The organism is Fischerella muscicola PCC 7414 (assembly GCF_000317205.1).
GTDB classification, from domain to species: Bacteria; Cyanobacteriota; Cyanobacteriia; order Cyanobacteriales; family Nostocaceae; genus Fischerella; species Fischerella muscicola.
The window spans coordinates 57672-99665 of record NZ_AJLK01000039.1; the positions used below are offsets into that span (position 1 = coordinate 57672).

Sequence of the window (41994 nt, forward strand, 5' to 3'; positions counted from 1 at the left end):
TCTGGAGTGCGATTCGGTGAATTTCTCGCCAAGGAATATTATTTTTTCTCGCTAATTCTGCACAATCTTCGTATTCTGGCTGGACGTTATTTATAACTTTATTGTTTACGTTTCCCATCCATGCTACTTTGACACGCACTACACCATATTTTGTTTCTATTTGTTGCGTTTCTCGCTGTAAGATAGCGCGTTGCTGCTGAAAACGGCGAATACCTAAAGTTGTTGTTTCACGGAATAAAACATTTTCACAATTAAATAGATTTTCTGGAGGACAAATGACTGTGAGCAAGATTCCCGGACGGGACTTTTTCATGCCTATGGACTGGGTAAAGACATCTACTGCACCCGCAGCAAATAATGCTTCAAATAAATAACCGATCGCTTGCGGACTTAAATCATCTATTTGGGTTTCTAGTACTGATATAGTTTCTAAATTTGGACTAGTGGCAAATGAGCGATCGCTAATTCCGACATCAGTAATCCGAAAATCTGTAGCTTCCCCCAACCATAGGCGTAATATATTGGGAATTGGTAAGTTGAGATTACCTGCTCCTAGTCCGACTTGTTTAACTCTCATGGGAGGTGGTGAACCAAACTCTTTGGCAAGTGTAGTGGCGATCGCAGCACCTGTTGGTGTCACCAATTCCCGTTCAATGCCGTTGCTGTAAACAGGACAGCTACGCATTTCCCACAACTTCAACACTGCTGGTACTGGTACTGCCATTTGTCCATGGGCAGCCCGCACTGTCCCGCCGCCAGTGGGAAATGCTGAACAGTAAAGTAAGGGTAATCCTGTTTCGTCACTGTCAATACCCAACCAATCCAACCCCAAGCAAGTACCAACAATATCTACAATGGCATCAACTGCACCTACTTCATGAAAGTGAACTTTTTGGGGGGCGATGCCATGCACTGCACCTTCGGCAACTGCTAACTGGCGAAATACCGCCAAACTCCAAGCTTCTGCCCTTGGGGGTAACTTCGCTTGCAGAATCATCTGTTCTATTTCACCCAAGTGACGGTGGTGATGGTGATCATGATGGTTGGACAATAAATCGACATGAACTTTGGTCGCTTGCTGACCATGACGCTGGACAAGCTCAGCCCATAATTTATATTCCTGTACAATACCTAAGTGATTAAGTTTGTCTATTAAGTATTCCAAGGGAACACCCAGACTTACCAATGTTCCCAAACACATATCACCGGAAATTCCCGATGGACATTGAAGATAAGCAAATTTAGTCATATATCTTTGTTGGTGGTTGGTTGTTGGTGGTTGTACCAGACGTGCCATGACACGTCTGTACAGTGGTTAGTAGTTGGTTGGTTGGAACTAACAACTAACAACTAACACCTAACATCTCACAACTAATAACTATCAACAAATAACAAATCTATGGCAAAATTTTTCTCAGTTCATCCTGATAATCCCCAGCCCCGTCGAATAGAGGAGATAAAGACGGCACTGTCTGATGGTGCGGTGATGCTTTACCCTACTGATACAGTTTATGCGATCGGTTGTGATTTAAATGCGAAGTCGGCGGTAGAACGAGTACGGAAAATCAAACAGCTAGCAAATGACAAACCATTAACGTTTTTGTGTTCATCGCTTTCCAATGTGGCGACTTATGCAAATGTCAGCGACACTGCTTACCGAATTATGAAGCACCTGATTCCGGGACCATATACGTTTTTACTACCTGCTACAAAATTAGTTCCGCGTTTGGTGCAAAATCCAAAACGAAAAACGACTGGAATTAGAGTGCCAAATCATAAGATGTGCTTGGAACTGTTGTCAGCCTTAGGAAATCCGATTATTTCGACCTCAGCACATTTGCCACCAGATGAGACAAATAATGGAACTTTGGGAGTGGAAGAAGAACAAATTTTATCGCGAGTAGAATTATTTGACCGTTTGGAGGGATTGGTCGATGTTATTGTAGACACTGGCGAAGAACCAAACTATGAAGTGTCTACAATTTTGGATTTAACTGGAGAGGAACCAATGATGATCAGGCAGGGTTTAGGTTGGGAAAGAGCGACAGCATGGGTATAAGAAATTTACTTCACAAGCTATTGATTTGATTTCGGAAACTGTAAAGAAAAAAACACCAGTTTGATGATTGTCATACAGACAAAGCAAAGCGCTCTTATGACCATGATGGGGATAAATCTTTGTGTATTAAGGGTTTTGACTATTTTGGGGTGGTCAAGAATACCCAGGTGTCAACCATTGTTAAGTTGCGTGTAGAAAAACCGACACATTTTCTTACCTGGAACTTGCGGATATTTCTTACATTCTTAAATGTGAGCAGGGCTTGCGGTGGCAATTAAGCCATAAAAGCTGATGAGATTACCGCAGCGTCTGTTGTCATGTAGTTACGGTGCAGTACCACTCCCAAAGAAGATCATGAAAGCCAATCCAGCTAATCTACCAACCTTTACACCATCTTCTAACACCTATAGCGATGCTTTAACGCAGTTTTTATATAAAGAAATACAAGCACACTCTAAAGCCACACCTGGTTGTATGCAAGCTGTTGCAATGCGTATAGCCAAAGAAGTGGAGCGTATATGCGAGAAAAGCCACCGCATCCAAAAATCTGGACAGATTAAGTCTTGGTTGCTGACTCTAGCACGTCATCGGTTACAAAAATGCTTGCATTACTACAAATTAGGTTCCAAGCAGGGACGGGTGGAATTACATAGCTGTTTAGGTGCTATGGTTTATCGCCATGTCAGTGTTGCTGGAGGTGAATTAGGATTTCAAGCTCGTTACAACTTAATTGAAGATTTCCTGCAAGCATTTTATATTGAGGCAATCAAAGCTTTCCGGCGGGAAAATGAATTACCAGAAGATTACAGCCCCCACACTCTGCTACAACTAGCAGAATACATGGCGTTTACAGAACAGTATGCGAAGCGTCGGATTAATCTAGCTGGTGGTGCAAATCAGCAGTTAATTATACTCCGCGCTCAAAGTTTTGCCCGGCGGCTACCCCAGGAAACAAATGTAGATTTTGAAATGGCAACAGAAGCTGCTAAGACTGAAGATGCAGAATCTTATCAGCGTAACTCGGCGGTGCAACAGTTGCGATCGCAAATGGTTTCTCAACCAAGTTTTGATTTAGCTGAAGATAGCGAACGCGATCGCGTGATCTCAGAATTGGTTAAATACTTTGAATCCCAAGGTCAACAAGATTGTATAGATTACCTGGCACTAAAACTCCAAGATTTATCAGCACCAGAAATTGACCAAATTCTTGGTTTAACTAGTCGCCAACGAGATTATCTCCAACAACGTTTTAAATACCATGTGGAAAAGTTCGCCCGTACCCATCACTGGCAATTAGTCCATCAATGGCTGGGTGTGGGTTTAGAACAAAAGCTAGGGTTGTCTTCTCAACAGTGGGAGCGCTTTTTAAATCAACTTTCTGAGCAACAACGGCAGATATTACAACTCAAAGCCGCTAAGCAAACAGATCAAGCGATCGCCAAAGCCCTAAAATGTACTCCCAAACAACTGCAAAAGCGCTGGACTCAGTTATTAGAACAAGCATGGGCTATGCGTAATGGAAATACAGAAGTTCAGACTGGTTGAAAACTTAGTTACTTTTATATTTTATTAGCTCATGTTGACTAGTTTTTCTCGATTTCCTGGTTGTAGATGCTTATTCTAAATAACTTACTTAATTTTCCCTATGTTTCCCCCATTTCTGGGGGAAACTACTGTAGGGAAACCCTACATCTGGCATCTCTCAATTGTTGCAGCAAAAAGTGAATTTTGATTTTTTGATTTTATTTATATATAACTATCTTAATTTATTGAACTGCCCTCCGGGTTTGCCACTTCGTGTCTACGTGACGGAGACCGCCAAGACGCCAAGAACGCCAAGGGTTTGTAGACTGTGTGTAAGTTTTAAATGTTATTATATCGATAAGATATTTGATATTTTTGTCTTAAAGCAATAAAAGCACTATTTTTATTCTCAAATGTGCTAGAATCCACTTTTGTGTAAGTTTTTTAAAAAACCCAAATCGGCAATCTCACCACATTTTTGGTGTGTGAGTGTCAAAATGTATATTAATAGGGCAGATTACAACAAACGTACAACCAAGAACAAGGCAGTTTAAAATCAAATGTTTGACGGATTTTGGGATAACGTCTTTCGCTACCAGCGCTACTTCATCACTACCCTGTTAGGCGTTTTGTTGAACACGTTTGCACCATTAGCACCCTTGTTGAAACGCCCAATTACATTAATTGCCCTCCTGGGCTTTTTGGTAGGCGGAATTGTCTTCGTCACTCTTACCCTCCGCGCCATGCTAGGTTTGAGTACAATTTGAGTCCAAACTATACATAGGGATATATTTTCCGCAAATTGAGAGCTAACTGAGCAATAACAGAAAAAAACCTGAGGACTTCGGATCCACTAAATCGTAGATTTAGTGGGACTCTTAAACCCAGTTTGGACAAGGCTAAAAGGCATACCTTAAAACTTTTTCAAACCTTATTGCCTTTTGCCCTCTGCCCTCTGCCCTCTGCCCTCTGCCTTGCCCGAAGGGCTGATAACAATGTTAACGTAGTACCTCTCTTGAGGAGGCATGATTTTTATGGCTACAAGTCGCCGCGTTTCCCGCGTTGCTGAATTAATTAAACGGGAAGTTAGCCAAATGCTACTCAACGGCATAAAGGATGACCGTGTGGGTACGGGAATGGTAAGTGTTACCGATGTTGATGTTTCTGGCGATTTGCAACACGCCAAAATCTATGTGTCTATTTACGGCACAGAAGAAGCCAAAGCAGAAACAATGGCAGGCTTAAAATCGGCGACAGGTTATGTCCGTAGCGAACTCGGCGCACGGGTGCGGCTGCGTCGCACACCAGAGGTGGTGTTTATCGAAGACCGTTCCATAGAACGTGGTAGCAAGGTACTTTCGCTATTGAACCAACTCGAACTTCAACGGAAACCAGAAAATCTGCCAGAGAATGGAGAAAATGAGCAAGAAGAAGGTTAATCTGCAAAATATGTAACTTAAACAACAATTTCCTCTAAACAATCAGCCATGCATTTTACAGACACGAACTGATCGTGTCTGTTTCAATATGCTTAATGAGGTTTTAGTAGTGCTTTAGCACCGCTATAAGAGACTTTACATTTATTTACATAGCTGACTCTAGGTAATTGGGAAGAACCATGATCGAGTTTTCCAATTACCAACTGACAATTACCAATTACTGGAGGGCGCTTCTTAGTTGCTTCCAGCTTAGCACTCTGCGCCTCGACAGCCCCGCTACCAAAATATGGGCGAATCCCCCAAAAAATTTTGGGGTGTCCCCTCAAAGTACATCTTTTCATATGCATTAGAAACTTCGTAATAATCTTTCTCGGCTATGAGAAGAATTTATCACATCAACCAAAGTTAACAATCAATGACAGAATGAGTTACGTTGCTTAATAGTTTTGCACGAAGAAATATAAGGTTGTTTATTGTGACATATAATTTCAGCAAATTTACTGCTAACAAAAGATGGGATACATAACACAAATATATGAATTTCCAACTACCACAACTGCTAGCCTAGAGGCAAATCAACATTCTCTGAAATTGATGATTAAGATTGCTACAACTCTTCCCAGGCGGAAATTTTTTTGGTCGTACTATAAACTTCAGCTACTAGTTGAAAGTTTATTTAAGAAATTATTAACAAACAAACCTCTACAAGGTTGATTGGTGTATTGTAGCCCTTATGGTTTGCAGCAGTTTATACATATACTTCTACCAAATATTTTTGATTGGTTTTCCATAAAACAATGCCAGTGTCTAGAACTGTGAATTACATACATCTTTGAGTATGTAATTCATTTGTTTAGCAAATATCTGGCTTCTGTTCATAAATACTGAAGTTTAGTAACTGCTCTGCTCAAATCAAGCAAATATTCACTCAACAACCTAAATTTTCTTATTTAAGGAGCTGCAAAACAATTTATCATGATTATTTGACATTCTTAACATTTCTTTACATAATTTGAGGATAGGTAGCGTCAAAATGAAAATAGTTCCGTATACCAAATTACAAAATTCCAGCTAAAGACCTACTCGTTGCTATGTTTGTTCCTAATAACTTTTTGGGAACACTACTTACGTGTAAATTTGTGAGTAAAGATCATGAGTGTGAATACGGTGCCCTCTATCAGCTACTACTCTTTGGACGTGATTCAAGACGAAGCACGACGACTTGTGCAGAAGGGAGTGGTTAGCAGACAGCAACCAATATATACTCTCTGCCAATACATCCCAGCTCGTGAGTGGGTGTGTATCGAATGTGAATTAGAAAAATGCGACTTCCTGTTACGCGATCGCATCGGCGATCTCATCGGGCGGGAAGAATGGGAAAACGACTAATCAAGAGAAAATCAACAGAAAACGATTGATATTAGATTGGGAATATATTTCTTGGATGTGTGGATTTTATAAAGATTCAACGCCCAATTTCAATATATTCTCTGCTTATAATCAATATTTTCCAATCTGGATGTAACTACCTATCTGCTATCTGTTCCTACTGTTTCTCGTATCAGCAATATACTACAGCAACTTGTATGCCATATCATGAGGCATCAATACATAGGGGCTGAAACTTGATTTAAGTTTATTGATATGCCGGAGTAGTTTTGTTTTGGCAACTACTCCGGTATTTTGTTTATGGTAGTTGTTAGTTGTTAGTTGTTAGTTGTTTGCTCCAACCAACCAGCAACAATCAACCACCAACAACTAAATTACCCAACTTCCTCCAAATACAAATTCACATCTTCTATGACACGGGTGAGTTCAGCTTCTGTTGTTAAGCGAATATTAATGTCACGGATGGTGAGTAGAACTTTTGCAGCGAAAGGTGTAGGCCAAATGTTGGGGTTGCAAAAAATCTCTAAAAATACTTCTCCTGTATAACGATATTCCATTGGGCGCTGAGGGCTAGTTTTTCCGCCACCAGGGACAGTTTTAGTAGCAACAGCTTTTAGACTATTCATTAATTGCTCTAGCGCTGCTTTTAGTTCCTGTGCTGCTTGGGGTGAAAAGCTAAAAGAGACAGAACCCTCTACTAAGTTGAGTGTCAGATGATTTCCAGACATGAGCGATTTTTGAGATATTTTAGTACAGATACCATTTTCCTGGTACAAGTAACATCAAGATCCATTTGTTTGTTAATGGTAATAATTTCCAAAATCTCAAGAATATACTAAACGTGTTGTTGGTTATTGGTTGTTGGTTGTTTGTGATTGGAAGTAATGATTGTAGAGATAGGATAGAAGATTATACTTCAGGAAAAATTAATAAAAATTTTCCTCATACAAATGCTAATAAATATTGTTGCTTGAGTAATGGTATAGCCCTATTATAATCAGGTTTCTGGCTGCTATTAATTAAAAAATATTTCAATAAACTACGGTGAAAAATTAACGTTGTAGAAAGATAAAATCCCTACTGCGTAAGAGATTGATACATTTGATTGATGTATTTAGTTCTACACTTAGAAGTCATAGAAAATGATAGTTAAAAATCCTCTATGTCTTTAGATAACCGTGCCACAGTTAGAAAGGTTTTAATCATCACTTTATTGCTAAATATCTTCGTGATGCTATTAAAAGCAGTTGTAGGCAAGTTAACAGGTTCTTTGAGTTTGTTAGCTGATGCCTTGCATAGCGTGACCGATAGCGCTAACAATATTTTAGGATTGATTGCTAGCCGATTTTCTTCGCCCCAGCCTGATCGGGAACATCCTTACGGACATCTAAAATTTGAAGCAGTTGGTGCTTTGGGAATTGCAGCGTTTTTGGGTATAGCCTGTTTTGAAATTCTCCAAGGTGCTGTAGAACGCATTCTCAATGGTGGTGAACCAGTGAGAATATCAGCACCAGAATTGTGGTTATTACTGGTTGTATTAGGTGTGAATATTTTCGTAACCTTTTACGAACGTCACGTAGGTGTCAAAGTCGGTAGCCCAATTTTGATCGCTGATGCTAAACATACGATGAGTGATGTTTGGGTAACTATTTCCGTGATTGGCGGTTTGATCGGTGTATGGTTGGGCTATCAGTGGTTAGATGTGGCGTTAGCTTTTCCTGTAGCTTTATTGGTATTTTGGAGTGGCTGGACAGTTTTAAAAGAAAATTTACCTTGGCTTGTAGATCAAATTGCGATCGCACCAGAAGTGATTCATGCGATCGCCCTTTCAGTCCCTGGAGTTATAAACTGCCATGATATAGCTTCTCGGGGTGTTGTTGGTCGTCAAGTCTTTATAGAAATGCACTTAATAGTTGATGCTGAAGATGTGGAAACAGCGCATCGCATCACTGAAGAAGTAGAAAGACGGTTAGAAGAACGCTTTCGCCCAGTACGGATTGTAATTCACGTCGAACCACCAGAGTATCAGTCAGAGCGAATTCACTTCGGATCTAACTCCAAGTAGCAAATCATTCTTGTGTTAGACTTAGTCTCTGACTCTAGATAGGGGCTGTGTCCTCAAAATTGTTAGTATCCTGAGACCATAGCAAAACGCACTGGCAGAACGTTTTACCGTTGTGGTTCTTTGCTGCTTCTGGAAAGAAAGCGACATGACAGAAGTAGACAGTGTTGATAATAAAGTAGTCTAGATGGTTGTAGAGTTTTTGTCGCTGACTCTACTTTGCCATGACTGAAGGGAGATTTTATCCTCCATGTATGCAGAACGGTGGGAAAGTTGTGGACATCCAGCCTGTTAACAATTAAGGTCAATAAGCATTCGTGCTGATACCGAATTTTTTCTCTCGGTAGCACCACGTGTGCTTGTTTACCTTTTTAAGAATGCAGAATGGCACTTGAACTCAAATATCCTACACTGAAGCCGCCCTCAATTACCTAAACAATTAGCCGGGCTTGATATGATACTTCAATGGCTAGGAATAACATTTATTATTTTGAGCTTTTGGGTAAATATGAATGCATCAGCTGCATCATCAAGCAAACCAGACATTCCGACTATAATTCAGCAGGCAAAAGATGCTTGGGTAACTCTTGATGGCGATGCTTTGGCACAATTGTTCACGCCTGATGGTGAACTGATTGTACCTGGACATAGGTGGCAGGGACAAGCAGAAATCAGTGAGGCGGTTTCCCTTGTTGCTCAGCAATCACAAGATATCAAGATTGATATTGCACGGATGATCATCTCTGGCGAACAAGCAGTCATTGAATGGCGTTACCAGGAAACGGAAAAAGCAACTAATCATCGCAAAACTACTGACGATGCAATTGTAGTAGATTTTCGAGATGGTCGGATCAGGCGTTGGCGAGAATATTTTGATACTAAAACACCATTATCTTAAGTGTGAAGTATCCTTTCTTCGCTCAGAGACTTATGCTTTTGATGCCAAAATTGGAATAGCTGATTATGTATTCAGGTTTTTACTTTTAGCAGAAACTAAGACATTTGCCACGGCTATAACTAAATTATCTGGATCTACAGGTTTAGCTACATGAGTTTGAAAGCCAGCTTCTAGTGCGCGCATCCGATCTTCGCTGTCAGCGTAGGCTGTTAATGCTATAGCTGGTACGTTTCTTGCTTTTTCTGCTTTCAAGTTACGTATTTTGCGGATCAAGGTATAGCCATCCTCATCAGGCATGGCTATATCACAGACTAAAACATCAGGTTGTAACTGTGGTAACACTTCTAAAGCTTCTGCTGCTGACGCAACTGTAGTGACGCTGGCTCCGTCTGCTTCCAATACGGTAGAAATATAAAAGCGGCTATCTTCATCGTCATCTACTACGAGGATTTTTAGTCGAGCAAGAGGGAGAGAAGACGATGGGGCATCTCCTTCGATATTGGAAAAAAGAGAATTATCTCTCATTACTTTAGTCCCTCATTTTTCCTCAGTTTTTAGATATTATCTTGAGTAATTTTACTTCTTTAGCGTCCCCTACCCGCATACCCAGCCATATTAAACAAATAGTTAATTGCTGTGTGTAAATTCATACTAAAAAACGAGTAGGTTTTTCCTGATAGTTTCTCTGGGATTTTATACTTTCTAATTAAGAAAACTTTCTTTCAATCAAATTCTCATCGTGTTAAATAATATTAAATAGTTCCATCTTATTGATTTTCTCTGTTGTGGAAAATGTTTAGAATAGTTAAGACAATTTTTTATGCATCTAAGATTATATCTACATTGCCAAACCAAATCAATCTCAAGAGTTAAGTCGAGTATTTTATATGCAAGTAACAACCTTGTATCTTGATTAGGACTTTTAAAAGGTGAATATTAATAAATAAGGACATGGTATTTCCATTTCAAGTTGATTTAACAAACTGTGACAAAGAGCCGATTCATATTCCTAGTTGTATTCAAACACACGGAGTTCTTTTAGCATTACAAGAGCCTGATTTAACTATACTACAAGTTAGTGATAACACAGTCGCCTTTTTTGGCTTACATCCTGACGAATTGATAAATCAACCTTTAAGTAGATTGCTTGAACCTGAACAAGTAGAATTTTTAATTGATTGTTTACATCAGGAAGATATACAAATAGTTAATCCCATTGAAATAAATATAAATATATCTCAAAAAGGTAAATTATTTGATGCGATCGTTCATCGTCAAAACAAATTATTAGTATTAGAATTAGAACCACACAGTTCTGAGAAAAATAATATTTATTTTAGATTTTATTATTTGGTCAAACTGGCAGTTAGCAAGCTACAGTCAGCAAAATTTGTTACTGAGGTTAGTCAGATAATTGCTCAAGAAGTGAGAAAAATCACTGGTTTTGATAGAGTAATGGTTTATAAATTTGATCAAGATTGGAACGGTATAGTGATTGCGGAAGATAAGCAAGAATACCTCCCTTCCTATCTAGATTTACATTATCCTGCTTCAGATATTCCCAAACAAGCTAGGGAACTATATAGACAAAACTGGTTGCGGATTATTCCTGACGCTGATTATCAGCCTACTGCCATTGTCCCTACTATTAATCCCTTAACAAAAGAGCCTTTAGATTTAAGTAAATCTGTCTTACGCAGTGTCTCACCCATACATATTGAATATATGCATAACATGGGTGTGAAAGCATCAATGTCAATTTCACTGATTAAAAATAATCAGCTTTGGGGACTTATAGCTTGCCATCACCAAACACCAAAATATATTCCTTACGAAATTCGCAATGCTTGTGAATTTTTGGGACAAGTAACCTCTTTAGAATTAACAACAAAAGAAGATAATGAAGATTCTGAAGCCAAAATTCAAACTAAATCTACTTTGGCAAAATTAGTCGAATATATGTCTGTGGAGAAAAATTTTATTGATGGATTAATTAATAAACAACCAAATTTACTTCATCTTGTTTATGCTGATGGTGCAACAATTTGTTTTAACAATGAACTATATTTAATTGGCAATACTCCAGAAGAACAAGATATTCAAAAATTATTATTTTGGATTAATAAAAATGTAAATGAAGATTTTTTTTATACTGATTCATTGTCGAAATTTTATCCAGAGTCAGAAAAATATAAAAGTATTGCCAGTGGTTTGATAGTAATTTCTATTTCTAAACATCAAAACAAGTATGTTCTATGGTTTCGTCCAGAGGTAATACAAACAGTTCGTTGGGGTGGGAATCCGAATAAACCTGTAGAAGTTAGTAAAAACGGTAGTGTGCGTCTATCTCCACGTAAGTCATTTGAGTTATGGAAAGAAGTTGTCAGGCTGACATCTCTACCTTGGAAATCTTATGAAATTAATGCTGCACTAGAATTACGCAGCGCCATTATTAGTATGGTAGTGCGGAAAGCAGACGAACTAGCAAAACTGAATGTGGAATTGGAACGTAGTAATAAAGAGTTGGATGCTTTTGCCTATATTGCTTCCCACGATTTAAAAGAACCATTGCGTGGTATTCATAATTATTCAAATTTTTTAATTGAAGACTACGGTGAGATATTAGACGAAGAAGGCAAAAATAAACTTCGGACTCTGATTCGTCTTACCAGACGGATGGAGGATCTCATCGATTCACTACTACATTTTTCCCGTTTAGGAAGAACAGATATGTCGATGCAACAGACTGATTTGAATGCTGTTGTACATCGAATTTTAGATTTATTAAGCGCTCGTATTGAAGAAACAGGAGTAAAAATTCGTATACCCAAACCACTGCCAATAGTATATTGCGATCGCATTCAAATTGGCGAAGTTTTTAGCAACTTGATTACCAACGCCATTAAATATAACGATAAAGCTGAGAAATGTGTAGAAATTGGTTATATTGAAAATTCTGAGCCATTAACATTTTACATCCAAGATAATGGTATAGGTATTCGAGAAAAACACTTGGAAGTTATTTTCCGTATCTTCAAACGTCTACATAGTCCAAGTAAATATGGTGGTGGTACGGGTGCAGGGTTAACTATTGCTAAAAAAATCGTCGAAAGACATGAAGGTCAAATCTGGGTAGAATCAACTTACGGTGAAGGAAGTACGTTTTATTTCACTTTACAAAAGCCAAATGAAGTATGAATAACGGTGATGCGACTAATTACCGCAACGATTTCCAAAGAACAGCTATGACAATTAAACATAACAATACAATCAGGGAACGAACAAAAGTTGTTTAGTGTGGCAGCTGATGAGTTATTAGCTTATTAAGTTTGTAGTAAGCGTTTTCACACCGAAATGTAAGCACTTTAGTACTTACTACAAACTTAATTTTCTGGCTAAGACTATTATGTATATATTCTGAGCTTTTGCAGTAACTCTTGAGTTAACTGAGAAAAAGCTTTAGAACCTGATGATTGGGGAGCATTTAAAATCACAGGCATAAAACTATCAACTGCTTTCGCAACATTCACATCAACTGGTATTTGAGTTTGACATATTTTTTCTGCACCAAAATCTTGATGAACGCGTTGCATCACTTGTTTATAATATCTGCCAGTTAACAAGTTTGCGTTAGACATTGTAAAGACAATTCCCAGCATTTGAATATCAATTTTGGCTTCCTGTTCGTGACTTTCTTTGAGCTGAGCAATACGTCTTTCTAGTAACTGAATACCCACTACAGATAAAGGTTCTGGTTTGGCAGGTAGGATATAGAAATTGCTAGTAGCCAAAGCACTACGAGTCAAAAGATTATATCCGGGAGCGCAGTCGAGAATGATAAAATCATATTCTTTGCGGACTGGTTCTAAAAGTTTACCCAGTAAAACTCTTTCAAAACGATTCCAAATAGTTTCAAAATCCTTTTCTCCTAAAGTAACTGCTTGCTGATGCAGCATTTCGGAAACAACAAATTCATCATACAAATCAATATCCCCTGGTAATAAATTTAATCCGGGGAGATTACAAACTTGGGATAGAATTATGTCTTGAATTGTATGTTTTTGTTCTGGTTCGGGATTGATAATTTGATCTATCAGATACCTAAACGTCTTTCTGTTTTTCCGGCGCTTGGCAAATTCCATAGGCGACATGAGACTAAGTGTCGCACTAATTTGACTATCTAAGTCAAGCACCAGTACTCGCTTACCATGTTCTTTTGCTAAACAAGTCGCTATATTGACGCTGAGAGTTGTTTTACCAACCCCACCTTTCATATTTGCAGTTGCTATTACATATCCCATTAGCTAAGTCCTTTAATCACGCATTCCGATCTAAGTAGCGTAAACGTTTTGTCGTTGGGTGAAAACTTTCGGTTATTTTAAGATTTTCCGACTTGCAAAAATTATTTGTTGGTTGAGCAGTCTGCATTATACCAGCGAGGGGTGTGTTTGGTTTATGTAGAAGGAATTTGAATATTACTAGCAAATAAACTTTGTAGGCGTTGTAGTTTAGCAGCATTTTGGTAAAGTAAATCACCTTTTCCTAATAGATATGCGGCTGTTGTTTCTGTACCTCCCAGAATAATTTTTGAATCTGCTTCACTGGCAGTACGTAAGGCTACTCTCCCTGGTAAATTTGAGCGTATTATGGGAGTGACTATTTTAGCTTCGGGACGTTGAGTAGCAATAATCAGATGAATTCCAGCTGCTCTTGCTTTTGCACCCAATCGTTTAATATTTAGTTCTAGTGCTGTGCGGATTTCTTTTTCTGCCATAAAATCGGCGTATTCATCAAAAATACAGACAATTCGAGGTAAAGGCTGGCGAGAAGTTTGATTGTATGTAGTTAGATCAGCACACCCGGCTTGTTCAAACTGTTGGTAACGCGATTCCATTTCTGTTACCAATTCATCCATTAGTTCAATAGCGCGATCGCTTTCTTTGACAACAGGCGCATACAACCACTGCATTTCCTCAAACTCAGGAAACGTCACTCGCTTCGGATCAACAAGAGCAATTTTTAGGTGCTTGGGTGAATGACGAATAATGAGACTGAGGAGAAGCGATCGTAAAAACTCACTCTTACCACTTCCTGTCGTACCCCCAACCAAAAAATGACAAGTATTCGGATCAGATAAATCAGCCTCTACTAACTCTCCTTCCAAATTTACCCCAATGGCAATTTTCACTGGTGCTGTGGCGGGTAAAACTTGTGATTTTATATAATCTTCAAACCTCGCAACTTGTCTATCTGAACGAGGTAAATCAACACTGACATAACCAGCTTGAGGTGCAATGAAGGGAGGATCTGCCAACCCTAACTGCACTTGTAAGTCTTTAGATAACCGCAAAATCGAGTTAACGCTTACGCCTAGATGAGGTTTCAGCTTCACACGAATAAAAGCTGAACCAACAGCCGCACCTTGGTAATCAACCTTGATTTTAAAAGATTGCAGAGTTGCAACCAAATTTTCACCAATAGCATCAGCATTAACAGATTCCTGGCTATTCTCTGTAGAAGAGATATCTGGTGAAACAAAATAGGTTTGACATTTTTGTTTTTGAGGACAAATTTCACACAGGTGAGGCTGAGTTGTCGGTGGTGGCGGATTGGGATGAGGTGGTTCCCAAATCAACCATTGGCGCATTTGTTGTAACTTATAAGGAATCAGTCTATGAACTGTATTTTCTAGTTCTTCCCAGGTATATTTATACTCTTTAAACTCTGGCAAAACACAATATACTGCTGAATCTACAGATACTTTCTTTTTTTTCCACAGCATGTAACTATAGAGTGCAACTTGCGCTAATTGTGCTGACGGATCTACAGGCTGATAGGTTTTGAATTCAACTACACAAAGGCGCTTGAGTTCAAAGTTGAAAACTAAGCAATCAAATTCTCCTACTACTTTTTGTTTGCTTCCATGAGGTAGATCAAAATAATGTTCAAGCTTACGTGCTTCTGAGATAAAAGTGTTACTGATCAGCTTTTCTGCACTACAATAGCGACGATTGACTACAAGTATTTCTGCGAAGCGTTTGATTAGTCCTTGTAATCCTTGCCAAACTTGTAGGAGTGGCTGTGCTTGGTTGACATCTTTAGCAACAGCTTTTTCTAAATAAGCAGAAAATTTGAGTTGGTAAAAAAGCTGCTGCATGGTAGAGGCTATTTCCTCTATCTTTAATTGGGATGCACCAAGTTGAAATAATTCTTTAAATTTTGGTTCATCAGTAGCTAAATTCATGAATTCATTAGCTAAATAATGAAATGCATTACCAATACCAAGTTTATTATCTGATGGTATAAATAAGCTATTACCGCCAAAATGCTGATGTAAATAAAATAGGCGAGGACACTCAAAAGCAACTCTAACTTTAGTAGCAGATAAAGATAGATTTTCAGATACATCTTTTGAGTGCTTTGAGGTGTTAGGCATATGAGCAAAAATATTACTGACAGTATTATGATTTAAAATGTTTAATAAATATTGATGCACAGCAGTCAAGTACACTGTGTCCATTGCAGCATAATGTAGCTGCTTTTCCGTCAAAGGACGCTTTCCCCAGTCACTTCCCTGTTCTTCCTTGTTGACATCACAAAAGTGACATAATTCAGTAGCTAAAGTTTTGAGTTGCAAGTTAGATACTTTTAAAATATCTTTTCCAATCCTTCTTGCTATTTTCAGAGTACAAGTAACATTCTGTGCGGAATTTCCACCTAGATACTTTAAATCAAAACTAGCATTATGAAATATTTTTTCAATTTTGGGATTAATCATGATTTGGTTAATAAAATATAGAACCAAATCAGGCTGATGCAACACATCAAGAATATAAACAAATTTTCCTGTCAAATCTCTAGGTTCTATTAGTACCTGAATTAATGACAATTTTGGCTGAGAAGTTTGCCAATCTGCAACTTCTGTATCTAACCATAGTATTTGAGCCAGGGCAAATTTTGCTATTTGCGTCCTGATTTCAGTAGGTTCTTTCAGGTACTGCATTAGCTAAACATTAATTATACTTTATTTATTGACAAAACAAATTAATCGGTCTTGTAAATTAGCTTTAGGATTGATGATTTTTACTTTTTGTTCCTGACATAATAACTCCATCAATAGTTGCAGATCAGTTTCTTCGACTTCCGGAAACTGAGCAACAGACTGGGAAATTAAAGTGGCTACTCCCATATAGCTTTGAGTTTTGACTAGATTTAGCATAAAATCTTTAACTGGTCGTAAATCTTTTTTGCCGTTTCTATCATCACTGTCAGAACCTTGTTGAGGAATAATTCCTAAATCCTGTAATAAAGCACATTTATTTAAAATTTTAGTTTCACGAGTTAAAGATTGTAGTTCCTGCAAAGTAATAGCTTTACCACCAAGCACCAATTCCTGAGCGTTCGCAGAATTTACTAAACTATGGTATGTTGCTAAGTAATGAACTGATATAAGATTTGGTTTAATGTGATGATGATTGGTTCCTTTGAAAATTTGATTATAGATTTTATAACCAGCAAGTTTTGCGTTTCCTACGCTGCTGATTCTAATTAAATATAATTTTTTACAAATATTTTCTTGAATTGCTTTTTGACAAGCACTCATGATATTAAAAAAGCTTTTCATGTTAGCATCTTCTGTCCATACTATTCCTATTCTGTCTTGCTTTTCAGGTGCTTGATAACTTAAAGAATAACTAGCGTATGTACCTTTGATCAGTTTTGGCTTAATCGATTGTACTTGTAATGCCTCTAAAGCCTCTTGCATCATTTGTATAAGTTCAGATGATGCTAAAAGGGATATCTTACCTATCTTGTTTTGAATTTTTTTGTATTCTTTTTGCCAGATAATTTGATATTCAGCTATTAATTTTTCTCTATCTGTTATGTCAATAATTGTAGTATCTTCAATTTCAGTTTTTTTTATATTAATTTGAACAATTGGTTTAATAGATTCTGTTGAATTTGATTGTGGATTAATTACGACAGTTATAGAATCACTACTTTGTGGCGATTTTAGCAGTGATAGCTTATATTTTTGATACTCTAATTTTCCCAAATTAATTGTATTCCTTGGCAGAGTTTTGCCTCCGGGGAAGTTATCTTCTAGCATTTTTCTAGTTAATGGAAAGATGGTAGAAGATGGCTTTGGAGTTGCTGCTTCATGGAGAGTATGTAATAAATAAGCCCAAATAGCCTCTGCTTGTTCTAAGGAAATTGGCTTTAGTTTAATCGATTTATAAATTCCAGCTCTATCTGATTGTTGAATTTTATGAATGTGGCGATTCCACGTATTAGTAACAATACTAATAATGACTAAAAAGTTTTTGAGACATTCACCGTGAATAGTTGTATTTACATCGAATAGAGGTTGTATATCTAAGCAACCATCTGGTAACTTAGGCATAGTTTCTGGGTTATCCAAACATAAGACTATTGGCTGAGTTTCAGTAGAAATTTTCCCAAAATTTGACAAGACGTTTTTAGCTGCCTCTTCTGTGTCTATACAATACTTTACTTTTAAAGTTTGCATAGACTCTTCACTCAGGTCATTTCCTCTCAACCATTCACAAGCTAAATCAAATAATTCCGGGTTTGTAAGGTCATGTAGTATACCAAAGAAAATATCAGGATTATAAATAGCAGCTTGCTTGTAATTTTGTTTTAAATGTTGGATAAATTTTTGTCTGTCGCTTTGCAATAAATTCCAAATACTGTCGTTGAAAAATTTTTCTTTGAAACTTTTTTTAGTAAAAGCAGATAAGCTTTTGAGCCACAAGATTAACTGTGATTCTTGTTGTCCTTCTGGGACTTGCATTAAACAATCAACTGTATTACGCAAAACATGACGCCAGATGTAGTTACTTTCTACCCAATTACAGATAATATGAACAAAAAATGCTTTAGAGTTAAATTTGTTTTTCAGACGACTTAGCAGATGAGTTTTCCCAGAACCTGAATCACCTATGAGTAATACAGAACGACTAATATGATCCGTATCAACTAAGTTAAGCAATTCTTCAAGTTCAAGAATTTCTTGTTGATGAATGGAATCAACTGTGACAGCAAAATTTTTAGTTTCATACCAAAAATGCATTGGTTTTATAGAAACTGAATCAAAGGGATTAACCTCGCGTTTAATGATTTCGTCTATGGATGTCATACTTAAAGTCAGGTGAGGGTTGCGAACTGATTTTAGTTAAAAAATGCTTATTTTTTTTCTATCTAATATGTGGTGATAAAGAAAATAGAACCGCCGATATTTTGAGATATACCAGCATCAATTTGCTCTGGAGTATAAGGTGTCGGATCTACCAGAGTGCTTAGTTCTATCTTGTCGCTTGCTTGCAACCGATACAGCGCCTTATCCAACTCATCCCGTGACAATGGTGGTTGCAACTTTTGCCGCAAATGGTAAATTGGCAAATAACTATCAGTACCAAGCTCTTTATCTAATTTCCGAATAGTTTCTAAAATTTCTTCATCAGTGATATTGATAATCGTCTCAACACCTGACTCTGCGCTGTGAACTGCTGAAGTAGAGACTTGTTCTGGTTTAACTCTCAGAGTTTTCCGCAGAAAGCGCACGTAATTATTTAGCAGATCCAAGCTAATGTTTGCAGCACCTTTGGGACTGTAATCATCCCGCAAATACTCAATTCCACGTTCAGTCAGCCAAACCTCAGCTTTCGTTCTTTTGATTTTAAGTTCAACTTCAATTAATCCGCGATCGCTTAAAGTTTTCAATGTAGTGTCTCGTTCTGCGGCTTTAAGTGAAGTAATCTTACTAGGAATGATTTTGCCTGAAGTTTTGCTTAGCTTCTCTAAAACTTTACGTTCTTGATCTGTAATCGGTAATTCGGCTGGATCAAGTTTCAGCAGTGCTTGACCAGGCGATAAAATCTTGACTGTGGCAATCTCACGCGAAAAGTCTACTAGATTGCGATCGCCTAAATCTCGGCATATCTTGTGTTTACCTTTGAAGGTTTTGAAAACGCTACCACTAAGGCTTGCTCGATAGTTAGAACATCCTAACAGCTTTAGTAAGAACTTTAATTCATTAGTGTTCATGCGGATAATCTTACCTGTGTCTGAATCAGCACTACTCTAGCTCGAATGGCAATAATTGACACACCTACTCCATCGTAGCGAGAATTAATGCGATCAGGCAAAGTGCTGTATTCTTTCTTTACTACCCCCGCATCTGTCGCAATACCTCAAACGCCTTCCCCCTGACACCTCCAGGCAACAAAGATAACCCTAACCCAGTCCACGCTTTCGCAACAGAAAAAGACTTACCCGCGAAAACTAACTCTCTACCTTTTTGTACCTCTCCCTTTTCAATCAACCGCAAACCTAACAACAACTGCGTTTCCGCAAGACGCTGTAATCTAACTTTCTCTAACTTATCTGACTCAAATTTATAACTACTTAAATACCGTAATTTATCCTGCAAATAAGGAATAGCACGATTTATTCCTTGCTGTTCTGCATGTACGCGATATTCCATCAATAGTTCTGGTAAATAATAACCCTTTTTACCAGCCAAAGCGAGTCGCACAAATAAATCATTGTCCTCGCAGTTTTGCCAATTAGGTTGCATAAACCCTAACTCTTCCAAAGTTTGGCGACGAAATAAAGTTGCACCAATTTGAAAACTTTGCTGAACAAATACTACTTCTAATAAATTATCTACAACACCGGCTGATAAATTTGCTCTACCCCAGCGACGAGAATTTTTCTGAGTTTTGACTTCATCTCTAATATTGTCAGTATCAATAATCCAATGGTCAGTACTAACAAAATCAATGCTAGGGTGTTGATCTAAAATGCTAGCGGTACGCGCTAAAAAATCTGATGTTAATCTATCATCATCATCAAATTTGATAAAGTATTTACCTGTAGCAGCCTCAAATCCAGACCGCATATTGTTGCTTTTACCGATATTTTGCGAATGGCGAATATATCTAATTCGGCTATCAGTGTATCGCGAGATTAATTTGGGTGTGCCATCACGAGAACCATCGTCACAGATAATTAATTCTAAGTCTTGATAAGTCTGCTGTAGCACACTATCTATAGCACAAGGTAAAAGCTTGACTCGGTTAAAAGTTGGAATGCAAATACTGATTTTTGGCATATTATTTTATAGGATAAAAATTCTAAAGAGCAACTTCATCGGTGTTTATCTGTGTGCATCTGTGTTCGATTAATCAAAAAAAATTTTAGCTCAGCCATCATCTCCCAATCACCAAATCAAGCAATAGTTCTTTTAATTTTCTTCATCACCCTTTTAATTAATTGATTAGTCTTTGCTGTCACAGTTGGCGGTTTTAGTTGCTGTGGTTTTCGCTCTGGTTGTTTGAAAAATCGATAATATAAAAATTCTTCGCGATAACGAATATCAACATCTTCACCATGACACAAACGAGCAAAATCACTAGCAGGATAGCTCATATAGTGAATCCGATGAATAGGTTTTAATCCCTCTTGGTTGTAAAGGATATTGTCAATATTTACAAATAAATCTGCATTAGCACAATTACCTGTTTTGTCTTCACCATTAGGGCTAAGAGTATAGTTAAAAATAGAGTATTTACTATCTATAGTCATGTAATTAAATAAAGCTGAACTAGACCACCAAAATTTTTTATTTATCCATTCAACTTCTCTTTTTTCAATCAGGCGGTGCGTTAAATTATTTAATTCATCAATTCCAAATAATCCCTGGTGGGAAGCAAAAAAACTATTGCAATGAATTCTAGAACGTAATTGAGTTTTTGCAATATTAGTTGCACTTTGGGCAAGTTCAAGATTAATATCTGTAACAGCTTCAGGCTTGGCATGTTCCCAATCATCAAAGACTAAATCGTAAGTGTCTAGTTTTATTAAGACATCATCAATTGGTTTCATTACTAAGCTGTCGGCGTCATAAAATATGAATCTTTGAAAATCTCCATCAAACGCAGCAAATTTTCTATGGACAAAACCTTTATACCAGCCAGGACGGGTTAACTGAGATTCTTGAGTTCTCGGATGAGCATCCCACACTTGATTGACAAAATCATCCCAACGCTGAATTGATTCCCAATTCTCAAAAAGACTGACATTTGGTCTAGACTTAATTTCTTCTGCAATCAGCTCTAGTTGTTGATTATAGGGAATAATACAAACTGGGATTTCTGGACTAATATTTCTTTCAATGCTATTTAATAATGCAACCAACTGGTCATAAAAAGCATCATTGGCAAGAGTATAAATACCAACTTTTTTCATACTGATAAATTATCTTGATATTGAAGTTATTAAGTAGTCGTCATGAACTGCGTACAGGAACACAGATGAAAAACCTCACTCCTCTCCTTTTTCCAAGGAGAGGTTTGTTCAATAGGACGAGGTGAGGTTACTTTCAAGTCAGTTCAAATACATAGAGTTCAAGGTTATGGCATAAACTATACCAACAGGTCATTCTATATACATCACTTTCCTCATCAATATTATTCCCAACTAAATTCCTTTATGAACATTTTGATGTTATCTTCCACTTTTCCTTATCCGCCAACGCGGGGAGGAACCCAGGTGCGAACGTTTAACTTACTCAAGTATCTTAGTCAACGCCATGCTGTTACACTTGTAACTCAACAGGAAGCTGATGTAACAGATGCAGAAATTGCAGACTTACAAAATTGGGTAAACAATTTAGTTGTTTTCAAGCGTCCCCCTGATTCGGGAACTAGTGGCAACATAGTAAAGAAAATCCAACGATTTACTAGTTTTGTGCAAGATGGGATTCCGCCGAGTGTCTTAAACCGCTATTCTGCGGAAATGCAAGAGTGGATTGATAATTTTGTACAGACAGGAAAATGTGATGTTATTACCTGCGAACATAGTGCCAATGAAATCTATATAAAACCCCATTTTAAAAAACAGATAAGAACTATAGTTAATGTGCATAGTTCTGTTTATGGAACCTGCCGCAATCAACTAGAAATTGGTATTTCTGAAAATCCTTGGCGAGATAGAATCAACTTACCTTTGTTACGACGTTACGAACAACGCTACTGCTCTAAATTTTCAGCAATTGTCGCGACTACACAAGAAGATAAAATTCAACTACAACAGTTCAATCCTAATGCTGAGATTACCGTAATTCCTAATGGTGTGGATCTAGAATCATTCCCTTACCGCACCAGTGATCCAGGGGGACACCGTTTAGTTTTTATCGGTGCGATGGATAATTTAGCAAATATTGATGCCGTCTGCTTTTTTAGCAACGAAGTTTTACCAAAAGTTCAACAACGTTATCCAGATACAACTTTTGATATTGTTGGTTCTCGTCCTGTACCGGAAGTTTTGGCACTGCAAGCAAAACCAGGAATTACTGTGACTGGACGTGTGCCTTCAATGATAGAGTACTTGCATAAAGCCACTGTCTGCGTTGTACCGATGCGGACAGGATTTGGGATTAAAAATAAAACTTTAGAGGCAATGGCAGCTGGTGTACCAGTAGTAGCAAGCGATCGCGGTTTAGAAGGATTAGCTGTAGACGGCGCAAATGTTCCACTCACCGCACTCAGAGCAAATCATCCCGCTGAATACATTAGCGCAATTAGCCACCTATTTAGTAACTCACAACTACGGGATGAATTATCTTCCAACGGTAGACAATTGATAGAAAATGAATTCACTTGGGAAAGCGCAGGTAAACGCTACGAACAAATATGTATTGAAAAATTGAATTAAAGGGGAACTAGCTATAGGAATAGACAACAGAAAAATCCCCGTAAATTAATTAAGGGGATATGAAATTAACACTTTTTTATAGCGCCTACAAGGTGAAAAATAGATTTAGGAGCTACAATTAGTGGGGAATTCAAAACCCACTAATTGCCTTCTGAAATTATTAGACCTCTTACAAAAATAAAAAGAACCCCTCCCCAACCCTCCCCGTTTCGGGGAAGGAGTAAGATTTATTCCCCCCGGCCATGGAGGAATTGAGGGGGGAAATTCGACTTTCGCAAGAAGTCTATTGTTTCATTAAAGGGGCAGCAAAGATTCTACTAGATATAGGAATGCGTGCATTAGTTTTAGTGGTAGCCGCTTCATTGCTAGTTGACTCAGAAATCACTTCTAGTTGATTATTGCTAGAACCATCACTATTATCCAAGTTAGATTTTATATTTATATTAGTAGCTGTATCAGATTGATTGAGATTTTCTTGATTAGATTCTTGGAGATTTTGAGCTTGACAAGGAATAACCAACATAGTACAACTAGCTACTATAAGTAGCCCTAGTAAATTACGAAAATATTGACACATTTGGCTAAATATTTTTGTTACAAAGAGTGTTGAGATATATATGTAGGCATTAATAAATTTATCGTTAGTAGTTAGTAGTTACAGGAATATTTTATCCTTGGCATCATAGCCAAAAAATCAATTTATGGGCTAACACTTTGTGGAATAAAAAGCTTTCCAGTCGTCTTTAGGCGACTTGAGCTATAAGCCAAGAATTAAATTATTGACAAACTAACTACTCATGCTAATAACTATATTTATACGGCAAAAGGGTAAGAGGTAAGAGTTAAATAAACTTAAAAATCCATTTTAATTTACCCTCAAATACGCAACCCAAAGTCTTACAAAAGTAAATTTTGTAAGAGTTATAAAGAATATGTTGTGATACATAGATCAACAACTATTCAACAATTTATATTTTTTGGAATAGTTTCAACAAGAGAAATTTCTCGGAGATTTAAAATTTATTTTTTGCTTGTACAAAAGCTTATTAGTCGTAGATTTTGCTAGAAGCAAAATAATTTTATGAAATCTTTATGAATATAAATTAAAGAGAGAGTTTTCTAACTAAATATAATTTATAAAATAATTACAAACTTTGCAAAAAAATAAAGTTTCATATCAAGTTCGGCTAACTGCTTACTATATCATGCTTGGTCAGTTAGTAATTGATTTTTTCCATTACCAATTACCAGCCTACGCGCCACTACTATTTCACCACATTGATTTTGATAGGTTGGCCAGATCCCCGACTTTTTTAAAAAGTCGGGGATCTAACCCCTCGCAACTCCTCAAAACTTATGTGGTCGAGTACTACTTTATAAATAACCTCTTAGTTAGCTAGAAGCTAACTTTAACAAAGAAGCGCAAAATTTATTTCAGCGCTTAGCAAGTGTGCTATTCGTGTTGAAATTAAAGTGGGTTTATGCTAATCTACAATAAAGCCATCAAAATACTGTACTTTGTTTTGAAGGTAAGAGTTTCAAAGGTGGTGTTGAGATTATAAACAGACATTTTGACTGGTATTAGTTACAGTAAAACTGCTATGAATCAGGGGATTGAAGCTGATGAACGTATCTACAACAGTTAATCCCACCCAAGGTTGCATTCAAATTCGGGTTCCTGAGAAATACCATCGTCAACCGATTTTTTCCCGATTAATTTCTCGCTACCGATGGACTGTCAACATTGCCGCTGCTGCTTTTGAAATCGAGAGTAAAAATGATGCTTGGTTTAATCTGGAAATTCAAGGAAATCCTCAACAAGTAGAAGCGGGTATTACTTATCTGCGGGAATTGAGCATAAAAATTGAACAGCTTCATCTCAAAACTGTTACTCCACAAAATATAGAAAACTTACAAATTTTATGTCCCAATTATGCCCAAAAAGTGGACGACGGGAAGACAACCCAAGGACAGACTACTCGTGCCAAGTTCCAAGTCTGTATTCCCACAAACTACCGTTCTTTTCCAGTCATTGCAGGGCTAGTTATCTGTTGTGGTTTAACTGTTAACATAGCGGGAGCAATGTTAGATAGCGACACTAAAAATGATGGTTGGTTTGATTTAGAACTTTGGGGTAGTCGCGAACAGATTGTCTCTGGTTTGAGGTATTTTAAACAGTTAGATTTACAAATTTGGTTGTAAGTAGAAGGTGTAAAATTATGGCTCATGCTTGCTGTGGCCCTGGCTACGCTTCTCCAGAAGCGGCGATGAAGGCAGAACGGGAAAAGATACTTTATACAATTGCTATTTATACAGGTACGGGTATTGAAGCTCCAGATTATCTTGCCACTGTGGACGTTGATCCTGATTCCCCGACTTATTCCCAAGTAATTCATCGCCTTCCTATGCCCTACATTGGTGATGAGTTACATCATTTTGGCTGGAACGCGTGTAGCTCTTGTCACGGTAACACTAGTAAATTCCGCAGGTTTTTAGTAATTCCGGGGCTGCGTTCTAGCCGGATTTATATTGTTGATACCGCAGATGCCCACACGCCGAAACTATATAAAATTATTGAACCGGAAGCAATTAAAGAGAAAACAAATTTAACAGCACCGCACACGGTACACTGTTTGGCTGATGGTCATGTGATGATTTCCATGCTGGGCGACAGCGAAGGTAATGGTCCGGGTGGCTTTTTGTTGCTGGATGAGAATTTTGAGATTGCTGGACGCTGGGAACAGCAAGCTGATGCTATGCGGTTTAACTATGACTTTTGGTATCAGCCGCGTCATAACGTCATGGTGAGTAGCGAATGGGGCGCACCTAAAACTTATTATTCTGGCTTTGACCTCAACGACGTAGCAGCTGATAACTACGGGCATCAATTACATTTTTGGGATTGGTCAAAACACGAAATTATTCAAAGTGTTGATTTGGGTGAAGAAGGATTAATTCCTCTAGAAGTGCGTTTTCATCACAATCCCGATAGTACCCATGGGTTTGTTGGTGCAGCCCTCAGCAGTAATGTTTGGCATTGGCAGAAATCTAACGGACGTTGGGAAGTCGAGAAAGTTATTGATATTCCATCGGTGGAAGTGGAAGGTTGGCCAATCCCTGTGCCATCGTTGATTACTGATATCTTAATTTCAATGTGCGATCGCTTTATCTATTTTTCCAACTGGTTGCACGGTGATATTCGCCAGTATGACATTAGCAATCCTTCCCAACCGAAACTCACAGGTCAAGTTTGGTGTGGTGGTTTGCTAGGCAAAGCAGGTGAAGTTCAAGGTCATAAATTGGCTGGTGGTCCGCAAATGTTACAACTAAGTCTTGACGGCAAGCGGCTTTATGTCACCAATTCTTTGTTGAGTACCTGGGACAACCAATTCTATCCGGATTTTGCCAAGACTGGATCATACTTATTGCAGATTGATTGTGATACCGAAAAAGGCGGGATGAAAATTAACGAGAATTTCTACGTTGATTTCGGTAAGGAACCAGCCGGCCCCGCCCGCGCCCATGAGATGCGTTATCCTGGGGGTGATGTCACTTCTGATATTTGGGTGTAAATGCTATAATGTTCTATTGCATTATTTAGAGGCAAACCCTAGTTTTCATAGGAGTGCCTCTAGGCAGGAGAGCTAACTAGCCTCCAGTGGTAAGCAGTTTTACCGCTTGGTGTAACAGTAATTTAACTCTGTACAGCTTGTACATTTTTTCCTGATACATCCTCCATCTTTTGTCCACCAGTCTCTGTGCGCCTTCAGTTGCCTTTAGAAGCGCGCGTTGTGTGTCTGTTGGCTCTCCCATCATGTCAAGTGCTACTGAGATGTATTTGTAGATTTCAATTCCTGGACTGTGTAGTCCGATGCCATCTCTCATTTGTTCAATTGCTTTGTAAGGAAATGTTGTGAGAACATTAATCCAACTTTCTCTGTTGTTGTAGTTCCCTGGTGGTTGGATGCCATAGCTCCTAGCTATTTGTTGCAAATCCTCTAGTGATAGCGCTTCTAGCTCTTCTCTTGATAACATAGTGACCGTCTACTTCTGAATATTGGTAGGCATTGGTGGCTGCCAATCCGCTAAGATTTCACAGCCACCAATTTTTCATCAATGATTGGCTGTGATTTATCACACAAGTTGTGAACTGTTGTGAATAGTAACACTAGTTGTGAACAGTTAACAATATACTCATCTGTCAACAAGTGTCCACAAGAGTTATGATGAGTTAGCAGACTTCAGTAATTCCAATGCCAAGAAAAGTGACGGTTACAGTAGTTTTAACTCAAGAGGAAAAAGAACGGTTACAGCGTCTTGCAGAATCTCAAGACCGCACATTAAGTTACTTAGCTGGTAAATTCATTAGAGAAGGGATGGCTAAGACTGAGGCACAACAGCAACAGAACCAACAGAGTTAGTGGCATCCAATACCCCAGACGCTATAGAATCAACTACGTTAAGAATGAGGTTCCCCCAACAATACAATTGAACAAGTTAACTCTTTAATCACCTGGGTTGTCACTTCACTGACAGCTAATCCACCGGCGGTACGATAACGAGTCGATCGCAACACTACTAAGTCAAATGTTTTGGCTTCGCGAATAATGACTCTAGCCACGTCATCACTGATAACTGTTTGGATCGCCGTGTTTACTTGTAACTTACTTTCAGAAGCGATATCAGACAGTTGGGATTTGAACTTATCAAGCTGAGTTGGGGGTGTTCTGCGATCGCCCACATGCAATAGTACTACTTGTGCTTGATTCCCATCTGCTAAAATTTGGGCAAACCGCAAAGCACCGACTGTTTGCCGGGTTAAATCTCCCACTGGTACAAGAATGTGTTGGATAGTTGTCGGACTACTCAATAATCTTGTCACTGCTACCGGACAATGAGAAGACCAAAACACGCTATCAATCACAGTACCAAATAAGCGGGCGCGAATACCCGTGTTACGCGACCAACCCATGACAACTAAATTGGCGTTTTGTTCGCGACTAGTACGGCAAATTCCCAAAGCGACATCATCATCAATCCGAACAGCTGGTGATACTTCCACACCAAATTCTTGGCTAATTTCTAAAACACCCTGCAACCGTTGCTGACTTTGCTCAAGTGCTGTTGTTAAGCGCAGATCATCCATTTGCACATGACCTCTGGCGATCGCTAATGGTACAATCTTCCCCGATTCGTGACGTGCCAGTAATGCAGCCATTTCGATCAAATAGCGCTGAGTTTGGGGATTATATAGGGGAACAACAACAGTGAATGGATGGTGCGTTTGTCCATCCACATTACAACTATCTCCTTGCCACCATGTAGATAATTTATCTTTTGCCCAGTCTGTCTGGGGAACTATAAGTGCGCTGGCATATCGTGCTGTGATTACTGGGCCCATTATTGAAGTTACCAGCATCAACACAATTACACTATTCAACACACCCTCATTGATTAATCGCTCACCCGCAGGGTTAACTGTTTCATAAGCAACTAAAGCTGCTGCGAGTGTAGCTGCTACTTGGGGTAGTGATAAAGACCACATTGTCAGCAGTTCTGGGATGTTGTAGCGGTATAATAATTTGGCTAGAAATGCTGCGATGAATTTGCTGCCAATCAACGCCACTACAATCGCTACAGTCAACCAGACTGAACTTAGAGTTTTGATAAAAGCAGGGATATCAATCAATAATCCCATGTCCACAAAAAAACAAGGGATAAACAAAACACTGCCAATAAACTCAACTTTTTCTTTAACAGGGCTACGTCCCAAAACATCATTGACAGCCAAACCTGCTAGGAATGCACCAACAATTTTTTCAACTCCAATTACCTGCGCTCCTACAGATGCTATAAATAAAGCCAGCAAGATAAATAAAAACTGATTACCTTGCTCATCACCAGAACGTCGAAAGAATTCTTTTCCTGCCCAATCAAAACCAAATAAAACAACAGCAGAGTAAATTGCTAATCCAACTAAAAGTGTAATTAAACTCAGGGCTGTAAATTCCCCGCCGTGAATGCCAACACAAACTGCTAGCACTAACAAAGCACCAGTATCAGTAAAAATTGTGGCACCAATTGTGACTGTTACAGCCTCATTTGTCACAACTCCCAAGCGGCTAACAATTGGATATGCCAATAGAGTATGGGAAGCAAGCAAAGAACCAATTAAGACAGAAGTATTCCAACTAAAATTAAATAATCTGCCAACAGCAATTCCCGCAAATAATGGAACTAGAAACGTTAAAGTACCAAAACCAATTGAGCGATTTCTAGTTTTACGAAACTGCTCAAGGTCAATCTCTAAACCTGCTACAAACATTAAATAAACTTTACCTATCTCCGAGAGGAGTTTAATTGTTTCAGATTCAGAGTTAAGTAGCTTGAGTCCATTTTCACCTAGTATTACACCTGCTATTAATAAACCGACCAAGCCGGGTAGTCGTAGTCTTTCAAAAATAGGTGGTACAGTAAAAATAATTAGCAGCAGAATTGTGAATGCAATAATTGGACTTTGTAATAGCAAATTTTTACCCTCTTAATATTCTAATATTTCTATAGTTTCAAACGTGTTGCTCAACTATTTTACTGTTTACTTACGCAAAGAATATGATATAGTATCTAAATTTGGCTTTTTATTATTATTTTGATAGCATAATGCATGAATTGAACGTTAGCTAATTTTGTCTATCTTGTTCCAAACGAAAAACTATCTATAGTTAGATAAATACAGTTATAAAAATATATCTTTGTATCAATTTTATTTTGACCTTTACCAGAAATATGTCAATAGAATAGTTCTAATCAAATTGTTTAGTAAGTCATTTCAGAGCTTACACAGACTCTACGAATCCTTGGCGTTCTTGGCGTCTTGGCGGTTCAATAACTAAAACTTTTTGGCGATTTTTGCGTAAATTCTGCAAACAAATATATTTTCTTGTAAATCACCTAAAAAATAAAAAATGACTAATTATCATATACAATCAAACTTCCTGCGTAAATCTATCTCAAGTAATAAAAATTACTATCTACAGATAGATGTATTTTTTTGATAAATAAATAGATACTTGCGATGAAAGAAGCGTAAAACTTAGAGAGCAATTTTTACAAAGCTGCGTTTCTCAACACTAAGATTATCAATTTAATTAATTTATCGATTTACTATGGTAGCAAATCCTCCATCTCAAATTTCAGATACTCAATACACCGTAGAAAACCCAGCCGCAGAAGTCGAAGCAATTGTCAAAACACCACCATCAGAGACAGAAATTGATTTAGAATTTCTCTATACTAGAGATATTGAATTTCGTCAAGAAACTATTTACTTCATTGTTGTTGATCGCTTTTACGATGGTGATCCTGACAATAGCCAAGGTATCAATGCGGAACTGTATGATCCCAATCGCCAAGACTGGGGTAAGTACTGGGGTGGAGATTTGCAAGGGGTTATTGACAAGCTAGACTATCTCAAAAATTTAGGAGTAACTGCTATTTGGTTAACTCCTTTATTTGAACAAGTAGAAGAATTATTTATTGAAAGTGCTGCTATTCATGGCTATTGGACAAAGGATTTTAAACGCATTAATCCCCGCTACATTGCTGCTGATGATGATCCTTCTCTCAACAAAACTCAAGAGCAAAAAAATACTGTTTTTGATCGCCTAATTACAGAATTGCATAAGCGCAATATGAAGCTAGTGTTGGATATTGTCTGCAACCATAGTAGCCCTGACACTGGTGGTAGTAAAGGCGAATTGTATGATGATGGCGTGAAGATTGCTGATTTTAATGATGATCAAGATCATTGGTATCATCATTACGGTGAAGTTACAAATTGGGAAGATAAGTGGCAAGTTCATAACTGTGAACTATCAGGACTAGCCACTTTTAACGAAAACAATATTCAGTACCGCAACTATATTAAATCTGCAATTAAGCAGTGGTTGGATCGGGGTGTGGATGCGTTGCGAGTAGATACTGTTAAACACATGCCAATCTGGTTTTGGCAGGAATTTACTGGAGAAATGTACAAGCACAAACCAGATGTATTTATTTTCGGCGAATGGATTTACAGCAGTCCCAATGACGATCGCGCTGTGGAATTTGCCAACAACTCTGGTATGAGTATCCTCGATTTTGGCTTGTGTATGGCAATTCGGCAAGCCTTAGCCAAGTATGATGAACAAGGTTTTTACCTGGTTCAAAATGTACTGGATCTAGACTATCGCTACAACGGTGCAACCGAACTGATCACTTTCATCGACAATCATGATATGCACCGTTTTCAAACGATTAACCCTGATCCCGATATTTTACGGTTGGCGGTGATTTTGTTGATGACAACTCGCGGTATCCCTTGCCTGTTTTACGGCACAGAACAATACCTGCATAACGATACCAACGGTGATGATAATATCTACGGTAACAACGATCCCTACAACCGTCCGATGATGGAAAGTTGGGATACTGATACCCCCATCTATCGAGATATACGCAAACTTTCGGGACTACGTCGCCTCAACCCAGCAGTATCAATGGGTAGTCAGTGGCAGAAATATATTACACCAGATGTTTATTGCTATGTCCGCCGCTACCGCGACTCTCGTTGCTTTGTGGTATTAAATAGAGGTGATGCTGTCACCCTAGAGGCGGTAGATACGGAATTACCAGATCGGGAACATACTTGTTTATTAACTGGACGCAAGTTTGAAGTCAAAGATGGCAAGATTTATAACCTAGAACTTGCACCCAAAGAAGCGATCGCTATCAGCCATGTAGGTGAACGCGTCAAAGGCCAAACTATCGTCCGGGTACAACTCAATGGCGTACGCACTCAACCCGGAGAAACCATCGTTGTGATTGGAGATTGTCCCGAACTTGGTAATTGGGACATTGCCAAAGCATACCCCCTAGAATACATTAACTCCAACACCTGGTTTGCTGAAATTCCCTTTAATGAAAGCGCTGGTAAGCTGATCAGCTACAAATATGCGATGTGGCGAGAGGGAAGTTCTCCCCTGAGGGAAAATCTCGTTTCTCGGCGCTGGGTAATTGCTACTGAGGGTACTGTGAAATGGCGTGATACTTGGGCATCTGGGCGGGAGTCTTAAGTGATCAGGGATCGGAAGGGGGACAAGGGAGAATAGATTACTATAAATAATTCTCCTCACACTCCTCATACCCCTCAAACTCCAAATTCCCACCAAGATGTAGAGGAATATCTTGACAAGCGTACTCATAATGAGTACGCTTTATTTAGCAAGTTTCCAGGAGTAAACCTAATGTTGCCATATCGTGAAGGAAGAAGAGTTCCCGATGTTACCTTCCGTCTGCGTCAGAATGATCAATGGGTGAATGTGACAACTGATGATTTATTTAAAGGTAAGACGGTTGTAGTTTTTTCTCTGCCGGGGGCTTTTACGCCTACTTGTTCATCGACTCATGTTCCTGGCTACAATCAGTTGGCGAAAACTTTCAAAGAGAATGGTGTAGATGACATTATCTGCATATCCGTCAACGATACCTTTGTGATGAATGAATGGGCAAAGAATCAAGAAGCAGAAAATATAACTTTTATACCCGATGGCAACGGGGAATTTACTGATGGCATGGGTATGCTAGTCGATAAATCAGACCTGGGGTTTGGCAAGCGGTCTTGGCGTTATTCGATGTTAGTCAAAGATGGCGTAGTAGAAAAAATGTTCATTGAACCAGAAGAACCAGGCGACCCCTTCAAGGTATCTGATGCCGAGACTATGCTGGCATATATTAATCCAGAGGCAGTAAAACCTAAGTGTATTTCCCTGTTTACAAAACCTGGTTGTCCTTTCTGTGCGCGTGCTAAGGAAATGCTCAAGCAAAATAGTCTAGACTACGAAGAAATTGTCTTGGGTCAAGATGCAACAACGCATTCCTTAAAAGCGATCGCAGGTGCAACAACCGTTCCCCAAGTGTTTATCGATGGTCAACACATTGGTGGTTCTGAAGCTTTGGCAGCTTATTTGAGTGCTACAAGATAAAAGTGAGTGCAAGACGAACTTACATCAAGCGCAAAAAACATGATTAAATTCTTTGTGTCTTAGTGTCTTTGTGTTTCAAAGATGATCTTTTTCACCACAAAGACACCAAGACACCAAGAAAAATTCACGGCTTAGCTTCCAAGTCTCCCACCCACATGAGTAAACCAGGGATATTTTTGTCGCCAGCATAAGCTGGACGAACCTGTTCATACACATCAGGGTGCTTTCGGGCTAGTTCGCTTTCAGTAATATTGGCACTTAAGATAGTACCGTCCTTGCTTTTGACTGAGTACTTTAGCCCGTCTGTGTCATTGGTGATTACAACAATGCGATCGCGCATGACTAAACTTGTTATAGTCGCAGGTTCACCAGCCCTAATTGCAGTTGAGAAAAGGATATTGCCTAAAAGGATCAGGAAAGCAACAACTGGGATTTGACGCATAATCTATCCTTTTTGCTTGTAGCGCTACATGTGAGCGCTAATTGCTTCTACCAGTGTACCGCTCTGGTGAATTGTGAACCCAGGAATCATTGACTATTGATATTAGCGATCGCTTTGCTTACATCCACAGACGTTTCATACTGTATTGAAGGCAACTGCTTCAAAAGCCGGAGGATTTTTTCATCAAAACCTTTTTCTTCAGCATACTTGATTAAGTCTTTTTTGCTGATGGGGTAGTTGGTTTCGTTCAAGTTTTTCTGTAGTTGCACTGAATTCACTGTAGTCATAGTTGTTCTCCTAAAGTTTTGACGTTGTGTACCAGTGAATAAAGTAATAAAGTTAGCTCATCAACAAGAATGAGTTAGGAAAGTTTGTAACCCATCACACCTATGGTTGTTACAGATTTGCTGATTGACATCTGACTAAAAGTAGATGTTTTGTAATTATTGATGAAACACGATACCCAAAAACAAGCAAATGTGGGGTAGGCGTCATTCGCTATGCTCAAAAACTCTTGATTTCACGTTGGTGAGGTGTGCCCATCCTACAATTATTAATAGTTGTGCTGCCGCAAGATCACCGATACAAAAAACTGCTCTTGAAACTCCGTCAAAGCTAAAATTTGCTCGTCGCTGTAGTTTTTACCTTGTGGTACGACAATCAGCTTGCCATCCGTATCATTAATCCGATGGATAATAGCGACACAATAACCTTCAAAGTGGCTTAGAGGCTCAAATACTACTCATAAGACTTGCCCTTTTCCACTTATCTCAACGACCTTCTGACTGAAGCACTAATCACATCTACTACAAAAGTTAAACCAATAAAAACAATCAAAGTTGTCAGTAGACCTTGGTAATCAAAGTTGCTCATTTGTTCTGTCAACAAACGCCCCAAACCACCAGCACCCACCAATCCCACAATCACCGTCGCCCGAATGCAGACTTCCCAACGGTAGAGAATGTAAGCAAGAAAGCGGGGAATAGTGGCAGGTAAAACGCCGTAGATAAAGACTTGGGAGTTACTAGCACCCAAAGCCGTTAAAGAACGTAAAGGACGTTGGTCTAAATTTTCGATCACCTCTGCCATCAATCGTCCTAAAATACCAAAATTGTGGATAGCAAGAGCGATCGCACCTGGTAAAATTCCTGGAAATAACACAAATAAAAAGATTAACGCCCAAATTGGTTCCGGTACAGCCCGGGAAAAAAGGAGTAAGAACCGTGTTAATAGAGAAACCAAATTTCTCCCCATCCCCCCATTGCCCCTAATCCCCACTCCCTGTCGGTCGCGGGGGCCCCGAGTTCCCCACCTCCCCATTGCCCCATCTCCCCATCTCTCCCTCCTTGCTGCCAAAAAAGAAAGCAATATCCCACCCAAACCCGCACCAGTCATGGCCAAAATCGACATAGCCAGAGTTTGAGTAGAGAGAACAAATAACTGATTTAGATCAATCCATTGTGGTGGAAAAACATCTTGAATAATTCCCGCTAAACGTTCCGCACTACGCGGTTCCCACAGCTTGGCAAAATCAGCTTTAACGTACCAAAAGGAAAAAATTAATAAAACAAATGCATTTAGTAAAAACAGATTGGGAGATGAGGGAATGGGGTGATTGTGAGAATGTTGTTTGAGTTTCAGAACATTTAAATCCAAACGGCTAGGTAATTGCAATTGTTGACGTAACCATCCACTCAAAAAATCTGTACAACCACTCAATAACAGCAATGCAAATATCAAAGTCCATACTTGCTGATAACGCAAAGACTGGAGACTCAGATAAATTTGATAACCCAATCCGCCAGCACCGATAATACCTAATACCGTCGCTGAACGAATCGAACACTCAAACCGATAAAAACTATAAGAAAGTAGATTGGGAAAAGCTTGAGGAATAAGACTATAAACAAATGCACTCAGAGGAGGTACGCCACTATTGAGTAATGCAAACAACGCCTTACGAGGCGTCTCATCCAAAATTTCCGAAAATACCTTAGCAGTAATTGCCCCAAAAGGAATAGTGATCGCTAACACCGCCACCAATGGATCAAGCCCAAAAATATTCACGAAAAACAATCCCCAAATCAATTCATGAATCGCTCTTGGGATTGCTAGAATTGCTCGTACCACCAACCAAGCAGAATCGTAACCCCTACCTAGAGACTTCCACCACACCTGGCTGGATAAAACACCACCTACCAACCCAATCACTACACAAAAAAACGTCCCACACACCGCATAAGCCAGAGTCTTCAACATTGCATCGAAAGTTAGAAGTAAAAACTCCGAACTCAAATCCGGCGAAACCACAGTAACCAGAAAAGCAACCACCAGACTCCACCCACCCTCATTCACCAAATCCCCTTGAAACACCCCAGCAACATGCAACGACCAAATTACCGCCACCAACCACACCAAACCCCAAAAAAAATAGGGAGATATAACCACTTTTCTCCCCATCACCCTTACCCTACGGGAAGCCCTTCGGGTACTCTACCTTGAAGCCGGGCTTCGCCCGTCTAAGGGAGTTCGCAATCGTGACGGGAACCGCCAAGACTGCGACCCCCTCACCGCTACGCGTCTACACCCCATCACCCCATCGCCTCTGTGGTTCAATTCTATACAACTCCTCCACCATCGCCGTCGACACCTCCCCAACAGGCGCATCAAACAAAATCCTACCCTGACGCAACCCAATTACTCGTTGAAAATGACTGCGGGCATACTCAATCGCATGTAAACTACAAATCAATGTTTTTCCTGTTTCCTCACTCAAATCCCGCAACAAATTCATAATCTCACGACTGCGTTCCGGGTCAAGACTAGAAATTGGTTCATCAGCCAGAATCGCCACAGGATCTTGCACTAACACACGGGCGATCGCTACTCGTTGTTGCTGTCCTCCCGAAAGGCGATCAGTGCGATCGTACAATTTTTCTGGAATTCCCACCTGCATTAAAGCTTTGGTAGCTGTTTCCACTGCTTGTGGGTAAATCAAAGAAACAGCTGCTTGCCAAAATGACCATCTTCCCAAATGTCCAGCGTTAACATTATGAATCACCCGTAAGTTGTCCACCAAATTAAATTGCTGGTAGATTGTACCAATTTGCCGTTGCACTTGTCGCAGCGATTTAGGACGCAGACGTGCTATGTTGCGATCGAGTATCCACACTTCGCCTTGGGTAGGTTGGGAGGAACCATTGAGTAAGCTAAGCAGCGTACTTTTACCTGCACCACTAGAACCAACAAAAGCAACTCTTTCACCAGGATAAATTTCCAAGTTGATGTCAACCAAAGATGGAAATTGACCAAATTTTTTGCTGACATTTTTGAGTGCAAAAATTGGTGCAGGTGGGTTCATGGGCACAAACTTTCATCTTGTTACTTGGAAACGCGATAGGAACCCTCAACAGAAGGCGGATTACCGTTAGGAAAATCAACCTTGACGTTAATATTTTCCAGAGAAATATCGCCATCGATAAAGGGTTTAGGGGCAGTGACACCTTTTTGCATTGGTACAAAAGCTGTTACTTCCTCTCCATCGATATCAAACTCTATCTTTGCGACAATGGGTGAAACATTAAATGAGTACTCTAACTCATCAATTCCACATCCAGCAACTTCTGTGGTTTCACTGCTGACACGGTCAAGGGTTGGCAAGTCTGTAACTGGGCTACCAGTCCAGAGGTTTGTTTGGTATTGAGTTGAACATCCATTTACATTTAAATTTACGGTTAACTTGGCTGTTGGTTTGGATTCACAGCTTTGTACCAGTACACTCGTTAAAAGTAGTAATAGTAGGTATAACCTGTTTGTAAAAGCAAATTGTTTCAAATTTATATTTTGCAGCAATTTCTTCAAACCTTTTCTATATGATCAATTATCCCAATCTAGTACAATTGGATTTCACTACTAATAATTAAATTCAATTGTTAAATTCTCTTTTCCAGAAATCTTTCTTTGCGATTTCAAGAAAATTTATTTTATTTTCCCAATTTGCCGACCGATTTCTTCAATTTGTTTGTAGTTTTCATTTTTGGTAGGAATAAACTTACTTGCTTGTAATAGATCGAGAATTTCTTTGTGTTGTGGCACTTTGGGGTCTAGTTTGAAGAAAGCAGCTTGAACTTTATTGACAAAATCTTTACCGTAGCGTTGTTTGACCTGGGGGTTAATTACCCAATGATAATCATAATAAGCAGGAGTACGCCAAATAACTTCTACTTTATTTAAATCTACTTCTTTGGAATCGACACGTTTTGACCACACTTTTTCATTTACAGCACCGACTTCATAGGTTCCTGCTTCTACTAATTTGATCGTTTTATCATGATCACCAGAAAAGCCTGGTTGACCTTTAAAATCTACGAGTTTGACGCCAGCTTGTTCCAGAAAATATTGGGGCATTAACCGCCCGGAGGTAGAAGATTCGCTACCAAAGGTAAAGGTTTTGCCTTTGAGTTTTTGGAGATCATTGGTATTTTTGAATGGTTGCAAACCTGTTTTTTTGTTGGCGATGAAAACACTATGGAATTTTTCATCTACATCCCGTTGCGCGATCGCTTCTGCACCTGGTACTTGTAATCTTGCCTGTACACCAGTCAATCCGCCAAACCATACTAAATCTAAGTCTCCCACTTTAAAGGCTGTGACTGCTGCGGTGTAATCAGTCACGGGTTTGTATTCTACAGGTACGCCTAATTCTTTCTGCAAATATGCTGCTAGCTTGGTATACTGGCGCTGCAACTTCTCTGGATCTTGGTCGGGTATGGCACCTGTAACTAAGGGTGTGACTTTTTTTACAGCACTGGTTTGGGAAGCTTCAGAACAAGCTGCTAACGGCAGTAAGATTAGTAGTAATCCAGAGAATAAAACTTTTTTCATTGCCTTCAATTGCTTTTCTCTCAAGATTAGGATTTTACAATCCCATCTCCGAAATTCCAACTATAATATGAGTCGCGATCGCCCAATCAAATCTATTTTTGATGGACTGCGAGATCCCCGACTTTTTTAAAAAGTCGGGGATCTAACCCCTCGTAACCCCTCAGAACTTATAATTAAGACTGAAGCGAGGACACCCAGACGCGGAGAAATTTGTTGATTCGTTACCAACATCGAAACTTGAGTTCATTCAACATTTGATGAATTGGTTTCCACAGAAGGCAATAACCTCTCCATTTCCATTCTCTGTTCGGCATTACGTAAAAAATAACCATCCACCATCGCTTCACCCAGCAACATACTCAAGGTTTGGCGGTTAGTAGCAATTAAGCCATTGAACTGTTCTGTAGTTAAGCTGTTCAACTTGTGCGTCACAGCTTGCATGATTAATTGCAAAGCATCTTTGGAAACAGGCTTAGATAAATGAGTCAACACTTCTGGACTCATGGATTGGATATATTGTGACAGCGAGTTATGACTATTCAATTCATTCTTAGAAGAGCCTTGATTTTGAGGAAATAAGTTGCTCATATCTATTCAACTTATAACAACATAATTTTTTGTTTCTACAAATTAATCTATCAATTGAATGTATTTGGCTCTTGTCAGAATAACCGAATATGAAATAATCGGTTTCTACTAATGGCGATCGCACATTTAGTAAATCTTCTGTAGGATGCGTTATGGCCGAAGCTATCACGCCGCCATAAAAGTGGTGCGTAAGCTTCACACACCCGACTCGCTTCAAATTAGCAAGGACTGATCAATATCTACCAGTTACGCCACCTGCCGACAGTTTTGGACTCACTACCACGTTCTAACTTTGGATTTTGCAACAAACTTTCATATTCTTTGCTGCTTGCCCAACGATCTATTTCTCGCGCCCGCAGTACTGGTACTGGGTGGGTTAGTTGTGCTGTCCGGGTAGCTTTGACCATTTCGCCCAGTTCCGTTTTACTGATATCATCGTAGGCGCGGGCTTGGTCAATAAAAGCATCTAGGTTCAGCTGTGGTGCGAGAGTCGGTGAACCACCACTTAATTTCATCAACACAGACATCACAGCTTTAGGGTTTTGGGTTGCTAATAATGCAGCGCGATCGCATGTAAATTCAGCACAGCGTACCCATTCTAAAAGTTGTGCCTGGATTGCCTGGGCAATAACCGCACCAATATTAGGCAAAGTTGCTGCCGCCAAAATTAATATATTTACTGGTGTCAGGTAAACGCTGTGGTCACACTTGAGGTGTCCGAGTTCATGAGCAATGACTGCTTGAGTCTCCTCTGGTGTAAGCATGTCAATTAAGGAAGTGTGCAGCACCACAAAAGGCTGCTTCCCCCGCATCGCAAAAGTATAAGCATTCGGAGCCGGATGTTGTCTGATATACAACTGGGGTGGCTCCATATCTAAAATATGACAAGCTTCTAATAATAGTTTGTGTAAATGCGGTAATTGGTTTTCACCTACCAAAATACTAGATGCTATGTTTTCCACATAAAATAACTGCTCAGCCACTGGCCCCAAGAAATTCCGCACCATCATATCTATACCGGGAATCTGCTTCAGCGCTTTGGTTGCTTCTAGGTCTAGTGGGTGACGAAATGAATCGGCTTTCAGACCAATTAGCTGAATTTTGGAGGATAACATAGCAAAGCAAGTTGGAAGTAGTGAGGTTTGTAATGGAGCTGGTTTGATACCAGCCCTACAAAGCCTAGTATAGCGAGAAGAATTATTAGTTGTTAGTAGTTAGTGGTTAGTAGTTAGTAGTTAGTGGTTGTACCAGACGTGCCATAGCACGTCTGTACATTAGTTAGTGGTTAGTAGTTAGTAGGGAATGGTTAACAATTTAGCAACCAACAACCATCAACCATCAACCACCAACCACCAACCAACAACCAACCACTAACTATTAACCAAAGGATTGATACTGCTAGGGGCAATTTCTGTTTTTACCTCTGAACCAGGTAAACGTTGGATTTTTGCTCCTAACTCCTGTAATTTAAGATCAAGGCGATCATAGCCGCGATCAAGGTAGCGCAGTCCTTGAATAGTAGTTTTACCATCTGCTGCCAAACCAGCAACAACTAAAGCTGCTGCGGCTCGTAAATCAGTGCCAATTACAGGTGCGCCAGATAACAATGATACTCCCCGTACAAAGGCAGTGTTACCCTTAACACGAATGTCTGCCCCCAAGCGGTTTAACTCTGAGGCATGACGCAGACGGTTTTCAAATACGGTTTCATTAATGAGGCTATCACCTTCTGCGATCGCGAGCAAAGCCATGAACGGCGCTTGCATGTCCGTAGGAAAGCCGGGATGGGGCATGGTTTCAATGTCTGCCGCTATCAGTCTTTCGGATTTGAGGACACGTAAGCAGTCTGGTGTTTCTTGAACCACACTCACGCCAATCTCCCGCAATTTAGAAATTACTGGCACTAGATGGTCTGGGGCTACTGGCGAGAGGAGCAGTTCAGAACGGGTAATTGCCCCCGCGACTAGAAAAGTTCCTGCTTCAATGCGATCAGGTATAATACTATACTTTGTAGAATGTAATTTGGGAACGCCATCGATTGTAATCGTACTCGTTCCTGCACCTTGAATCTTTGCCCCCATCGCAATACAGAAATTTGCCAAATCCACAACTTCTGGTTCACGGGCGGCGTTTTCGATGATTGTTTCACCTTCTGCCAGAGTTGCTGCCATCATCAGCGTTTCTGTGGCTCCCACACTGGGAATATCTAGGTAGATTTTTGCTCCCTTCAGGCGGCGGCTTTTGCCAGGGACGTAGGCATTACAAATGCCATGCTCAATTTGTACCTCGGCTCCCATTGCTTGTAGTCCGCGCACATGGAGATCCACTGGTCTGGCCCCAATGGCACAACCCCCTGGTAATGGCATCTGCGCTACTCCTAAGCGCGCTAGGATAGGGCCGATCGCAAAAAAACTGGCTCGCAACTGGGTAACTAGTTCGTAAGGAGCTTTGGATGAAGTAATTTCACTAGCATCAATGTCCAAAATATCACCATTTCGCTGTAAGCGAACACCCAAAGCCGACAATACCTGACCCATCCGCTCTACATCCGCTAACAAAGGTACATTACGGATGTGACAGTCTCCCGAACACAACAAGGCTCCAGCCATAATTACTAGTGCTGAATTTTTCGCCCCACTGATTTTGACATGGCCTTGCAACGGATACCCACCACAGATCTGCAAGACTGAGGAGTCTGCAACAGATGACAATTTAGCATCTGGTAAGCTGCTAGAAGGATTAATAAGCCTACCCTCCAAAAAATTATAAATTTTACAAATTTTAAGTTGGTTTTGATTCTACAGGAAAGATTTAATTTGTCCACATTCTTGCATTACATCTGCAAGTAGATTTCTCGCACAAATTCGGGGAAGGGAGTATGGGGAGGTGGGGAGGTGGGGAGATGGGGAGTGGGGGGAGTGTGAGGAGTGTGAAGAATAGCCAACTA

The 41994-nt window shown here is 39.4% G+C and carries 36 protein-coding genes (1 of these 36 cut by a window edge); 14 read left to right on the top strand and 22 right to left on the bottom strand.

The window, feature by feature from the left end:
• Window positions 1-1249: the 5' portion of a nickel pincer cofactor biosynthesis protein LarC gene (larC, locus tag UYI_RS0105885; protein ID WP_035138175.1), read on the bottom strand. 74 nt of this gene lie to the left of the window's left edge; only the first 1249 of its 1323 coding nucleotides appear in the window; it begins with the start codon at window positions 1247-1249; the stop codon falls past the left edge of the window.
• Window positions 1250-1399: 150 nt separating this feature from the next.
• Between larC and UYI_RS0105890 the strand changes: the two genes are divergently transcribed.
• The 4 genes from UYI_RS0105890 to rbfA all read left to right on the top strand — a co-directional run bounded on the left by UYI_RS0105890 (window position 1400) and on the right by rbfA (window position 5022).
• Window positions 1400-2059: an L-threonylcarbamoyladenylate synthase gene (locus UYI_RS0105890; protein WP_016865746.1), complete on the top strand. Its 660-nt coding sequence runs from the start codon at window positions 1400-1402 to the stop codon at window positions 2057-2059.
• Between the two features lie 354 nt (window positions 2060-2413).
• The gene (locus tag UYI_RS0105895; RefSeq protein ID WP_016865747.1) at window positions 2414-3604 is read left to right on the top strand and encodes a HetZ-related protein; all 1191 of its coding nucleotides are present in this window, start codon (window positions 2414-2416) and stop codon (window positions 3602-3604) included.
• Window positions 3605-4143: 539 nt separating this feature from the next.
• A complete protein-coding gene (locus UYI_RS0105900; RefSeq protein ID WP_009454713.1) occupies window positions 4144-4350 on the top strand; it encodes a DUF751 family protein in 207 nt (68 codons plus the stop codon).
• Window positions 4351-4617: 267 nt separating this feature from the next.
• Entirely contained in the window at window positions 4618-5022 is a 405-nt protein-coding gene (rbfA, locus tag UYI_RS0105905) for a 30S ribosome-binding factor RbfA (RefSeq protein ID WP_016865748.1), read from the top strand.
• A gap of 92 nt (window positions 5023-5114) precedes the next feature.
• On the opposite strand, the gene UYI_RS0105910 is transcribed toward rbfA, so the two are convergent.
• On the bottom strand, window positions 5115-5369 hold the full coding sequence (locus tag UYI_RS0105910; protein ID WP_146007621.1) for a hypothetical protein: 255 nt from the start codon (window positions 5367-5369) through the stop codon (window positions 5115-5117).
• Window positions 5370-6174: 805 nt separating this feature from the next.
• Between UYI_RS0105910 and UYI_RS34525 the strand changes: the two genes are divergently transcribed.
• Window positions 6175-6411 carry a DUF4327 family protein gene (locus UYI_RS34525; RefSeq protein ID WP_009454716.1) on the top strand — a complete coding sequence of 79 codons (237 nt, stop codon included), beginning with the start codon at window positions 6175-6177 and terminating at the stop codon, window positions 6409-6411.
• Window positions 6412-6785: 374 nt separating this feature from the next.
• Here UYI_RS34525 and UYI_RS0105920 read toward each other — a convergent pair whose 3' ends face one another.
• Window positions 6786-7139, bottom strand: coding sequence for a hypothetical protein (locus UYI_RS0105920; RefSeq protein ID WP_016865751.1), 354 nt, complete (start codon window positions 7137-7139; stop codon window positions 6786-6788).
• Between the two features lie 434 nt (window positions 7140-7573).
• Between UYI_RS0105920 and UYI_RS0105925 the strand changes: the two genes are divergently transcribed.
• Window positions 7574-8476, top strand: a complete 903-nt coding sequence (locus UYI_RS0105925) for a cation diffusion facilitator family transporter (protein WP_016865752.1) — start codon at window positions 7574-7576, stop codon at window positions 8474-8476.
• Window positions 8477-8981: 505 nt separating this feature from the next.
• Entirely contained in the window at window positions 8982-9371 is a 390-nt protein-coding gene (locus UYI_RS0105930; protein ID WP_016865753.1) for a nuclear transport factor 2 family protein, read from the top strand.
• Between the two features lie 63 nt (window positions 9372-9434).
• Here UYI_RS0105930 and UYI_RS0105935 read toward each other — a convergent pair whose 3' ends face one another.
• A complete protein-coding gene (locus UYI_RS0105935) occupies window positions 9435-9896 on the bottom strand; it encodes a response regulator (RefSeq protein ID WP_016865754.1) in 462 nt (153 codons plus the stop codon).
• Between the two features lie 426 nt (window positions 9897-10322).
• Between UYI_RS0105935 and UYI_RS0105940 the strand changes: the two genes are divergently transcribed.
• Window positions 10323-12569, top strand: a complete 2247-nt coding sequence (locus UYI_RS0105940; RefSeq protein ID WP_016865755.1) for a sensor histidine kinase — start codon at window positions 10323-10325, stop codon at window positions 12567-12569.
• 206 nt (window positions 12570-12775) lie between these two features.
• On the opposite strand, the gene UYI_RS0105945 is transcribed toward UYI_RS0105940, so the two are convergent.
• From UYI_RS0105945 to UYI_RS0105970, 6 genes are all read right to left on the bottom strand, one after another.
• Window positions 12776-13672 carry a ParA family protein gene (locus tag UYI_RS0105945; RefSeq protein ID WP_026085769.1) on the bottom strand — a complete coding sequence of 299 codons (897 nt, stop codon included), beginning with the start codon at window positions 13670-13672 and terminating at the stop codon, window positions 12776-12778.
• A gap of 152 nt (window positions 13673-13824) precedes the next feature.
• A complete protein-coding gene (locus UYI_RS0105950; protein WP_016865757.1) occupies window positions 13825-16374 on the bottom strand; it encodes a DNA translocase FtsK in 2550 nt (849 codons plus the stop codon).
• Between the two features lie 21 nt (window positions 16375-16395).
• The gene (locus UYI_RS0105955; RefSeq protein ID WP_016865758.1) at window positions 16396-18531 is read right to left on the bottom strand and encodes a hypothetical protein; all 2136 of its coding nucleotides are present in this window, start codon (window positions 18529-18531) and stop codon (window positions 16396-16398) included.
• Window positions 18532-18593: 62 nt separating this feature from the next.
• Window positions 18594-19439 carry a hypothetical protein gene (locus UYI_RS0105960; RefSeq protein WP_016865759.1) on the bottom strand — a complete coding sequence of 282 codons (846 nt, stop codon included), beginning with the start codon at window positions 19437-19439 and terminating at the stop codon, window positions 18594-18596.
• A 121-nt stretch (window positions 19440-19560) separates the two neighbouring features.
• Window positions 19561-20508, bottom strand: a complete 948-nt coding sequence (locus UYI_RS0105965; protein WP_016865760.1) for a glycosyltransferase family 2 protein — start codon at window positions 20506-20508, stop codon at window positions 19561-19563.
• A gap of 116 nt (window positions 20509-20624) precedes the next feature.
• On the bottom strand, window positions 20625-21644 hold the full coding sequence (locus UYI_RS0105970) for an Npun_R2821/Npun_R2822 family protein (RefSeq protein ID WP_016865761.1): 1020 nt from the start codon (window positions 21642-21644) through the stop codon (window positions 20625-20627).
• Window positions 21645-21887: 243 nt separating this feature from the next.
• Between UYI_RS0105970 and UYI_RS0105975 the strand changes: the two genes are divergently transcribed.
• On the top strand, window positions 21888-23111 hold the full coding sequence (locus UYI_RS0105975; RefSeq protein ID WP_016865762.1) for a glycosyltransferase family 4 protein: 1224 nt from the start codon (window positions 21888-21890) through the stop codon (window positions 23109-23111).
• A 283-nt stretch (window positions 23112-23394) separates the two neighbouring features.
• Here the strand turns inward: UYI_RS0105975 and UYI_RS0105980 are convergent, their stop codons facing one another.
• Complete coding sequence (locus UYI_RS0105980) at window positions 23395-23688, bottom strand: hypothetical protein (RefSeq protein ID WP_035138172.1); 294 nt, start codon at window positions 23686-23688, stop codon at window positions 23395-23397.
• A gap of 1046 nt (window positions 23689-24734) precedes the next feature.
• Here UYI_RS0105980 and UYI_RS0105985 point away from each other — a divergent pair.
• Both UYI_RS0105985 and UYI_RS0105990 read left to right on the top strand, forming a co-directional pair.
• Window positions 24735-25313 carry an NIL domain-containing protein gene (locus tag UYI_RS0105985; RefSeq protein ID WP_016865764.1) on the top strand — a complete coding sequence of 193 codons (579 nt, stop codon included), beginning with the start codon at window positions 24735-24737 and terminating at the stop codon, window positions 25311-25313.
• A 17-nt stretch (window positions 25314-25330) separates the two neighbouring features.
• On the top strand, window positions 25331-26683 hold the full coding sequence (locus UYI_RS0105990) for a selenium-binding family protein (RefSeq protein WP_016865765.1): 1353 nt from the start codon (window positions 25331-25333) through the stop codon (window positions 26681-26683).
• A gap of 76 nt (window positions 26684-26759) precedes the next feature.
• Here the strand turns inward: UYI_RS0105990 and UYI_RS0105995 are convergent, their stop codons facing one another.
• Window positions 26760-27146 carry a hypothetical protein gene (locus UYI_RS0105995; protein ID WP_016865766.1) on the bottom strand — a complete coding sequence of 129 codons (387 nt, stop codon included), beginning with the start codon at window positions 27144-27146 and terminating at the stop codon, window positions 26760-26762.
• A 218-nt stretch (window positions 27147-27364) separates the two neighbouring features.
• On the opposite strand from UYI_RS0105995, the gene UYI_RS36525 reads away from it, so the two are divergent.
• Entirely contained in the window at window positions 27365-27532 is a 168-nt protein-coding gene (locus tag UYI_RS36525; protein WP_016865767.1) for a ribbon-helix-helix domain-containing protein, read from the top strand.
• 38 nt (window positions 27533-27570) lie between these two features.
• Here the strand turns inward: UYI_RS36525 and UYI_RS0106005 are convergent, their stop codons facing one another.
• Entirely contained in the window at window positions 27571-29640 is a 2070-nt protein-coding gene (locus tag UYI_RS0106005; RefSeq protein ID WP_016865768.1) for a cation:proton antiporter domain-containing protein, read from the bottom strand.
• Between the two features lie 637 nt (window positions 29641-30277).
• On the opposite strand from UYI_RS0106005, the gene UYI_RS0106010 reads away from it, so the two are divergent.
• On the top strand, window positions 30278-32224 hold the full coding sequence (locus UYI_RS0106010; RefSeq protein WP_016865769.1) for an alpha-amylase family glycosyl hydrolase: 1947 nt from the start codon (window positions 30278-30280) through the stop codon (window positions 32222-32224).
• A 171-nt stretch (window positions 32225-32395) separates the two neighbouring features.
• Window positions 32396-33133, top strand: a complete 738-nt coding sequence (locus UYI_RS0106015) for a glutathione peroxidase (protein WP_016865770.1) — start codon at window positions 32396-32398, stop codon at window positions 33131-33133.
• Between the two features lie 124 nt (window positions 33134-33257).
• Here the strand turns inward: UYI_RS0106015 and UYI_RS0106020 are convergent, their stop codons facing one another.
• From UYI_RS0106020 to murA, 9 genes are all read right to left on the bottom strand, one after another.
• A complete protein-coding gene (locus UYI_RS0106020) occupies window positions 33258-33575 on the bottom strand; it encodes a hypothetical protein (RefSeq protein WP_016865771.1) in 318 nt (105 codons plus the stop codon).
• An 86-nt stretch (window positions 33576-33661) separates the two neighbouring features.
• Window positions 33662-33862: a DUF2795 domain-containing protein gene (locus UYI_RS0106025; protein WP_016865772.1), complete on the bottom strand. Its 201-nt coding sequence runs from the start codon at window positions 33860-33862 to the stop codon at window positions 33662-33664.
• A 478-nt stretch (window positions 33863-34340) separates the two neighbouring features.
• Window positions 34341-36035, bottom strand: coding sequence for a PhnE/PtxC family ABC transporter permease (locus tag UYI_RS0106030; protein WP_016865773.1), 1695 nt, complete (start codon window positions 36033-36035; stop codon window positions 34341-34343).
• A gap of 121 nt (window positions 36036-36156) precedes the next feature.
• Complete coding sequence (locus UYI_RS0106035; protein WP_016865774.1) at window positions 36157-36936, bottom strand: phosphonate ABC transporter ATP-binding protein; 780 nt, start codon at window positions 36934-36936, stop codon at window positions 36157-36159.
• 20 nt (window positions 36937-36956) lie between these two features.
• Window positions 36957-37409, bottom strand: coding sequence for a hypothetical protein (locus UYI_RS0106040; protein WP_016865775.1), 453 nt, complete (start codon window positions 37407-37409; stop codon window positions 36957-36959).
• A 144-nt stretch (window positions 37410-37553) separates the two neighbouring features.
• Window positions 37554-38459: a putative selenate ABC transporter substrate-binding protein gene (locus UYI_RS0106045; protein ID WP_016865776.1), complete on the bottom strand. Its 906-nt coding sequence runs from the start codon at window positions 38457-38459 to the stop codon at window positions 37554-37556.
• 243 nt (window positions 38460-38702) lie between these two features.
• Window positions 38703-39047: a DUF760 domain-containing protein gene (locus tag UYI_RS0106050; protein ID WP_016865777.1), complete on the bottom strand. Its 345-nt coding sequence runs from the start codon at window positions 39045-39047 to the stop codon at window positions 38703-38705.
• A 239-nt stretch (window positions 39048-39286) separates the two neighbouring features.
• Complete coding sequence (locus UYI_RS0106055; protein ID WP_016865778.1) at window positions 39287-40162, bottom strand: M48 family metallopeptidase; 876 nt, start codon at window positions 40160-40162, stop codon at window positions 39287-39289.
• Between the two features lie 255 nt (window positions 40163-40417).
• Window positions 40418-41806: a UDP-N-acetylglucosamine 1-carboxyvinyltransferase gene (gene murA, locus UYI_RS0106060; RefSeq protein WP_016865779.1), complete on the bottom strand. Its 1389-nt coding sequence runs from the start codon at window positions 41804-41806 to the stop codon at window positions 40418-40420.
• Window positions 41807-41994: the final 188 nt, after the last annotated feature.

Excerpts from the sequence above, each read along its gene's own strand:
- UYI_RS0105890 (WP_016865746.1), top strand. The coding sequence starts at position 1,400 with ATGGCAAAATTTTTCTCAGTTCATCCTGATAATCCCCAGCCCCGTCGA.
- UYI_RS0105895 (WP_016865747.1), top strand. The coding sequence starts at position 2,414 with ATGAAAGCCAATCCAGCTAATCTACCAACCTTTACACCATCTTCTAAC.
- UYI_RS0105900 (WP_009454713.1), top strand. The coding sequence starts at position 4,144 with ATGTTTGACGGATTTTGGGATAACGTCTTTCGCTACCAGCGCTACTTC.
- rbfA (WP_016865748.1), top strand. The coding sequence starts at position 4,618 with ATGGCTACAAGTCGCCGCGTTTCCCGCGTTGCTGAATTAATTAAACGG.
- UYI_RS0105910 (WP_146007621.1), bottom strand. The coding sequence starts at position 5,369 with ATGCATATGAAAAGATGTACTTTGAGGGGACACCCCAAAATTTTTTGG.
- UYI_RS34525 (WP_009454716.1), top strand. The coding sequence starts at position 6,175 with ATGAGTGTGAATACGGTGCCCTCTATCAGCTACTACTCTTTGGACGTG.
- UYI_RS0105920 (WP_016865751.1), bottom strand. The coding sequence starts at position 7,139 with ATGTCTGGAAATCATCTGACACTCAACTTAGTAGAGGGTTCTGTCTCT.
- UYI_RS0105925 (WP_016865752.1), top strand. The coding sequence starts at position 7,574 with ATGTCTTTAGATAACCGTGCCACAGTTAGAAAGGTTTTAATCATCACT.
- UYI_RS0105930 (WP_016865753.1), top strand. The coding sequence starts at position 8,982 with ATGAATGCATCAGCTGCATCATCAAGCAAACCAGACATTCCGACTATA.
- UYI_RS0105935 (WP_016865754.1), bottom strand. The coding sequence starts at position 9,896 with ATGAGAGATAATTCTCTTTTTTCCAATATCGAAGGAGATGCCCCATCG.
- UYI_RS0105940 (WP_016865755.1), top strand. The coding sequence starts at position 10,323 with ATGGTATTTCCATTTCAAGTTGATTTAACAAACTGTGACAAAGAGCCG.
- UYI_RS0105945 (WP_026085769.1), bottom strand. The coding sequence starts at position 13,672 with ATGGGATATGTAATAGCAACTGCAAATATGAAAGGTGGGGTTGGTAAA.
- UYI_RS0105950 (WP_016865757.1), bottom strand. The coding sequence starts at position 16,374 with ATGCAGTACCTGAAAGAACCTACTGAAATCAGGACGCAAATAGCAAAA.
- UYI_RS0105955 (WP_016865758.1), bottom strand. The coding sequence starts at position 18,531 with ATGACATCCATAGACGAAATCATTAAACGCGAGGTTAATCCCTTTGAT.
- UYI_RS0105960 (WP_016865759.1), bottom strand. The coding sequence starts at position 19,439 with ATGAACACTAATGAATTAAAGTTCTTACTAAAGCTGTTAGGATGTTCT.
- UYI_RS0105965 (WP_016865760.1), bottom strand. The coding sequence starts at position 20,508 with ATGCCAAAAATCAGTATTTGCATTCCAACTTTTAACCGAGTCAAGCTT.
- UYI_RS0105970 (WP_016865761.1), bottom strand. The coding sequence starts at position 21,644 with ATGAAAAAAGTTGGTATTTATACTCTTGCCAATGATGCTTTTTATGAC.
- UYI_RS0105975 (WP_016865762.1), top strand. The coding sequence starts at position 21,888 with ATGAACATTTTGATGTTATCTTCCACTTTTCCTTATCCGCCAACGCGG.
- UYI_RS0105980 (WP_035138172.1), bottom strand. The coding sequence starts at position 23,688 with ATGTGTCAATATTTTCGTAATTTACTAGGGCTACTTATAGTAGCTAGT.
- UYI_RS0105985 (WP_016865764.1), top strand. The coding sequence starts at position 24,735 with ATGAACGTATCTACAACAGTTAATCCCACCCAAGGTTGCATTCAAATT.
- UYI_RS0105990 (WP_016865765.1), top strand. The coding sequence starts at position 25,331 with ATGGCTCATGCTTGCTGTGGCCCTGGCTACGCTTCTCCAGAAGCGGCG.
- UYI_RS0105995 (WP_016865766.1), bottom strand. The coding sequence starts at position 27,146 with ATGTTATCAAGAGAAGAGCTAGAAGCGCTATCACTAGAGGATTTGCAA.
- UYI_RS36525 (WP_016865767.1), top strand. The coding sequence starts at position 27,365 with ATGCCAAGAAAAGTGACGGTTACAGTAGTTTTAACTCAAGAGGAAAAA.
- UYI_RS0106010 (WP_016865769.1), top strand. The coding sequence starts at position 30,278 with ATGGTAGCAAATCCTCCATCTCAAATTTCAGATACTCAATACACCGTA.
- UYI_RS0106015 (WP_016865770.1), top strand. The coding sequence starts at position 32,396 with ATGTTGCCATATCGTGAAGGAAGAAGAGTTCCCGATGTTACCTTCCGT.
- UYI_RS0106020 (WP_016865771.1), bottom strand. The coding sequence starts at position 33,575 with ATGCGTCAAATCCCAGTTGTTGCTTTCCTGATCCTTTTAGGCAATATC.
- UYI_RS0106025 (WP_016865772.1), bottom strand. The coding sequence starts at position 33,862 with ATGACTACAGTGAATTCAGTGCAACTACAGAAAAACTTGAACGAAACC.
- UYI_RS0106030 (WP_016865773.1), bottom strand. The coding sequence starts at position 36,035 with ATGGGGAGAAAAGTGGTTATATCTCCCTATTTTTTTTGGGGTTTGGTG.
- UYI_RS0106035 (WP_016865774.1), bottom strand. The coding sequence starts at position 36,936 with ATGAACCCACCTGCACCAATTTTTGCACTCAAAAATGTCAGCAAAAAA.
- UYI_RS0106045 (WP_016865776.1), bottom strand. The coding sequence starts at position 38,459 with ATGAAAAAAGTTTTATTCTCTGGATTACTACTAATCTTACTGCCGTTA.
- UYI_RS0106050 (WP_016865777.1), bottom strand. The coding sequence starts at position 39,047 with ATGAGCAACTTATTTCCTCAAAATCAAGGCTCTTCTAAGAATGAATTG.
- UYI_RS0106055 (WP_016865778.1), bottom strand. The coding sequence starts at position 40,162 with ATGTTATCCTCCAAAATTCAGCTAATTGGTCTGAAAGCCGATTCATTT.